This window comes from Pseudomonas sp. R1-43-08 (assembly GCF_003852255.1).
GTDB lineage: Bacteria > Pseudomonadota > Gammaproteobacteria > Pseudomonadales > Pseudomonadaceae > Aquipseudomonas.
The window spans coordinates 113,860-171,530 of sequence record NZ_CP027734.1 but is presented as its reverse complement, the minus strand read 5'-3'; the positions used below and the strand labels follow the sequence as shown (position 1 = coordinate 171,530).

The 57,671-nt window shown below is 58.4% G+C and carries 28 protein-coding genes, 2 tRNA genes and 4 rRNA genes (1 of these 34 running past the window's edge); 15 read left to right on the top strand and 19 right to left on the bottom strand.

Features of this window, described 5'->3' with window-relative positions; translation table 11 throughout:
• The 3 genes from C4J87_RS00710 to C4J87_RS00700 form a co-directional block, all read left to right on the top strand.
• Positions 1-44, top strand: the end of a protein-coding gene (locus tag C4J87_RS00710; RefSeq protein WP_124365331.1) for a DUF3142 domain-containing protein. Its footprint begins 661 nt before the window's first position; 44 of the gene's 705 nt are visible here — the last part of the coding sequence; its start codon lies off the left edge, out of view; the stop codon is at positions 42-44.
• A 105-nt stretch (positions 45-149) separates the two neighbouring features.
• Positions 150-509 (top strand): helix-turn-helix transcriptional regulator, encoded by a 360-nt coding sequence (locus tag C4J87_RS00705; protein WP_124365330.1) that lies wholly within the window; start codon positions 150-152, stop codon positions 507-509.
• The gene (locus tag C4J87_RS00700; RefSeq protein ID WP_124365329.1) at positions 487-1,710 is read left to right on the top strand and encodes a type II toxin-antitoxin system HipA family toxin; all 1,224 of its coding nucleotides are present in this window, start codon (positions 487-489) and stop codon (positions 1,708-1,710) included. Before C4J87_RS00705 ends, C4J87_RS00700 begins: the two co-directional genes overlap by 23 nt.
• A 36-nt stretch (positions 1,711-1,746) precedes the next feature.
• Here C4J87_RS00700 and C4J87_RS00695 read toward each other — a convergent pair whose 3' ends face one another.
• The 8 genes from C4J87_RS00695 to C4J87_RS00660 all read right to left on the bottom strand — a co-directional run bounded on the left by C4J87_RS00695 (position 1,747) and on the right by C4J87_RS00660 (position 13,106).
• Positions 1,747-3,195: an efflux transporter outer membrane subunit gene (locus tag C4J87_RS00695; RefSeq protein ID WP_124365328.1), complete on the bottom strand. Its 1,449-nt coding sequence runs from the start codon at positions 3,193-3,195 to the stop codon at positions 1,747-1,749.
• The gene (locus tag C4J87_RS00690; protein ID WP_124365327.1) at positions 3,192-4,250 is read right to left on the bottom strand and encodes an HlyD family secretion protein; all 1,059 of its coding nucleotides are present in this window, start codon (positions 4,248-4,250) and stop codon (positions 3,192-3,194) included. The genes C4J87_RS00695 and C4J87_RS00690 overlap by 4 nt, the downstream gene beginning before the upstream one ends.
• A gap of 15 nt (positions 4,251-4,265) precedes the next feature.
• Complete coding sequence (locus C4J87_RS00685) at positions 4,266-5,801, bottom strand: MFS transporter (RefSeq protein ID WP_124365326.1); 1,536 nt, start codon at positions 5,799-5,801, stop codon at positions 4,266-4,268.
• Positions 5,802-6,136: 335 nt separating this feature from the next.
• The gene (locus C4J87_RS00680; protein WP_124365325.1) at positions 6,137-7,057 is read right to left on the bottom strand and encodes a LysR family transcriptional regulator; all 921 of its coding nucleotides are present in this window, start codon (positions 7,055-7,057) and stop codon (positions 6,137-6,139) included.
• Positions 7,058-7,117: 60 nt separating this feature from the next.
• Positions 7,118-7,984, bottom strand: a complete 867-nt coding sequence (locus C4J87_RS00675) for a TauD/TfdA family dioxygenase (RefSeq protein ID WP_124365324.1) — start codon at positions 7,982-7,984, stop codon at positions 7,118-7,120.
• Between the two features lie 213 nt (positions 7,985-8,197).
• Positions 8,198-9,562, bottom strand: a complete 1,365-nt coding sequence (locus tag C4J87_RS00670; RefSeq protein ID WP_124360684.1) for an HlyD family type I secretion periplasmic adaptor subunit — start codon at positions 9,560-9,562, stop codon at positions 8,198-8,200.
• A complete protein-coding gene (locus C4J87_RS00665; RefSeq protein ID WP_124365323.1) occupies positions 9,552-11,708 on the bottom strand; it encodes a type I secretion system permease/ATPase in 2,157 nt (718 codons plus the stop codon). Before C4J87_RS00665 ends, C4J87_RS00670 begins: the two co-directional genes overlap by 11 nt.
• Before the next feature lie 39 nt (positions 11,709-11,747).
• Complete coding sequence (locus tag C4J87_RS00660) at positions 11,748-13,106, bottom strand: TolC family outer membrane protein (RefSeq protein ID WP_124360682.1); 1,359 nt, start codon at positions 13,104-13,106, stop codon at positions 11,748-11,750.
• Positions 13,107-13,444: 338 nt separating this feature from the next.
• Between C4J87_RS00660 and C4J87_RS00655 the strand changes: the two genes are divergently transcribed.
• Entirely contained in the window at positions 13,445-30,511 is a 17,067-nt protein-coding gene (locus C4J87_RS00655; protein ID WP_124365322.1) for a retention module-containing protein, read from the top strand.
• A 151-nt stretch (positions 30,512-30,662) separates the two neighbouring features.
• Positions 30,663-31,001, top strand: coding sequence for a tryptophan synthase subunit beta (locus C4J87_RS00650; protein WP_124365321.1), 339 nt, complete (start codon positions 30,663-30,665; stop codon positions 30,999-31,001).
• A 121-nt stretch (positions 31,002-31,122) separates the two neighbouring features.
• On the opposite strand, the gene lapD is transcribed toward C4J87_RS00650, so the two are convergent.
• A complete protein-coding gene (gene lapD, locus C4J87_RS00645; protein ID WP_124365320.1) occupies positions 31,123-33,069 on the bottom strand; it encodes a cyclic di-GMP receptor LapD in 1,947 nt (648 codons plus the stop codon).
• Positions 33,070-33,083: 14 nt separating this feature from the next.
• Entirely contained in the window at positions 33,084-33,776 is a 693-nt protein-coding gene (gene lapG / locus C4J87_RS00640; RefSeq protein ID WP_124365319.1) for a cysteine protease LapG, read from the bottom strand.
• 252 nt (positions 33,777-34,028) lie between these two features.
• Between lapG and C4J87_RS00635 the strand changes: the two genes are divergently transcribed.
• The 4 genes from C4J87_RS00635 to C4J87_RS00620 all read left to right on the top strand — a co-directional run bounded on the left by C4J87_RS00635 (position 34,029) and on the right by C4J87_RS00620 (position 40,187).
• Positions 34,029-34,739: a GntR family transcriptional regulator gene (locus tag C4J87_RS00635; protein ID WP_124365318.1), complete on the top strand. Its 711-nt coding sequence runs from the start codon at positions 34,029-34,031 to the stop codon at positions 34,737-34,739.
• A gap of 374 nt (positions 34,740-35,113) precedes the next feature.
• A complete protein-coding gene (locus C4J87_RS00630) occupies positions 35,114-35,872 on the top strand; it encodes a DUF3050 domain-containing protein (protein ID WP_124365317.1) in 759 nt (252 codons plus the stop codon).
• Positions 35,869-36,816, top strand: coding sequence for a diiron oxygenase (locus C4J87_RS00625; protein ID WP_124365316.1), 948 nt, complete (start codon positions 35,869-35,871; stop codon positions 36,814-36,816). The genes C4J87_RS00630 and C4J87_RS00625 overlap by 4 nt, the downstream gene beginning before the upstream one ends.
• Entirely contained in the window at positions 36,813-40,187 is a 3,375-nt protein-coding gene (locus tag C4J87_RS00620; RefSeq protein ID WP_124365315.1) for an amino acid adenylation domain-containing protein, read from the top strand. The genes C4J87_RS00625 and C4J87_RS00620 overlap by 4 nt, the downstream gene beginning before the upstream one ends.
• 69 nt (positions 40,188-40,256) lie before the next feature.
• Here the strand turns inward: C4J87_RS00620 and C4J87_RS00615 are convergent, their stop codons facing one another.
• The 9 genes from C4J87_RS00615 to C4J87_RS00570 form a co-directional block, all read right to left on the bottom strand.
• Positions 40,257-42,137, bottom strand: a complete 1,881-nt coding sequence (locus C4J87_RS00615) for a methyl-accepting chemotaxis protein (RefSeq protein ID WP_124360674.1) — start codon at positions 42,135-42,137, stop codon at positions 40,257-40,259.
• A gap of 274 nt (positions 42,138-42,411) precedes the next feature.
• Positions 42,412-42,527 (bottom strand): 5S ribosomal RNA (gene rrf, locus C4J87_RS00610).
• Between the two features lie 109 nt (positions 42,528-42,636).
• Positions 42,637-42,752, bottom strand: a 5S ribosomal RNA gene (rrf, locus tag C4J87_RS00605).
• A 168-nt stretch (positions 42,753-42,920) separates the two neighbouring features.
• Positions 42,921-45,812, bottom strand: a 23S ribosomal RNA gene (locus C4J87_RS00600).
• A 249-nt stretch (positions 45,813-46,061) separates the two neighbouring features.
• Positions 46,062-46,137, bottom strand: a tRNA-Ala gene (locus C4J87_RS00595).
• 30 nt (positions 46,138-46,167) lie between these two features.
• Positions 46,168-46,244: transfer RNA gene (locus C4J87_RS00590), tRNA-Ile, on the bottom strand.
• Positions 46,245-46,326: 82 nt separating this feature from the next.
• A 16S ribosomal RNA gene (locus C4J87_RS00585) occupies positions 46,327-47,863 on the bottom strand.
• The 16S, 23S and 5S rRNA genes sit together here with 2 tRNA genes alongside, the layout of an rRNA operon.
• Positions 47,864-48,427: 564 nt before the next feature.
• Positions 48,428-49,648, bottom strand: a complete 1,221-nt coding sequence (locus tag C4J87_RS00575) for a CaiB/BaiF CoA-transferase family protein (protein WP_124365314.1) — start codon at positions 49,646-49,648, stop codon at positions 48,428-48,430.
• A 13-nt stretch (positions 49,649-49,661) separates the two neighbouring features.
• A complete protein-coding gene (locus C4J87_RS00570) occupies positions 49,662-50,843 on the bottom strand; it encodes an acyl-CoA dehydrogenase (protein ID WP_124360672.1) in 1,182 nt (393 codons plus the stop codon).
• 157 nt (positions 50,844-51,000) lie between these two features.
• Here C4J87_RS00570 and C4J87_RS00565 point away from each other — a divergent pair, with 157 nt between their 5' ends.
• From C4J87_RS00565 to C4J87_RS00540, 6 genes are all read left to right on the top strand, one after another.
• Positions 51,001-51,900, top strand: a complete 900-nt coding sequence (locus C4J87_RS00565; protein ID WP_124365313.1) for a LysR family transcriptional regulator — start codon at positions 51,001-51,003, stop codon at positions 51,898-51,900.
• Positions 51,901-52,352: 452 nt separating this feature from the next.
• On the top strand, positions 52,353-53,474 hold the full coding sequence (locus C4J87_RS00560) for a Re/Si-specific NAD(P)(+) transhydrogenase subunit alpha (RefSeq protein ID WP_124365312.1): 1,122 nt from the start codon (positions 52,353-52,355) through the stop codon (positions 53,472-53,474).
• 15 nt (positions 53,475-53,489) lie between these two features.
• The gene (locus C4J87_RS00555) at positions 53,490-53,810 is read left to right on the top strand and encodes an NAD(P) transhydrogenase subunit alpha (protein ID WP_124365311.1); all 321 of its coding nucleotides are present in this window, start codon (positions 53,490-53,492) and stop codon (positions 53,808-53,810) included.
• On the top strand, positions 53,810-55,246 hold the full coding sequence (locus C4J87_RS00550) for an NAD(P)(+) transhydrogenase (Re/Si-specific) subunit beta (RefSeq protein WP_124365310.1): 1,437 nt from the start codon (positions 53,810-53,812) through the stop codon (positions 55,244-55,246). The genes C4J87_RS00555 and C4J87_RS00550 overlap by 1 nt, the downstream gene beginning before the upstream one ends.
• Before the next feature lie 233 nt (positions 55,247-55,479).
• Complete coding sequence (locus C4J87_RS00545) at positions 55,480-56,973, top strand: acetyl-CoA hydrolase/transferase family protein (RefSeq protein WP_124365309.1); 1,494 nt, start codon at positions 55,480-55,482, stop codon at positions 56,971-56,973.
• Positions 56,974-57,291: 318 nt separating this feature from the next.
• Positions 57,292-57,507, top strand: a complete 216-nt coding sequence (locus C4J87_RS00540) for a DUF1127 domain-containing protein (RefSeq protein ID WP_003187413.1) — start codon at positions 57,292-57,294, stop codon at positions 57,505-57,507.
• Positions 57,508-57,671 lie beyond the last annotated feature (164 nt).

Sequence of the window (57,671 nt, the reverse complement as noted above, 5' to 3'; positions counted from 1 at the left end):
GTGAGTGGTTTCGGGGGTATGTGGTGTTTTTGCAGAACCGGTAAGTCCTCCGACAGGGAAAAATCCGCATCGAGCTGGAGTTTATGCACACTGGCTTAAACAGAGTGGATGATATAAGTTACTCTTACCGCATTAAAGGGTGATATATCATGCAAGCGTCGGGCAAGCCGAACCCTCACAAAGGGTACATCTCAGAGCGAAGCGATGAGCTGATGAAAGGTATCGGAAACGGTATCGAAATAGCCCGTGTTCGTCGTCGGCTGAAAATTTCCACCATATGCAGCCGCGCGGGTATCACCCGGCAAACGTATCAACGACTGAGACAGGGAGAAGCCGGCGTATCCCTCGGTGTACTGATGAATGTGCTCAGCGCGATGGACCTGGAGGAAGGGATGGCGAGCATCGCATCGCCAGACCTTGACCAGGTTGGGATAACCCTGAGCCTCGCCCGTGAGCCTGACCGAATTCGCACAGAAGGAGACCCTCATGTCCTGGAAGCCGATTGGTAATGCATTTGTTTTTTCGGCTCACTCAGTCGGTGATCCGGTCCCCGTCGGTGAAGTGGCGATGCACGGGGGCGGGTTCGTTTTTCGCTACGCGAACAGCTGGCTCGCAAGACCCAACGCATTCGCGATTGACCCGCTGAATTTGCCACTGACCTCTAACCAATATTCCTCCACGCGCATGTTTGGGGTGCTTGACGACGCCACTCCGGACAATTGGGGCCGGCGTGTTCTGCTGGCCACTCACAAGCAGCATCCACAAAACGACATAGAATGGCTGCTTGCCTCGCGGGGTGCCGGGGTTGGATGCCTGCTTTTCAGTGCTTCACGACATCTGTTACCTACCCTGCACCAGCCGCCACAATTTGAAGATCTCGAAAAAATCATGGTGGGCCTCGATCAAGTCGAGAAAGGCGATGTAGACCTCCCTGCGGAAATCGCACGGCTATTCGAGTTCGGAAGCTCTATGGGCGGCGCCAGACCCAAGGTCACCGTGACTCATGAAGGTAAGGAATGGATTGCCAAGTTCGGCCGTAGCGACGATGTTTTCGATCAGCCCCGTGCTGAATTTGCCAGCCTGCAAATGGCGAACGCGGCGGGTCTACCGGCAGCGGGGCACAAGTTGGTCGAGGTAGCCGGCAGGCCGGTATTGATGGTCGAGCGCTTTGACCGGCATGAAGGAACGGGCCGCGAGCACTATGTCAGCTGCAACTCTTTGGTAAGCGCCGAGAAGCCGAGAATGCGCGTTGGCGCGGTTGATAGTGACGTTTCCTATTCCAGAATCGCCGACGTTTTGAAGAAGGTCAGCGACGATGCAACGCTCGACATGCGTGAACTTTATCGACGCATGGCATTCAATGTGCTCATCGGAAATAGCGACGACCACCTGAAACAAACCGGACTGCTGTTGACCAGCTCGTCGGGCTACTCCCTTGCGCCAGTATTTGACGTGCTGCCCCATCCGACGCAACTAGGCTTGCAGGCGCTGATCATCGGGAATGAAGGAAGGGTATCGTCTATCAGCAATTTGCTGAGTACGCCCGAGCGCTTTGGCTTGGGAATGGATGAAGCAAGATCCATCGTCACTGACGTCTATGCCGTCGTGCGAGAAGCCTCCGGCTTTTTTGAGGCCACAGGCTGCAGCAGTGCCGATACCAGCATGCTTTCCAAGGTATGCACCCGGTTTGAAACGCAGCTGATGGCATGACCCGGGTGCGCAGCCGAAGACGACCTCACGTCCGTCCTATTGCGCATCTGAACGCGCCAGTGGATACACCGACTCCCAGCCGCCACCCAACGCTTTATACAAGCCCACCATCGCCAACGACACACTCGTAGAGCTTTCCACCCACTGTTCCTGGGTCGCCAGCAGCGCGCTTTGCACGGTGAGCACGTTGACGAAATCCGCCACGCCTTCGACGTACTGGTGTTGTGCGGTGGTCAAGGCGATCTGGTTCTGGCGCACGGCTTCGGCGAGGCTGTCGCGGCGCAGTTGGCTGGCGTTGTAGCGGGTCAACTGGTCGTCGATTTCATGCCAGGCGCGCAGCACGGTTTGCTGGTAGGCCAGCGCCGCTTCCTGTTGCTGGGCTTCGCGCAGATTCACCATGCCTTGCAAGCGCCCGCCGTTGAACAGCGGCAGGCTGAACTGCGGGCCGAAGGCAAAGGCGCGCGAGCCCCAGGAGCCGAGATCCGAGAGCTGCATGGCCTGGGAGCCGAGGCTGCCGGACAGGGTGATGCGCGGGTAGAAATCGCCCTTGGCCACGCCGATGCTGGCGGTGGCGGCGTGCAGGCGGGCTTCGGCCTGGCGGATGTCCGGGCGGCGCTCGGCCAGTTCCGACGGCAGGCCGATGGCGACCTGGCGCTGAGTCTGCGGCACGGCGGCGTCCTTGGACAGTTGCGCGTGCAGGGCTTGCGGAGGCTCGCCCATCAGCAGGCTCAGGGCGTTGATCAACTGGTCCTGGCGCTGCTGCAAATCCGGCAGGCGCGCTTCGATGGCGGCGACTTGGGCGGCGGCTTCGGCCACGTCCAGGTCGGTCGCCACGCCATCGGCCAGGCGCAGTTGCGAAAGCTTGAGACTGTGGCGGGCGACGTCGAGGTTCTGCTCGGTGACGGCGCGGGTGTTTTGTACGCCGCGCAGTTGGATGTAGTCCTGGGCGGTCTCGGCCAGCACCGACAGCAACACGGCGCGGCGGTCGTTTTCCGCGATTTCCAGGGTGGCGTCGGCGGCTTCGGTCTCGCGCTTGACCCGGCCCCAGAAGTCCACTTCCCAAGCGGCGGAAAAGCCCATGTCCCACTGGTTGAACGCCGAGCGGCCGTTCTCGCCGGAGGGGTCGTTCAAGCCTCTGCCACTGTTGCGCTTACGCTGGTAAGCGCCGCCCGCGTCGACGTTGGGGTAACGTTCGGCGGTGGTTACCTGGCGCACGGCGCGACTTTGTTGCAGGCGGCTGCTGGCCAGTTTCAGGTCGAGGTTATCCCTGAGGGCGCGGCGTGTGAGGGCCGACAGTTGCTCGTCGTGGAATACGTCCCACCAGCGCTCTTGCAACGGGTCACTGGTGGCGCGACTGGCCGCCTGACGCCCCTGGGGCTCAGTCCATTGGGCCACAGACGAACCCTGCGGCCGCTGGAAATCCGGGCCGACGGTGCAAGCGCTCAAACTGATCAGGCTCAGGGTGAGCCAGGCGAGATGTCTCATTGCTGGGCCACCTCATGTTGTTGTGCGGCGGCGTGGGTGTCGACACTGGCTTCCACCGACATCCCTACGCGCAAGCGTTCGGTCAGCGGTTGGTTTGGCTCAAGCACAATCTTCACCGGAATACGCTGCACCACCTTGGTGAAGTTACCGGTGGCGTTGTCCGGCTTGACCGAGGCAAAGGTCACCCCCGTGGCAGGCGCCAGGCTTTCCAGATGGCCGTTGAGCAACTCGCCATCGAGACTGTCGACCCGCACCTGCACGGCTTGGCCGGCCTGCATGTGCGACAGCTGGGTCTCCTGGAAATTGGCCACGACATAGGCTTGGGCCAGCGGCACCACGGCGAGGATCTTGCTGCCCGGCGTGACATAGGCGCCGACCCGTACCGCACGCTCACCGACCATGCCGTCCACCGGCGCGACGATGCGGGTGTAGGACAGCTGATAACTGGCCATTTCCAGCGCGGCCTGTGCACGCTTGAGACCGCCTTCGGCAGCGTCACGCTGGGCGGTGAGAATTTCCACTTGCTTGCGTTCGGCTGCCAGCACCGCCGTGGATTTGGCCAGGCGCGCGGTGGCCTGGTCGATGCGGGTCTTGGCTTGCTGGGCGTTCTGCACGGTGCCCGCGCCGACGCCGGCGAGGTGGTTGTAGCGGTTCAGTTCGTGTTCGGCAAACGCCACTTCGGCGCGATCCGCGGCCACGGTGGCTTGGGCCTGGGCGATCACCGAGCTTTGGCGTTCAAGGGTCGCGGTGGCGTTTTTCAGTTGGGCCTGGGCGACCAGGGTGTCGGCGTCGGCAGCCTGGGCGGCGGCGCGAAAGTCACGGTCGTCGATCAGCGCCAACAGCTGGCCGGCCTTGACGCGCTGGTTGTCTTCCACCAGCACGTCCTTGATGAACCCGGCAACGCGGGGTGCAACCAGGGTGAAATCGGCGGCGACGAAGGCGTCGTTGGTGGTCTGGCGCTGGCTGCCCAGGATGCCCGGCGCAACCAGGTACACCAGCACGCCCACGGCAAATACGGCGATGACGGAGACGGCAATTTTGTCTTTGCGTTTCATGAGAAATCCTTGGGGTCAGGTCGGTGCACGAGGCGGGAAAATCCGCGTGGGCATCCAGAAAATCAGCAGGATCAACGCCATCGCGACACCGGCCATGACGACATACAGATCCGAAGAGGTGAGCACCACGGTCTGCTCGTGCAGGCGGTGCGCCAGGCCCGGCGCGTCGCCGTCGGCCAGGGGAGAGTTGCCCAGGCGGTCCACCAGCATGGTCGAGTGGAAATGCCCGCGCTGGGTGGTCAGCGTATCCAGCACCGCCGTGGCGATCACGGCGGACAGACCTTTGACGGTGTTGAACCACGCCGAGGCGAACGGCCCTTCGATGGGTTGAATGCTGCCGGTGGACAGCATCAGCAACGGCAGAACCGCCATCGGCTGAGCGAAAATCTGCAGCAGGTACCAGCCATAAAAATCATCGCGAATCCACGCCGAGGTCAGGTGCGAACTGCCGATGCAGCACAACGCCAACATGCCCAGCCCCATGCCCAGCACCCAACGGCAATCGACCCAGCGCAGATTGCACAGCGCCGCCACCAGTGGCAGCGCGATCAACTGCGGCAGCGCCATCAGCAGCATCACCGGCGCGGTTTGCAGTGGCCGGTAGCCCTGGACCTGAGCGAGAAAACTCGACGGGATGATGATCACCGAGGTCAGTACCATCAACACCCCGGCCAGTACGATCAAGGCGAACGACAGGTTGCGCAGGCCGAGCATCTGCAGCTTGAAGAATGGCAGCGGCTGCGACCATTCGTTTAGCATGAACAGCACCAGCAGCAGCGCGCCGCCACTGAGCAAAAAGGTGATCAGGCCCGACTCGAACCAGTCCAGGCGATTGCCTTGCAACAGGCCGATCACCAGCATGCAGATCGCCGGGAAGCCCAACAGCAGACCACGCCAGTTGAACTGTTTGAAGCGTTCCAGGCGCAGCGGATCCTGCGGCAAGCCGTAGGCCACGGCGGCCATCGCCAACAGGCACGGCCCGACGATCTGCCAGAACGCCCATTGCCAGCCGACGTATTCGGTCCACAGCGCCGCCAATGGCGTGCCCAGGCCCGGGCCGAAAGTGGCGGTCAGTGCATAGCCGGCCAACCCGTACAATTTGACGTTGGCCGGCAGAAAGCGCAGCGCCACGGTCATCAACATCGGCGGCAACGCGCCACCGGCCAGGCCTTGCACGGTGCGCAGCAGCAACAGGCTTTCGTAGTTCGGTGCAAACGGGCACAGGATGCCGAGCAGCGTGAACACGCCGATGGCGCCCAGGGTGAAACGGCGCAGGGAGAGCGTCACCGCGCACCATGGCGCGAATGCCATGGCTGCGACGGAAGTAGCGGTGTACGCCGCGACCAGCCAGGTGCCTTCGTCAAAGCCGATGTACAGCGCACCCCGGATATCGGCGAGGGCGACCTTGGTCACCATCTCATTGAGGCCAGACACCAGCACCGCCAGCAACACGCCGACCAGGCCGATGATGATGCGCGGGCCGAAAACCGGAGGGCTGGGCGCAGTGGGTTTGGCTGCGGCCTCGAAGGCGGGGGCAGCGAGGGAAGTCATGGACAGGTAACTCGGAATTGGAATACCCGAGCAGTTTAATCAGGCAAATGCATGACAAAAAGTGACTTGTTGGCAGGTTATAAGTGCGTCATACGCAATCCACCGGGTAATGCGGGGCATTTAATGTGGGAGGGGGCTTGCCCTAATGCCGGTCAGTTAAGAAGTAGCAGGAGCGAGAACTAACTTGTGGCGAGGGAGCTTGCTCCCGCTGGGGCGCGAAGCGGCCCCAAACAATGGGACTGCTGCGCAGTCCAGCGGGAGCAAGCTCCCTCGCCACAGGTTCGGTGTCGCCTTAACTAACTGGCATTAGGGCTTGCCCCCTGCCACATTTGATTTCAGCCCGGCTGGGCTTCCAGCCAGGTGGCGTGGCAGCTCTCGCGCATGGTCTCGCGCAGCCATTTGTGCGCCGGGTCTTTGTCGAAGCGCGGGTGCCAGGATTGCGCCAATACCAGGGTCGGCAGCGAAATCGGCAAGGCGAACGAGCGCAGCGGCAGCTTCAGGCGCTTGGCGCTCAGGAGGGCTTCCTTGGGCACCGGCAGCAGCAGGTCGGAGTCGGGCAACATGAACATCGCGCCGTGAAAGCCGGGGGCGATCATTGCCACGTGGCGCTCCAGGCCCTGGGCATTCAAGGCGGTATCGATAGGCCCACGGGCGATGCCGCGTCGCGAGATGCTGATGTGGGAATAGCTGGCAAACCGAGCGGCGGTGATCTCTTCGTCGAACAGCGGGTGATCTTCCCGGGCCAGGCCGACAAACGTGGTCGAGAACAGATTCTGCACCTTCACTTCGGGCCCGGCCGGCATGGTATTGCTCACCCGCAGGTCCAACCGCCCTTCGCGCAGCGCTTCATCGTCGGTGTCGCCTTCGGGCACGAAGCGCAGTTCGCAGAACGGCGCCGCGCGTTGCAGGGTGTCGAACAGCCGACCGCCATACACACCGATGAAAAAGTCATTGGCGCGCACGCTGAAGCGGCGGCGCAAAGTGCTCAAATCGACTTGGTCCGCCGAGCGAAACAACAACGCCGCCTGCTCCACCACGTTGCGCACCTGGCCTTGCAGCTCTAGCGCTTTGGGCGTCGGCACCAGGCCGCGGCCGGCGCGCACCAGGATCGGGTCACCCACCGCCTCGCGGATACGCGTGAGGGTACGGCTCATGGCCGCCGGGCTCAGGTTCATCCGTCGCGCGGCGCCCACCACGCTGCCTTCATCGAGCAAGGCGTCGAGGGCGACCAGCAGGTTCATGTCCGGTAGTTGCATGCCAAGCACTCATGTTCGGTTGGGAGTGAACTGGACGCAATCCTAGCAGGCTTTAGCGGTTCAGAACGGCGCGTCGCCCTGGATGGTGGTGCGGAACAATTTGCGGCGCAGATGGCCCGGGCAGCCGGCCGCCAGGTGGATCAGCGAGCGGTTGTCCCAGAACACCAGGTCATGGGGCTGCCACTGGTGGCGGTAGATGTTTGCCGGCAGCACGCTGTGGGCGTAGAGCTGGGCCAGCAGGTCGCGGCTTTCGTCCTCTGGCAGGCCGACGATGCGGGTGGTGAAGCCTTCACTGACGAACAGTGCCTTGCGGCCGTTTTCAGGGTGAGTGCGCACGATGGGGTGCTCCACTTCGGCCACTTGGGCGAGCTGTTCAGGGGTCAGGGTGGGACGCCAGTTGCCCTCGAATTTGCTTTCGCTGTAACGCGCGGTGTAGGAATGCGCGGCGCGGCGCCCTTCAACGGCGTTGCGCAAGTGCTCGGGCAGTTGTTCCCAGGCTTTGTGCATGTCGGCAAACAGCGTGTCGCCGCCCTCGGACGGCAGTTCCTGGGCATGCAGCATCGAGCCCAGGCTGGGCAGCTCCTTGTACGAAAGGTCCGAGTGCCAGAATTTGCCTGCATCGCCCAGGCCGATGGATTGGCCGTTTTCGATGATGTTGGAGACGATCAGGATCTCCGGGTGATTGGCCAGCAGGAACTGTTTGAGCACATGGATTTGCAGCACACCGAAGCGGCGGCTGAAGGCGATCTGTTGTTCTGGGGTGATGCGTTGGTCGCGGAACACGATGACGTGGTGGTCCAGGTGTGCGCGATGGATGCGGGCGAAGTCCTGGTCGTTGAAGGGTTGGGATAGATCCAGGCCGATGATTTCGGCGCCGACACTGCCGGAGAAGGGGCGGATGTCGAAGGTTTGGTTGATGGTGGACATTGGATTCACTTCCGGCAGACAGGGGAGTGAATTTATAGGTCTAAGAATGGAAGTTTAAATACTGTTAGGGCATATCCATATGCTTTGGTGATGCTGATGGCCTCATCGGGGGCAAGCCCCCTCCCACATTTGAATGTGTTCACAAATCAAGTGTGGGAGGGGCGGTGCGACGATTCGACTTGCTCCCGATTGGGCCGGCAAGAGCGATAGAGATTAGCGCTCGTGCAACGCCTCGGCCCGCGCCTTGATGATCGGCTTGAGCAGGTAGCTGAGGATGCTTTTCTTGCCGGTGATAATGTCCACCGAGGCGACCATGCCGGGGATGATCAGCAACGGCTTCTCATCGGTGCCCAGGTGGCTGCGGTCGGTGCGCAGGGTGATCATGTAGTAGGTGGTTTTCTTGTCTTCATCGGTGATGGTGTCAGCGCCGATGCGTTCGAGCTTGGCCTTCAGGCCACCGTAGATGGTGTAGTCATAAGCGGTGAATTTGACCACCGCTTCTTGCCCAGGGTGCAGAAACGCGATGTCTTGCGGGCGGATCTTGGCTTCCACCAGCAGGGTGTCGTTCAGCGGCACGATTTCCACCATGTCACTGCCCGGCTGGATCACGCCGCCCACGGTGTTGACCAGCAGCTGCTTGACGATCCCGCGCACCGGCGAGGTGACCAAGGTACGGCTGACGCGGTCTTCCAGGGCGCGACCGGTGGATTCGGCCTTGTTCAGTTCGGTGCGGGCCTCGTTGAGTTGGGTCAGGGCTTCGCTGCGGAATTTGCCACGGGTTTCGTCGATCTTGCGCTGCACTTCCTTGATCGCCGATTCGGCACGGGGGATCGCCAGGGTGGTGGCGTCCAGCTGGCCGCGGGTTTCCATTTCGGCGCGCTTGAGGCGCAGCACTTCCACCGGCGACACCGCGCCCTGGGCCACCAGCGGCTCGGACATGTTGATTTCCTGGCGTTGCAGGGACAGCTGGCTGCGGTACTGGCCTTGCTTGGAGGTGAACTCGCGCAATTCCTGCTGGCGCTGCACCAGTTGTTCCTGCAAACCGCCAACTTCGTCTTTCAACTGCTGGCGACGGCTTTCATACAGCGAGCGTTCGTTGGCGGCCTGGCTGGGCGCGGCCTTGAGCACCTCGTCGGGAATGTTCAGGGGGCGATCATCCACCTGCGCGCTCAGGCGCTCGACGCGCAATTGCATGGCCAGGCGCAGGGCTTCGGTTTCCCCGGCGTTGGACACGAACCGCGTGTCATCCAGGCGAATCAGCGGCGCACCGGCCTCGACGATCTGGCCTTCCTTGACGTACAGCTCGGCGACGATGCCGCCTTCCAGGTTCTGGATTTTCTGCAATTTGGACGACGGAATCGCCTTGCCGTCGCCACGGGTCACTTCGTCGATTTCGGAGAAACCCGCCCACACCACCAGGAACAGGAAGAAGGCAATGATGGCCCAGATGGTCAGGCGAATGACTCGCGGCGCATCTTCGATCAACGCTTTGTTGACCTCGGGCAGCGGCTGGCCGTGCAGCGAGTCGGAACCTTTGAAGTAGCGGCCGACCGCGTTTTTGATGGAGTTAAGCAACACTGATCTGCCCCTTCTTCAACGCTTCCATGACCACGGCTTTCGGGCCGTCCGCAAGAATCTGCCCACGGTCGACCACCAGCAGGCGGTCTACCAGGGAGAGCAGCGAGGCACGGTGCGTCACCAACACCACGGTCTTGTTTTGCACCACGGCGTGCAGGCGTTGTTTCAAGCGTTCTTCACCGGTGTTGTCCATGGCGCTGGTGGGTTCGTCCAGCAGCAGGATAGGCGGGTTGAGCAGCAGCGCACGGGCCAGGGCGACGTTCTGGCGCTGGCCGCCGGACAGGTTCTGCCCACGCTCGCCGACTTGCAGTTCGTAGCCTTGCGGATGCAGGCGCGCGAATTCGTGCACGCCGGCCAATTCCGCCGCCTGCAGGACCATTTCGTCTTCGACGTATCGTGCGCCGCTGACCAGGTTGTCACGCAGGGTGCCGGCCAGCAGTTGGATATCCTGGGCGACGTAGCCGATGTTGTGGCGCAGTTCGCTGACATCGATCTGGCGCACGTCCACGCCGTCCACCAGCAACGCGCCGGAGTCAGGCTGGTAAAGGCCGACGATCAATTTGGCCAGGGAGCTTTTGCCCGAGCCGCTGCGGCCGATGATGCCGATTTTTTCCCCTGGTTTGATCACCAGATTGATATTTTTCAGCGCAGCGTTCTGTTGGTTTGGATACGTGAAGTTCAGGCCCCGGCACTCGATGGCGCCTTGCAGGGTGCGGCGGCTCATGGGGCGCTCTTCGAAGTTGCGCTCCTGGGGCAGTTCCATCATCTGGTCCACCGAGGTCATGGTGACCTTGGCTTGCTGGTAGCGCGTGAGCAGGCCCGACAGCGAAGCCAGCGGGCTCAACGCGCGGCCACTGAGCATGTAGCAGGCAATCAGGCCGCCCATGCTCAGGTTGCCGTCGATGATCTGGTACACGCCGAACACGATCATGATCACGCCGGCCAGTTGCTGGATCAGCAGGGTCATGTTCATCGACAGGCCCGACAGCAACTTCACCCGCAGTTCGAGCCGGCTCAAGGTGCCGATGGTCTGTTCCCAGCCGTACTGGCGTTCGCTCTCGGCGTTGTTGACCTTGACCGCGTCCAGCCCGGCGAGGGTCTCGATCAGGCTCGACTGGCGCTCGGCGGCCAGGGCCATGGTGCGTTCCATGGTCGCGACCAAAGGCTTCTGCAGGGCGTAGCCGATACCCAGGGCAATCGGGAACGCCAGCACCGGGATCCACACCAGATGGCCGCCGAGCAGGGCGATCACCAGGAAGATCAGCAGCGTGAACGGCAGGTCGATCAGGCTGGTAAGGGTCAGCGAGGCGAGGAAGTCGCGCAGGCTCTGAAACTCATGGATGTTCTGCGCAAAGCTGCCGACCCGCGCCGGGCGGTACTTCATCGACATGCCGACGATGCGCTCGAACAAGGTGGCGGAGATGATCAGGTCGGTTTTTTTACCGGCCAGGTCCAGGCACAGACTGCGCAGGCTTTTGAGCACCAGGTCGAACAGGTACGCGCCACAGATGCCCACGGCCAGCACCCACAGGGTGGCGGTGGCCTGGTTCGGAACCACGCGGTCGTACACGTTCATCACGAACAGCGGCGCGGCCATGGCGATGATGTTGATCAAAAAACTGGCGGCGATGGCGTCGGTGTACAGCCAGCGCGAGCGCTTGAGGGTGTCGCGAAACCAGGACCGCGCCCGCGGGATCAGGGTGCCATGGTTGACGTCGAATTTGTGCTGCGGTTGGGCGAAGAAGACTTTGCCGATGTAGTCAGCGGCCAGCAGTTCGCGCTTGATCAGCACTTCCCCGCCGTCGCTTTCGCTGAGCAGCACCCGCGCTTCATCGTCGCCCTGCCAGCCGACCAGCACAGTACTGCGCCCGTCCTTGAGCAGCAGCAGCGCCGGCAACGCGATGGCCGGGATCTGTTCGAGCTTGCGTTGCAACAGCCGGCCCTGCAGCCCGGCACGCGCGGCGGCACGCGACAACAACTCGGCACTCAGGCGCTGCGAAGGCAGCGGCAGGCCGGTGGTGAGCATGGCCGCGCTGGCCGGTTTCTGGTGCAGGGCGCAGAGTGCCAACAACCCGTCGAGTAACGGGTCGTCGTGCAGCGTGCGTGGATCATGACTGAGATGAACTCGACTGACTTCGGATTCCACGCGGTGCACTCTCGACTAACAGATGGGGCTACGGATGACTCAGTTCATCCCAGGCAGTTGGACTTTGGGCTTCACATCGTTTTGCACGATCGAGGCCATTGGAGCGACTACGCCTTGGCTTTTGAGCAATTGGCCCATGGTCGCCTTGATTCGGTACTGAGTAAATAACTGAATGTTCTTGATCTCTTCCAGGCGACGCGAAGCGGTGAACAATTCGTTCTCGCTGTCGAGCAGGTCCAGCAGGGTACGTTGGCCCAGGCTGAACTGTTGCTGGTAGGAGGTGCGCACGCGCGTGCTGTGGTCCACATACTGCTGGGCCACCGGCAGTTGCGCGTTGGCATTGTTCAAGGCGTTCCAGGCCAGGCCCAGTTCTTCATTGAGCTGGCGCAGGGCGTTGTTGCGGATGTCCAGGGCCTGGTTGGCCTGGTACGACTTCGATTGCAGGTCGGCCTTGTTGCTGCCCCCGGCAAACAGGTTGAAGCGCATACGCACCATGGCTTCCCAGCCGTTGCTGTGGTTGGCGTCGCCGCCGACGTTATTGTCGGCATTGGTGCCAAGCTCAGCATCAAAGCGCGGGTAGAAGCTGGACTTGGCGGCGGCGTACTGCTTCTCGGCGGCAGAGATGTCCGACTCGGCCGAGCGCAGAACCGGGCTGTTGTCGAGCATCTGGCGACGCGCTTCATTCAGGTCGGCCGGGAGCATGGCCATGAACGGCGCCGGGCGCTCAAGCTGGTCGGGCATCTGGCCAACGGCGCTGAGGTAGTTGGTTTGCGCATCCGCCAGGTTGGTCTGCTCGGTGATCAGGTTGTTGCGGGCCTGGGCCAGACGCGCTTCGGCCTGGTCCTGGTCGGCACCGTTACCGACGCCGCGCTGGGTGCGCAGCTTGATCTGATCGTAAATGCGTTCGTGGTTGCGCAGGTTGTCTTCGGCCAGGCGCACGAACTCGCGACGGGTCAACACTTCCAGGTAGACCTGGGCAACGGTCAACGCGGTGCGCTCGGATGTACCGAGCAGGGAATAGGCACGGGCGTTGACGTTGGCTTGTTGACGCCCGACTTCGCTGGAGGTGGCGAAACCGTCAAAAATCATTTGTTGCAGGCGCAGGCTGGACTCGCCGCGATTGAGGGTTTCCCAGTGGTTGCCGCCTGTGCCATTGGCGAGGCGGGTGGAGGCGTTATCGGTGCCTGCACGGCCATAGCCGGCATTCAAATCGACACGCGGCAGATACCCACCCTGCGCCGCACGCAGCTGGTAATCGGCGGCGATACGGCTGTTCACACCGGCCTGAATCTCAGGGTGCACATCCAGTGCCTGCTGCATGGCTTGGGGCAATGTTTGGGCTTGGACAAAACTGGCGGCGAGAACGAACGGTATTGCCTTAAGCAGGTGCAGACGCATTAAAAAATTCCCCAGGACTTCTTGTCTCAAATCACAGCGATTGGCGCCGCTGCGTCGGATAATGGCTACCGTAATGACCGTACGTCGGAAAGTTCAAATAGCGGAACTGCTTCACACATGTAGGACGGTTCGCCGCATAAATATCAATGTGACATTACGGAGGCGATTGTTTAGGATGGCGACCATAAGGTCAATAGTTTGGCAGAAACTAGATAACTAAAAATTCCAGCCAAATATTTGACGCCAGTAACTATCTAGACTACGCCCCCTCCAGTTTGGCCCTACTCTTAAGTGGCCACATGGAAATCATCAGAAACGGATCGCCGGAGAAATATTTAATGAGCAATGTTGTTGCCATCGTCAAAAGCATTGTTGGTCAAGTGTTCGTTATTTCTCCGGAAGGAACGCGCCGTGTTCTGGTTGAGGGTGATCGCCTGTTCGCGGGCGACCAGATTGACACGGGCCTGTCGGGCGCGGTGAGCCTGGAACTGGCTGATGGGCGCACACTGGACCTGGGCCGCGACACCCAGTGGAGCGCCGACATGCCGGACTCCACTGCCGACCTGGCCGCCGCCACCGAACAGGCCGCGCCGTCGGTAGCCGAACTGCAACAAGCCATCGCCGCCGGCGCCGACCCGACCACCGACCTGGAAGCCACGGCAGCAGGCGCAACCGCTGCCGGTAATGGCGCCGCAGGCGGGGGCCACAGCTTTGTGGTGCTGGACGCGACCGCCGGCCGTGTCGATCCGACCATCGGTTTTCCCACCGCCCCTATCGGCCAGGGCACGTCAACCCTGAACACCTTTACGGGTGCCCAGGCTTCTACCGGCAACGGCAACCTGGCGCTGCAGCCTGCGACCCTGAGCCTGAGCGCCACGCCTAGCATCACCGAAGCCGGAGGCGTGCTGACCTACACCGCCACAGTGACCCAGCCCGGCACCAGCGACTTGACCATTACTCTGTCCAACGGCGCGGTGATTACCATCCCGTCCGGCCAACTGACCGGCACCGTCAACGTGCCCCTGGCACCTAACGACAGCCCGTACATCGACGCCAGCCAGATCAGCGTCAACGTCACCGGCACCACCGGCGGCAACAACCTGGTGCTGACCCTCGACCCTAACCCGGCCGTGACGCAGATTACCGACACCCTCGACACCACCACCGTGACCTTGACGGCCGGTTCGAGCGTGACCGAAGGCGGGCAGATCACTTACACCGCGACCTTGACCAACCCGGCGCAGACGCCGGTGAACGTCACTTTGAGCAATGGCTCGGTGATCACTATCAAAGCCGGCGAGTCGACGGGTACGGTCGTGGTCGATACTCCGGCCAACGACGTCTACGTTAATGGGTCGACTGTCAGCACCACTATTACCGGCGCAACCGGCGGCAACTTTGAAAACCTGGTGCCGAGCACCACGCCTGCGGTCACTACGATTACCGATTCGGTTGATACCACCACCGTCACGCTGACGGCGGGTTCGACTGTGACCGAAGGCGGTCAGATCACCTACACCGCTACCCTGACCAACCCGGCGCAGACGCCGGTGAACGTCACCCTGAGCAATGGCTCGGTGATCACCATCAAGGCCGGCGAGTCCGTGGGCACCGTTGTGGTCGATACCCCGGCCAACGATGTCTACGTTAACGGTTCAACCGTCAGCACCACGATCACCGGTGCCACCGGCGGTAATTTTGAAAACCTGGTACCGAGCACAACGCCTGCCGTTACGACCATCACTGATTCGGTCGACGCCACCGCCGTTACGCTGACAGCCGACACGAGCGTGACCGAAGGCGGCCAGATCACCTACACCGCTACCCTGACCAACCCGGCGCAGACGCCGGTGAACGTCACCTTGAGCAATGGCTCGGTGATCACTATCAAGGCCGGCGAGTCCGTGGGCACCGTGGTGGTCGATACCCCTGCCAACGATGTCTACGTTAACGGTTCGACCGTCAGCACCACGATCACCGGTGCCAGCGGCGGCAACTTTGAAAACCTGGTACCGAGCACAACGCCTGCCGTTACGACCATCAATGACTCGGTCGACGCCACCGCCGTTACGCTGACTGCCGACACGAACGTGACCGAAGGTGGCCAGATCACCTACACCGCCACCCTGACCAACCCAGCGCAGACGCCGGTGAACGTCACCTTGAGCAATGGCTCGGTGATCACCATCAAGGCGGGCGAGTCGGTAGGCAGCGTGGTCGTCGACACGCCGCCGAACGATGTCTACGTCAACGGCAGCACCATCAGCACCACCATTACTGGCGCCACCGGCGGCAACTTTGAAAACCTGGTACCGAGTACGACGCCAGCGGTTACCACTATTACCGACTCCATCGACACTACGACCGTCACGCTGACAGCTCCGGCCGAGGCGAACGAAGGTGGTCAGATCACCTACACCGCTACGCTTTCTAATAAAGCGGGCAGTGACGTCACGCTGAAGTTGGATAACGGTTCGAGCATCACCATCAAGGCCGGCGATACCGTTGGCACTGTGACGGTGCCTGCACCTACCGATGACGTGTTCATCGACAAGAGCAGTCAGACTGTTCAGATCACCGAGACTACTGGTGGCAACTTCGAAAAACTGGAAGTTGCGGGCAATGGCGCGACCACCACAACTAACGACACCATCGACAAGGTCGATGTAGTTCTGACCGCCACCACCACAGTCGGCGAAGGCGGAAACATCGTCTACACCGCCAGCCTTGTGGATAAAAACGGCGCGCCGGTGACTAACATCACCAATCCACTGACCGTCACCCTGGATAACGGGCAGAGCATCACCATCGGCGTGAACCAATCAAGCGGCAGCGTTTCGGTTGTTGCACCGGATGACGTTTACAAGGGCGACCAGACCGTCACGACCGCTATCAATGGCGTGACCGGTGGCGAGCATTTCGAGAATTTGGTGCCAGGTACTGCTCCGGTCAACACGACCGTTACTGACACCCCAGGCACTGACAACGCCACCACAGTGACGCTGACTGCTCCGGCTGAAGCGAACGAAGGTGGTCAGATTACGTACACCGCGACCTTGAGCAACAAGGCCGGTACTGACGTAACTTTGAAGCTGGATAATGGCTCGTCGATCACCATCAAAGCGGGTGACACCGTCGGTACTGTGACCGTACCCGCACCGACCGATGACGTGTTCATCGACAAGAGCACCCAGACTGTTCAGATCACCGAGACTACTGGTGGCAACTTCGAAAAATTGGAAGTTGCGGGTAACGGTGCGACGACGGCAATTAACGACACCATCGACAAGGTCGATGTAGTTCTGACCGCCACAACCACCGTTGGCGAAGGCGGAAACATCGTCTACACCGCCAGCCTTGTGGATAAGAACGGTACGCCGGTGAGCAACATCACTAACCCGCTGACCGTCACCCTGGATAACGGCCAGAGCATCACCATTGGTGTGAACCAGTCGAGTGGTTCTGTTTCGGTTGTGGCTCCGGATGATGTGTACAAGGGCGACCAGACCGTCACGGCCGCTATCAAGGGCGTGACCGGTGGCGAGCATTTCGAAAACCTCGTGCCTGGTACTGCTCCGGTCAACACGACCGTTACCGATGCTCCGGGTACCGATAACACCACCACCGTTACGCTGACCGCACCAAGCGCGGTTAACGAAGGCGGCCAGATCAGCTACACCGCCACGCTTTCCAACAAAGCAGGCAGCGACGTCACTCTGAAGCTGGACAACGGCTCTTCGATCACCATCAAAGCCGGCGATACCGTTGGCACCGTGACCGTCCCTGCGCCTACCGATGACGTGTTTATCGATAAGAGCACTCAAACGGTCAAGATCACTGAAGCCACGGGCGGCAACTTCGAAAAATTGGAAGTTGCAGGTAATGGCGCAACCACCACAATCAACGACACCCTCGACAAAGTCGACGTGGTCCTGACGGCCACCACCACCGTCGGTGAAGGCGGCAACATCGTCTACACCGCCAGCCTTGTGGATAAAAACGGCGCGCCGGTGATCAACATCACCAACCCGCTGACCGTCACTTTGGATAATGGCCAGAGCATTACCATCGGGGTAAACCAATCGAGCGGCACGGTCACCGCCGTGGCACCTGATGATGTTTACAAAGGCGACCAGACCGTCACCACTGCCATTCAGACTGTCACTGGCGGTGAGCACTTCGAAAACCTAGTGCCGAGCACCACACCGGTCAATACCACCGTTACTGATACTCCCGGCACTGACAACGCCACCACAGTGACGCTGACGGCTCCGGCTGAAGCGAACGAAGGCGGTCAAATTACGTACACCGCGACGCTCTCTAATAAAGCGGGCAGTGACGTCACCCTGAAGTTGGATAACGGCTCGAGCATCACCATCAAGGCTGGCGATACCGTCGGCACTGTGACGGTGCCTGCGCCTAGCGATGATGTGTTCATCGATAAGAGCACTCAAACCGTTCAGATCACTGACGCCACTGGCGGCAACTTTGAGAAACTTGAAGTTGCGGGCAACGGCGCGACCACCACAATCAACGACACCCTCGACAAGGTCGACGTGGTCCTGACCGCCACCACCACCGTTGGCGAAGGCGGCAACATCGTCTACACCGCCAGCCTTATGGATAAGAACGGTGCGCCGGTGACTAATGTCACCAACCCGCTGACCGTGACGTTGGATAACGGCCAGAGCATCACCATCGGTGTAAACCAAACGAGCGGCAGCGTTTCGGTTGTTGCGCCCGATGATGTGTACAAGGGCGACCAGACCGTCACGACCGCCATCAAAGGCGTGACCGGTGGCGAGCACTTCGAAAACCTAGTTCCGGGTACCGATAAAGTCACCACAACTGTGACTGACACCCCTGGCACTGATAACACCACCACCGTTACGCTGACCGCGCCAAGTGCGGTCAACGAAGGTGGTCAAATCACCTACACCGCTACGCTTTCCAATAAAGCGGGCAGTGACGTTACGCTGAAGTTGGATAACGGCTCCTCGATCATTGTTAAGGCTGGCGACACCGTCGGCACCGTGACCGTGCCAGCGCCAAGCGATGACGTGTTCGTCGACAAGAGCAATCAGACCGTCAAAATCACCGACGCTTCTGGCGGCAACTTCGAGAAACTGGAAGTTGCGGGTAATGGCGCAACCACCACAATCAACGACACCATCGACAAGGTCGATGTAGTTCTGACCGCCACTCCTACCGTTGGCGAAGGCGGCAACATCGTCTACACCGCTACCCTTGTGGATAAAAACGGCACGCCGGTGAGCAACATCACCAACCCGCTTACCGTCACGTTGGATAACAGCCAGAGCATCACCATCGGTGTAAACCAAACGAGCGGCAGCGTTTCGGTTGTTGCGCCCGATGATGTGTACAAGGGCGACCAGACCGTCACGACCGCCATCAAAGGCGTGACCGGTGGCGAGCACTTCGAAAACCTAGTTCCGGGTACCGATAAAGTCACCACAACTGTGACTGACACCCCTGGCACTGATAACACCACCACCGTTACGCTGACCGCACCAAGCGCGGTTAACGAAGGCGGCCAGATCAGCTATACCGCAACCTTGAGCAATAAGGCCGGCAGTGACGTCACCCTGAAGTTGGATAACGGCTCGTCGATCACCATCAAAGCCGGCGATACCGTTGGCACCGTGACCGTGCCTGCTCCGACTGATGACGTGTTCATCGATAAGAGCACTCAGACCGTCAAAATCACCGACGCTTCTGGCGGCAACTTCGAGAAACTGGAAGTTGCGGGTAATGGTGCGACCACCACGATCAACGACACCATCGACAAAGTTGACGTAGTCCTGACCGCCACCACCACCGTTGGCGAGGGCGGCAATATCGTCTACACCGCCAGCCTTGTGGATAAAAACGGCACGCCGGTGAATAACATCACCAATCCGCTGACCGTGACGTTGGATAACGGCCAGAGCATCACCATTGGGGTAAACCAATCGAGCGGTTCTGTTTCGGTTGTGGCTCCGGATGATGTGTACAAGGGCGACCAGACCGTCACCGCAGCTATCAAAGGCGTGACCGGTGGCGAGCACTTCGAAAACCTGGTGCCAGGTACTACTCCGGTTAACACCACTGTTACCGACACACCGGGTACCGACAACACCACTACCGTCACGCTGACCGCGCCAAGTGCGGTTAACGAAGGTGGGCAGGTCACTTACACCGCCACGCTTTCCAACAAAGCAGGCAGTGACGTCACGCTGAAACTCGACAACGGCTCGTCGATCACCATCAAAGCGGGTAATACCGTCGGCACCGTGACCGTACCTGCTCCGACCGATGATGTGTTCATCGACAAGAGCACTCAGACGGTTCAGATTACCGAAACCACTGGCGGCAACTTCGAGAAACTGGAAGTTGCAGACAACGGCGCAACCACCACAATCAACGACACCATCGACAAGGTCGATGTAGTTCTGACCGCCACTCCTACCGTTGGCGAGGGCGGCAATATCGTCTACACCGCCAGCCTTGTGGATAAGAATGGCGCGCCGGTGACTAACATCACCAACCCGCTGACCGTGACCCTGGATGACGGCCAAAGCATCACCATCGGCGTGAACCAATCCAGCGGCACGGTTACCAGCGTGGCACCGAACGACGTCTACAAAGGCGATCAAACCGTCACCACCGCCATTAAAGGCGTGACCGGTGGCGAGCACTTTGAAAATCTGGTGCCGGGTACCACAGCGGTTAACACCACTGTCACGGACACTCCGGGCACAGCTGATACCACTACCGTCACCCTGACTGCGCCAAATGCGGTTAACGAGGGGGGTCAGATCACCTACACCGCGACCTTGAGCAACAAGGCCGGCAGTGACGTCACCCTGAAGTTGGATAACGGCTCGTCGATCACTGTTAAGGCTGGCGACACTGTCGGCAGCGTGACCGTGCCAGCGCCAAGCGATGACGTGTTCGTCGACAAGAGCACTCAGACCGTCAAAATCACCGACGCTTTTGGCGGCAACTTCGAGAAACTGGAAGTTGCAGACAACGGCGCAACCACCACAATCAACGACACCATCGACAAGGTCGATGTAGTTCTGACCGCCACTCCTACCGTTGGCGAGGGCGGCAACATCGTCTACACCGCTACCCTTGTGGATAAAAACGGCACGCCGGTGAGCAACATCACCAATCCGCTGACCGTCACTCTGGATAACGGCCAGAGCATCACCATTGGTGTGAACCAATCGAGCGGTAGCGTTTCGGTTGTTGCACCGGATGACGTGTACAAGGGCGACCAAACCGTCACGGCCGCTATCAAGGACGTGACCGGTGGCGAACACTTCGAAAACCTAGTTCCGGGTACCGATAAAGTCACTACAACTGTGACTGACACCCCAGGCACTGATAACACCACCACCGTTACGCTGACCGCACCAAGCGCGGTTAACGAAGGCGGCCAGATCAGCTATACCGCAACCTTGAGCAATAAGGCCGGCAGTGACGTCACCCTGAAGTTGGATAACGGCTCGTCGATCACCATCAAAGCCGGCGATACCGTTGGCACCGTGACCGTGCCTGCTCCGACTGATGACGTGTTCATCGATAAGAGCACCCAGACCGTCAAGATCACCGACGCGACTGGTGGCAACTTCGAGAAGCTTGCAGTCGCGGGCAACGGCGCAACCACCACCATCAACGACACCATCGACAAGGTCGATGTGGTTCTGACCGCCACTCCTACCGTCGGCGAAGGCGGCAACATCGTCTACACCGCCAGCCTTGTGGATAAGAACGGCACGCCGGTGAATAACATCACCAATCCGCTGACTGTCACTCTGGATAACGGGCAGAGCATTACCATCGGTGTAAACCAAACGAGCGGTAGTGTTTCGGTTGTTGCGCCAGATGATGTGTACAAGGGCGACCAGACCGTCACCGCAGCCATCAAAGGCGTGACCGGTGGCGAGCATTTTGAAAACCTGGTGCCAGGTACTACAGCGGTTAACACTACTGTCACGGACACTCCGGGCACAGCTGATACCACTACCGTCACCCTGACTGCGCCAAGTGCAGTTAACGAAGGTGGTCAGATCACCTACACCGCGACCTTGAGCAACAAGGCAGGTACTGATGTAACGCTGAAACTCGACAACGGTTCGAGCATCATCATCAAGGCTGGCGATACCGTCGGCACCGTGACCGTGCCTGCTCCGACTGATGACGTGTTTATCGATAAGAGCGCTCAGACCGTCAAAATCACCGACGCTTCTGGCGGCAACTTCGAAAAACTGGAAGTCGCAGGCAACGGCGCAACCACCACGATCAACGACACCATCGACAAAGTTGACGTCGTCCTGACCGCCACTCCTACCGTCGGCGAAGGCGGCAATATCGTCTACACCGCCAGCCTTGTGGATAAAAACGGCGCGCCGGTGAGCAACATCACCAATCCGCTGACTGTCACTCTGGACAACGGTAAAACCATCACCATCGGCGTGAACCAATCCAGCGGCACGGTTACCAGCGTGGCACCAAACGACGTCTACAAAGGCGATCAAACCGTCACCGCATCAATCAAAGGCGTCACCGGTGGCGAGCACTTTGAAAATCTGGTGCCGGGTTCCACGCCGGTTAACACCACTGTTACCGATACACCGGGCACTGACAACACCACTACCGTCACACTGACCGCGCCAACCGCCGTGAACGAAGGTGGCCAGATTACGTACACCGCCACGCTTTCCAACAAAGCAGGCAGCGACGTCACCCTGAAGTTGGATAACGGTTCGAGCATTACCATCAAGGCTGGCGACACCGTCGGCGCTGTGACTGTGCCTGCTCCGACCGATGACGTGTTCATCGACAAGAGCACTCAGACGGTTCAGATTACCGAAACCACTGGCGGCAACTTCGAGAAACTGGAAGTTGCAGGCAACGGCGCAACCACCACCATCAACGACACCATCGACAAGGTCGATGTAGTTCTGACCGCCACTCCTACCGTTGGCGAAGGCGGCAATATCGTCTACACCGCTACCCTTGTGGATAAAAACGGCGCGCCGGTGAGCAACATCACCAATCCGCTGACCGTCACCTTGGATAACGGGCAGAGCATCACCATTGGTGTGAACCAGTCGAGTGGTTCTGTTTCGGTTGTGGCTCCGGATGATGTGTACAAGGGCGACCAGACCGTCACCGCTGCTATCAAAGGCGTGACCGGTGGCGAGCACTTTGAAAATCTGGTGCCGGGTACCACAGCGGTTAACACGACTGTCACGGATACCCCAGGCAGCACGGACCTCACCAGCGTCACGCTGACCGCGCCAAGCGCCGTCAACGAGGGTGGTCAGATCACCTACACCGCCACGCTTTCTAATAAAGCAGGCAGCGACGTCACGTTAAAATTGGATAACGGCTCTTCGATCACTATTAAAGCGGGCGACACCGTCGGTACCGTGACTGTGCCTGCTCCGACCGATGATGTGTTCATCGACAAGAGCACTCAAACGGTCAAGATCACCGACGCCACGGGCGGCAACTTCGAGAAACTGGAAGTCGCTGGCAATGGCGCAACCACCACCATCAACGACACCATCGACAAGGTCGATGTAGTTCTGACCGCCACTCCTACCGTTGGCGAAGGCGGCAACATCGTCTACACCGCTACCCTTGTGGATAAAAACGGCGCGCCGGTGAGCAACATCACCAATCCGCTGACTGTCACTCTGGACAACGGTAAAACCATCACCATCGGCGTGAACCAATCCAGCGGCACGGTTACCAGCGTGGCACCAAACGACGTCTACAAAGGCGATCAAACCGTCACCGCATCAATCAAAGGCGTCACCGGTGGCGAGCACTTTGAAAATCTGGTGCCGGGTTCCACGCCGGTTAACACCACTGTTACCGATACACCGGGCACTGACAACACCACTACCGTCACACTGACCGCGCCAACCGCCGTGAACGAAGGTGGCCAGATTACGTACACCGCCACGCTTTCCAACAAAGCAGGCAGCGACGTCACCCTGAAGTTGGATAACGGTTCGAGCATTACCATCAAGGCTGGCGACACCGTCGGCGCCGTGACTGTGCCTGCTCCGACCGATGATGTGTTCATCGACAAGAGCACTCAGACGGTTCAGATTACCGAAACCACTGGCGGCAACTTCGAGAAACTGGAAGTTGCAGGCAACGGCGCAACCACCACCATCAACGACACCATCGACAAGGTCGATGTAGTTCTGACCGCCACTCCTACCGTTGGCGAAGGCGGCAATATCGTCTACACCGCTACCCTTGTGGATAAAAACGGCGCGCCGGTGAGCAACATCACCAATCCGCTGACCGTCACCTTGGATAACGGGCAGAGCATCACCATTGGTGTGAACCAGTCGAGTGGTTCTGTTTCGGTTGTGGCTCCGGATGATGTGTACAAGGGCGACCAGACCGTCACCGCTGCTATCAAAGGCGTGACCGGTGGCGAGCACTTTGAAAATCTGGTGCCGGGTACCACAGCGGTTAACACGACCGTCACGGATACCCCGGGCAGCACCGACCTCACCAGCGTCACGCTGACCGCGCCGAGCGCCGTCAACGAAGGTGGTCAAATCACCTACACCGCCACGCTTTCTAATAAAGCAGGCAGCGACGTCACGTTAAAATTGGATAACGGCTCTTCGATCACTATTAAAGCGGGCGACACCGTCGGTACCGTGACTGTGCCTGCTCCGACCGATGATGTGTTCATCGACAAGAGCACTCAAACGGTCAAGATTACTGACGCCACGGGCGGCAACTTCGAGAAACTGGAAGTCGCAGGCAATGGCGCAACCACCACCATCAACGACACCATCGACAAGGTCGATGTAGTTCTGACCGCCACTCCTACCGTTGGCGAGGGCGGCAATATCGTCTACACCGCTACCCTTGTGGATAAAAACGGCGCGTTGGTGAACAACACCACCAATCCGCTAACCGTCACTCTGGACAACGGCAAAACCATCACCATCGGCGTGAACCAATCCAGCGGCACGGTTACCAGCGTGGCACCAAACGACGTCTACAAAGGCGATCAAACCGTCAACGCAGCTATCAAAGGCGTGACCGGTGGCGAACATTTCGAAAATCTGGTGCCAGGCACCACCGCAGTGAATACCACTGTCACGGATACTCCGGGCACTGCTGATACCACTACTGTCACCCTGACCGCGCCAAGTGCAGTTAACGAAGGTGGACAGATCACCTACACCGCGACCCTGAGCAACAAGGCCGGCAGTGACGTCACCCTGAAGTTGGATAACGGTTCGAGCATTACAATCAAGGCTGGCGACACTGTCGGCACCGTAACTGTGCCTGCCCCTACCGATGATGTGTTCATCGACAAAAGCACCCAGACCGTCAAGATCACCGACGCGACTGGTGGCAACTTCGAGAAGCTTGCAGTCGCGGGCAACGGCGCAACCACCACCATCAACGACACCATCGACAAGGTCGATGTGGTTCTGACCGCCACTCCTACCGTCGGCGAAGGCGGCAACATCGTCTACACCGCCAGCCTTGTGGATAAGAACGGCACGCCGGTGAATAACATCACCAATCCGCTGACTGTCACTCTGGATAACGGGCAGAGCATTACCATCGGTGTAAACCAAACGAGCGGTAGTGTTTCGGTTGTTGCGCCAGATGATGTGTACAAGGGCGACCAGACCGTCACCGCAGCCATCAAAGGCGTGACCGGTGGCGAGCATTTTGAAAACCTGGTGCCAGGTACTACAGCGGTTAACACTACTGTCACGGACACTCCGGGCACAGCTGATACCACTACCGTCACCCTGACTGCGCCAAGTGCAGTTAACGAAGGTGGTCAGATCACCTACACCGCGACCTTGAGCAACAAGGCAGGTACTGATGTAACGCTGAAACTCGACAACGGTTCGAGCATCATCATCAAGGCTGGCGATACCGTCGGCACCGTGACCGTGCCTACTCCGACTGATGACGTGTTTATCGATAAGAGCGCTCAGACCGTCAAAATCACCGACGCTTCCGGCGGCAACTTCGAAAAACTGGAAGTCGCAGGCAACGGCGCAACCACCACCATCAACGACACCATCGACAAAGTTGACGTCGTCCTGACCGCCACTCCTACCGTCGGCGAAGGCGGCAATATCGTCTACACCGCTACCCTTGTGGATAAAAACGGCGCGCTGGTGAATAACATCACCAATCCGCTGACTGTCACTCTGGATAACGGTAAAACCATCACCATCGGCGTAAACCAATCCAGCGGCACGCTCACCACCGTGGCACCAAACGACGTTTACAAAGGCGATCAAACCGTCACCGCAGCTATCAAAGGCGTGACCGGTGGCGAACATTTCGAAAATCTGGTGCCGGGAACTACAGCGGTTAACACGACCGTCACGGATACTCCGGGCACTGCTGATACCACTACCGTCACCCTGACAGCGCCAACCGCAGTCAACGAAGGTGGACAGATTACGTACACCGCTACGCTTTCCAACAAAGCAGGCAGTGACGTCACGCTGAAACTCGACAACGGCTCGTCGATCACCATCAAAGCGGGTAATACCGTCGGCACCGTGACCGTACCTGCTCCGACCGATGATGTGTTCATCGACAAGAGCACCCAAACGGTCAAGATCACCGACGCAACTGGCGGCAACTTCGAAAAACTGGAAGTCGCGGGCAATGGCGCAACCACCACGATCAACGACACCATCGACAAGGTCGATGTGGTTCTGACCGCCACTCCTACCGTCGGCGAAGGCGGCAATATCGTCTACACCGCTACCCTTGTGGATAAAAACGGCGCGCTGGTGAACAACACTACCAATCCGCTGACCGTCACTCTGGACAACGGCAAAACCATCACCATCGGTGTAAACCAATCCAGCGGCACGCTCATCACGGTGGCACCAAACGACGTTTACAAAGGCGATCAAACCGTCACCACCTCTATCAAAAGCGTGACCGGTGGCGAGCATTTCGAAAACCTGGTGCCGGGTACCACAGCGGTTAATACGACCGTCACGGATACCCCAGGCAGCACCGACCTCACCAGCGTCACGCTGACCGCGCCAAGCGCCGTCAACGAGGGTGGCCAGATCACCTACACCGCCACCTTGAGCAACAAGGCCGGCAGCGACGTCACCCTGAAGTTGGATAACGGTTCGAGCATCACGATCAAGGCTGGCGAGACCGTTGGCACCGTAACTGTGCCCGCGCCAAGCGATGACGTGTTCATCGACAAGAGCACTCAAACGGTCAAGATCACCGACGCAACTGGCGGCAACTTCGAAAAACTGGCAGTCGCAGACAACGGCGCAACGACGACGATCAACGACACCATCGACGATGTAACCGTGGTGCTCAAGGCCACGGGTTCGGTCAGCGAGGGCGGGCAGATCGTCTACACCGCGTCGCTGGTCGACAAAAATGGTGCGACGGTGACCAACGTCGGTTCCGACCTGGTGGTGAAGCTGGATAACGGCTCGACCATTACCATCGGCAGCGGCAAGTCCAGCAGCTTCACCACCGCCACCGCGCCGAACGATGCGTATGTCGGCGCCAATGATGTCACTGCCAAAATCAGTGCCGTAGTCAGTGGCGGCGACAAATACGAGCACTTGATGGTCGACGGCAGCACCGTGGTCACCAAAGTCACGGATGTGGTCACCAACACTACCCTCAGCATCAGCGGCGACGCTTCGGTGACCGAAGGTGGTACGGCGCACTACGCCCTGACCTTGAGCAACCCGGCGCAAACCGACGTGACCGTCACCCTCAAGTACAGCGGCACGGCCACCGATGGTTCGGATTTCAATGGTGTGTACACCGTGAAGATCCCGGCCGGCGCCAGCAGCGTGCCGTTTGATATCCGCACACTTGACGACCGAATCACCGAGCCGACCGAAAAAATCGTCATCACCATCGACAAGGCCACCGGGGGCAACTTCGAGAACCTGGTGATCGACAAGGGCACGGTCAGCACTGACATCCTCGACAACGATGCGCCGCCGGTTATCGACCTGGACGCCAACAACTCCAGCGGTGCCAGCGGCAACGACTTCAAGACCTCCTTCACCGAAGGCACCGCCGGGCCGGGTGTGTCGATTGCCGACACCGATATCAAGATCACCGATCCGGACAGCACCCTGCTGACCGGCGCAACGGTCACCCTGACCAATGCACAAGCCGGTGATGCCTTGAACCTGGGCAACAGCGTGAATGGCATCAGCGTCAGCACCAACAATCAGACGGGCACCATCACCCTGACGTTGTCGGGCAGCGCGACGCTGGCTGACTACATGCAGCGTATCCAGAACATCACGTTCACCAACACCAGCCACGACCCAAGCACCACGCCGCGCACCATTACCGTGGCGGTGACCGACGGCGGCAATTACTCCAACGTCGCCACCACCACAGTCAACGTGGTGGCGGTCAACGATGCGCCAGTGGCAACGGGCGGGGCCGTGACCGGTACGGAAGACACTGCGCTGGCCTTGACCTGGGCAAACTTCGGCGTGAGCGACATGGACTCGCCATCAGCCAGCCTCGGCGTGAAAATCACCGACCTGCCGGTGGCCGGCAAGCTGCAATACCTGGCAACCGACGGCACCACCTGGACCAACGTGACCAGCGGCCAGACCTTTACCAAAGCCCAGATCGATGGCGGCCAGTTACGCTTTACGCCAAACGCCAACGAGTCCGGCACCGACGGTTATGGCGGCACGGGCATCGGTAACAAGCAGGCCGATTACGCACAGTTCAAGTTCCAGCCCACCGACGGCAAGGACCTGGGCACCAGCGCCACGGTGAAAGTCGATATCACCCCGGTGGCCGACGCGCCAACCCTGGGTGTGGCTGACAACAACGTCAACTCGGTCGGCCTGATCAAGCAGAGCTGGAACAGCCTTCCCGGCCTTGGCACCAGCGGCAACGGCGCCGCACCGGACGTGCTGAAAAAAGCCATCGATGGCGCCGGCACGCCGAACAGCACGGCGGTGGTGACCAATGTCGAGTCCACCACCGACGTTACCCCCGGTTCAGGCGGAAAAATCTCCGGCCTGATGTACATGGAAGCCGGCAAGAACTACACCTTCAGCGGCGTCGCCGATGACAGCCTGCTGATCAACGTCGGCGGTAAAGACGTGGCCAGCGGCCTGTGGGGCACCAACAGCGGCAAGTTCAGCGGCACGTTCACGCCGGCGGTCAGCGGTTACTACAGCATTGAGATCTATCAGGCCAACCAGGCGGGCCCCGGCAGCTATGATGTCAACCTGTCGATCAATGGCGGCGCGACGCAGAACTTGAGCACCAGCAACGTCCCGCTGTACACCGGCATTGCCGACCTGACCAACGCCGGCGTGACCGTGTCCGACCTGCATGGTAGCAACGGTGACGGTTACTACGTGGGTTATAAGCTCAACGAAGGCCTGGAAAACGGCAGCGTCAAACTGTCCAAGATCACCACCGCGCTGATCGACACCGATGGTTCGGAAACCTTGGCGGTGAAGATCGGTGGCATTCCGGCAGGCTCGGTGCTTACCGACGCTTCGGGACACACCTTCACGGCGACGAAAACCGTGGGCGAAGTCAACGTCAACGGCTGGGACCTGGGCACCCTGACCATCAAGCCGCCGACCTATTACAGCGGCCAGTTCAACCTGACCGTGACCTCGACGTCTACCGAAAGCATCGGCGGCTCGGCGACCACCACCGCGCAATTGCCGGTGACGGTCTACCCGGCGGCGTATAACTCGGTAACCGGCACGTCGGGCAGCGACTCGATCATCGGCACCGACGGCAACGACATCGTCGTGGCCGACATCGGCGGCCTGAACGTGGTGCAGGGCAAGAACTACAACCTTGCCTTCATGGTGGACAGCTCCGGCAGCATGAGCGCAGCGTCGATCGACGCGGCGAAGGCTTCATTGACCACGGTGTTCAACTCACTCAAAAACAGCCTGGGCGCCAACACGTCGGGCACGGTGAATATCTTCCTGGCCGACTTCGATAGCCAGGTGAACAAGTCGATCGCCATCAACCTCAATGCCCCCAATGCGCTGACCCAGCTCAAAGCGGTGCTGGACTCGATGGGGTCGGAAGGCGGCACCAACTACGAAGACGTGTTCAAGACCACCGCCAACTTCTTCCAGAGCGACCTGGCGACCAAAAATACCGGCGCGACCAACCTGACGTACTTCATCACCGACGGCCAACCGACGTTCTACCAGAGCGGCGAGCAGACCAACCCGACGCTGTACGGCAACGTCAAGTTCGATGATGTGGTAACGACGGCCAACTACACGCCCGGGACCGCGGTCGGCAAGTACCTGGATAACACCCATTACTTGAGCATCGACGCCTCGGGTGCCGCTCAACTGCAAACCTCGAACGGCTTCTGGTGGACGGCCTACAACCTGGGCACGGTCCGCGCCCAGGGCGACGGCACCTTTGAGTTGTCCAACCTTGACGGCCGAGGCAACAGCACCGACACGGCAACACTGGCCAACTCCAAGAGCGCCTTTGCGCTGCTGGGCGGGCTGTCGCATGTGGAGGCGATCGGTATCAACAGCGACATCAGCTTAAGCGACCTGAAGCCTTACGACAGCGATGGCAAGCCACAGGCCAATATCGATCCGAAGGACCTGGCCAATGCCATCCTCGGCCATACCGAGGCGACTCTGCCAGGCGCGGACAGCATCAGCGGTGGCGACGGCAATGACATCCTCTTTGGCGACTTGGTGAGCTTCAGCGGGGTGACCGGCGAGGGTTACAACGCCCTGCAGGCTTTTGTGGCACAGAAAGCCGGTGTGGCCGTCTCGGCGGTTACCACCTCGAACGTGCACCAGTACGTCACCGAACATTACGCGGACTTCGACGTGTCCGGCGCCAAGGACGGCAACGACACGCTGCTCGGCGGCAATGGCGATGACATTCTGTTCGGCCAGGGCGGCAACGACGTGCTGGACGGCGGCAAGGGCAATGACATCTTGCTGGGCGGTACCGGCAACGACACGTTGATGGGCGGTCAGGGCAACGACATCCTGATCGGCGGTGCGGGTGCCGACACCTTCGTGTGGAAAGCCGGTGACATCGGCAACGATGTGATCAAGGACTTCAAGGCGTCGGAAGGTGACCGGATTGACCTGCGCGATCTGTTGAAGGGCGAGACGGACAGTACCATCGACAACTACCTCAAGATCACCACGGTAGAAGGCGTGTCGACCCTGCAAGTGAGCAGCGAAGGCAAGCTCAACGCCGCCGGTGGCCTGGCCAATGCGGATGTGACCATCAAGCTGGAAGGCAACGATTGGTCCCACACCAGCATCAACTCGCTGATCAGCGGTGCCGACCCGACCATCAAGATCGATCACACCGCCTAAGCTTGGGTTTATCGGCCGCCCTTGAGGCGGCCGATTTATTTGGGCGATACGTTGCTGGCCCTGGCGGCCGGTTGCATCGCATACTCGCGCTTATCAACACACGGCCGGCCTATGCGGCTGAAGATGTGTGGCTTTTTTTCGAGGGGTTCTTATGTTTTACGTGCAACGTGATGCGCAGGGCGCGTTGAGTCGCGTAGAGGCCACCGCCTTTGCCGAATCCACCGAAACGCTGCCGCCGGATCACCATGAGATCCAGGCGTGGTATGCCAACGAAGTGGTGGAAACCAGCCTGGCCCAGCTCAAACAGAGTGACCTGGAGATGATCCGGGTACTGGACGACTTGATCCAGGTGCTCACCCGCAAGGGCGTCATCAGCGTGACCGACCTGCCGCCTGCGGCTCAGGCCAAATTGATGGACCGTAACCAGGCGCGGGAAGCGTTGGGTGGGTTGAGCCAGTTGATCAATGATGATGAGAAAGGGCTCATCTGAGCCCTGAAGCCGCACCGAAATGTGGGAGGGGGCTTGCTCCCGATAGTGGTGTGTCAGTCACCGAAGATATTGACTGATTGACTGCTATCGGGAGCAAGCCCCCTCCCACATTGGATCTGCGTTATTTCCAGGGCGCGGGCTCGCCGAACAGCTGGCCCTGCACCCCAAAAATCCCCATCTCACGAATCACCTTCAGCTCACCTTCGGTCTCCACACGTTCGGCAATCAACGGCAGATCGATGCTGTGGGCCGCGCGCTGGATGGCTTCGATAAACAGGCGCTTGTCGCTTTCCTGGTCGATATCGCGGATATAGCTGCCGTCGATTTTCAAGTAGGCCAAGCCCAGGCGGGCCAGGTTGCCGATCATGCTGAATCGCCCACCGAAACGCTGAAGGCTCAGGGAAAAGCCCAACTCGCGCAGGCGCTGGGTCATCTGTTCCAGCACAAGCTGTTCCGGCAGTTGCTCTTCACCGATCTCCAGGGTGAGGCGCGAGCCCAGGTTGCTGTGCTGGCGCAGCAGGTCATAAATGCGTTGCAGTGCCTGAGGATCCTGCAAGGTTGCGGCTGAGAGGTTCAGCGCCAGGTTGTGGCTGTGGCCGGTCATCTGTTTGAGCACCTGCTCCAGCATCATGCGGTCCAGGCGGGCTGACCAGCCGAAACGCTCGAGCCACGGCAGGAAACGCCCGGCGGGTAGGGTATGGCCGTCAAAGTCCTGCAAGCGCGACAGCACTTTGTAGTGCAAGACCAATTGCGGGTCCTGGCTGGCCACGACCGGCTGGAAGTACAACTCGAAACGCTGTTGGGTCAGCGCCTGGTCCAACAGTGTGTGCCAGGCATGGTGATCGTCACCGACGCTGGCGGCGGCACTGTGGTCGAGGCACGCCCAGGTGCTGTCACCCTGCCCTTCGGCTTGAGCCAAAGCTTGGTCGGCGAGGGTCAGCAGCGCCTGCGGCGCATCGCCATGGTTGAACGGTGCCAGGCCGATGTAGGCCACGGGCGTAACATCGCTGGCGCCGGTGGCCTGCAGGCTGAGCAACGTGCTCTCAAGGTTCTGCGCCAATTGCAGCGCTTCTTCACGCGTGAGCCCAGGCGCCAGCACGGCGAATTCGCCGCCTCGGATACGGGTCACGAGGTTATGGGTTTCCGGGTACGGCTCGCACTGGCGCAGCAGTTGTTCGCCGACCGCTTGCAGCAGTTGGTCGGTACGCTGGCCGCCCAGGCGCTGGTTCAGGCCGGCCAGGTCCTTGACGCGCAACACCAGCAAGTAGCCGGAGTTGGTTTCTTCGGGGTTGCTGACGCGGGCGTTGAGCTGCATCTCGAAATAGCGGCGGTTGGCCAGGCCGGTGAGGTTGTCCTGATAGGATTCAGTGCGCAACTTTTCGCTGCGCTCGGCCTGCTCCTGGAACAGCGCTTTGAGCTTTTCCACCATTTGGTTCATGGCCTGCACCACCCGGCGCAACTCCGGCGTGCGCGGCAGGTCAGGCAGGCTGAGAAATTCCCGACGGGCGATCGCGTGGGACTGCTTGACCATATAGTCCAACGGCTTTAATTGCCGGCGCAGCAACAGCCCGCCGAGCACCACGCTGACCGCACCGCACAGCAGCAACCAGCCAAGGCTGCCCAGGGCGCTCTGCCAGAGTTTGGCCAGGGCGAACATCGGATGGCTGACCACCTCGACTCGCGCCGCCTGCTCCCAACCACGGCTCACCAGCGCATCACCACCGGCCGGCTCCAGGCCGATCAATTTTACAAACCAATGAGGCACGCCATTGTTGTCGGGTATGCCGCTGCGCTCAACGATGGTTTGGTCCGTGGCCAGGTCCACCACACGGATGCTGGCGTAGTAACCGCTGTCGAAGATCGAGCTGACCAGCAACTCCACCATGGCCGGGTCATCGATATTGGGGGTCAGCGACAGCGCCAGTGCCGTCGCGGCATCCTGCGCATGGGAGCGCAATTGGTTGACGTATTGCGTGCGCGAACTTTCCAGGCTGACCATGAAGCTGCCGCTGAAGGCGACCACCAGGAACAGACAGATTGCGATCAACAGCTGTTTGAACAAAGACATCCGATCAGTTACTCCTAGTTGGCAGGCTCGGCTGGAAAGCCTTCCGCACGCATTTTTCTCAACACATCCTGCCAGCGCGACAAGCGTTTGGTATCGCCGACTTTCTTGTTGCCCTTGGCGCCGGGCAGGTACAGCCCCTCGGCGTTGAATGAATACACCGGGATCAAATCGGTACGGCGGGTTGCCGGCAGAATGTCGTCCATCAGGCTGTCGAGCACCAACGGGATCGCGTCGGGGGTCGAATAATAGGTCAGGACCATGTGCGCGCGATTCTGACGCAAGGCCTTGACGTAGGTAATGCGCAATTTGTCGCTGGACACGCCCAGGTGACGCAAACTGAAATACTTGGCGATGGCGTAGTCTTCACAGTCACCGGCGCCCTTCCAGAGCGCTTCGATGGGTGTCTCCCAATAGTCGACTGCGTGCCAGAGATCGATGTCTTCCACGTAGGTCATTTGTTTGTTGAAGAACACGTTGACGACCTTGAGCTGGTCTTGCTCGCTGACCTGTTTTTCGGTGCTCAGCAGCCGCTGCCACGCGTCAATACGTTGCTGGCCCTCGCCCAACGGCCCGTACAAGGCGCTGGCCTTGCGGCTGATCTGCGAGAAATCCCAATCGGCATGCAGCCCGCCAAGCATCACGCCGGCCAATAAGATCGCTGATAAGAGCCAGCAAAAAACTCGATAGGGAATAAAACTTACCGCCAAGGCGTTCAGTCCATGAAGAGAGACGGAATTTCAAGGGATGGTGAAGCTTCGTCTCACAAAAAACAATGGCACAGTGCGATCATTCATCGGTAGAGCGAGTTTATAACCGCCTCCTGTGGGACGTACAAAATACACGCTGTGGGCCCTTACAAACGGAAACTCTGGCTGTTTGACAAGTGCCTGGCCCATCTCTAGTGTTCATTGGATCCAATAAACACACTTTATTACTCAAGAAAGGAGGGTAGCGTAACCGTGACGCAGAAGCCGAACCCTTTAAGCAGTATCAAGGTCAGCGGACCTATTCCTGCTCATCTTGCCCGCGCCGTTATTGAAGAAACGTTGCGTAACGCCATTCTCGATGGTCGATTGCCCTGTGGCACTGCTATGCGCCAGCAAGAACTCGCCAGCCTGTTCGGCGTCAGCCGTATGCCGGTGCGCGAAGCTTTGCGCCAGTTGGAGGCACAATCCCTGCTGCATGTGGTGACCCACAAAGGCGCTGTGGTTGCGCCCTTGATCGAGGACAATTCGGCGGAGACCTATGCCCTGCGCATGCTGTTGGAGTCCGAAGCCTTGCGCTTGTCGATCCCATTGCTCACGGGGTCGGACATCGCCGAGGCAGAGGCCTGTATCACTGCGCTGGAATGCGAGAAAGACTACAGCGAGATCGGTCGCCTCAATCGCCTGTTTCACATGATCCTGTATGGCAAGGCGCCTAACCATCGCCTGCTCAAATTGGTGGAGCATGGGCTGAATGAAGAGGAGCGGTTTCTGCGCTTCAACCTCGAGGCGATGGGACTGGGCGAGACGTCACAGGAGGATCACCGCGAACTGCTCAACCTGGTGGTGCAGAAGAAAATCGACGAAAGCATCCTGACACTGCGTAATCACTTGATGCGAGGCATGGAGGTCATCAATAGATACCTCAATAGCCTCGAAACTGCGAATAGAACAGCCACGTCATAAGGCGCTCGTACCTCTCTTGAGCCTGAGCATCGCGGGGTACCGTCCCTTATCAGGAAGCGTCCCGCGTTGATAACACTGTGAACAAACCGGCAAGCCTTAATCAAATCGGCGTTATATAAGGAAATTTCTCACACTTCAAACAACTATTTCTCCGGGAAGTTTTTGTTCGAAAAAACATTTAATACATTTATAAGCTCATCCAAACGTTTAATCAGCTTAGTATCAGCGACTCACCCAAAAACCTTGCAATCGCTGCCCGCGTATTGAGCCAGCGCTCCTCGCGTGGGCGCGCCGTAACGCTAATCTTCCAACTAACAACTACAAAATCCATCACTGCAACTAGAGCAGTCGCAACAACTTCATAGGCGTCAACCATGCATCATCATTCGCTCGAACAAAAGAAACTTAAACTGTACAGTCACCCGTTATTTGCTGAAATAACTTCTCTTGGCAAATTACAACACTTTATGGAAAGCCATGTATTTGCGGTTTGGGACTTCATGACCCTGACCAAACGCCTGCAACAAGATCTTACGTGCACCCAAATACCCTGGCTCCCGCCAGCCAATCCGCAGGCCGCGCGCCTGATCAATGAAATCGTGCTGGGCGAGGAGTCGGACGAACATCCGACGCGGGGCCATTGCAGTCACTTTGAGCTGTACCTGGAAGCCATGGCGGAGGTGGGCGCCAATACCCGTGTCATCGCACGTTTCATTGACCTGCAACACCAGGGTGTAGAGGTCAGCGCAGCGCTGCGAATGATCGGTGCGCCCCCCGGTGTGCCGCGCTTTGTCGACAGCACATGGCAGATCGCACTCAGCGCCCCCACCCACTGCGTCGCGGCGGCCTTCCTGCATGGTCGTGAAGGCGTCATTGCATCCATGTTCGAGCGCCTTCTGTGCAGCAGCCCCTTGATTGCTCGTCAGGCACCCATCTTGTGTCACTACCTCAACCGTCATATCGAGTTGGATAGCCAGGAGCACGGCCCGGCGGCGGAGCAGGTGCTCCAGCATTTGATCGGCGCAGACCCGACTCGCCAGCGACAAGCCGATAGCGCTGCCTTCGGTGCCCTGGAAAGCCGCATGACCTTCTGGGACGACGTACACGCCTCGATGCATGAGGTACACCCATGAGCGCCACCGGCTATCACTCCTTTGCCGAAGACTGGGAGCGGCGCGCAACCATCCGCACTCGCCCGCGCCGCATGTTGGAAAACGACGGCAAACTGATCTATCCCCTGAGCCGCCAACCCCTTGTACTGAGTGCGACCTTTCTCGAGCGCTGCTCGCAATGCCGCGACTTTGTGCTGGCGCAAAGCTTTTATCGATTCATCCATGACATCGTGGTTTTCGAAACCGAGATCGTCGATAAGCTTGCCCGCCGTATTGCCAAGAATCGCTTCTCGCTGCCCCTCCCCCTCGCCTGCCGCTACGATGCAATGACCGTCGTGGTGGATGAGGATTACCACGCATTGGTGGCACTGGACTTCCTGCAGCAAGCCGTGGCGTTGACCGGTATCGAGCCCCTGGACCTGCCGGGGCAGATTGAACTGAGCCGCGCCTTGCCGGCCGCGCAGGCGCAGGCACCGGAGCACCTGCGCGATGCCGTCGAGTTGATTGTCGTGGCCATCGCCGAAAACACCGTCACCCATGATGTGGCGGCCTTTTCCAAGGACGACAGTATCAAGTCGTCCGTACGCGGCTTGATGGCCGATCACCTGTTCGATGAAGGGCGCCACGCACAGTTCTGGACACAGTTGGTGCGTATCTACTGGCAGTCGGCAAGCGCGCAAGACCGCGACAGCATTGCCGGCGTGCTCCCGACTTTTCTGGCCCATTACCTGACCAACGACATACAGAAAGGCTTCGACCTGCAGTTGATCGAACACCTGGATGTCAGTACCGATATTCGTTTGGCGCTGCAGGATGAAATCGTTGCGTTGGATTTTCCTATCACCCGCCAGCACCCGTTGATGGGCAACATCATGAGCTTCCTGCACCACAGCGGCGTGCTGCACACCCCTAGCGTGGCACGCGCGCTGGACGACTACCTGCCCGCGGCGGGGAGGCTGGCATGAGGCGCTTGACGATTGAATGGGGCGGTACCAGTGAAGCACTGGGGGCCCTCAAGCAGGTGCTGGAACAATACGGGCACATCGCGGGGGCGGGGTCGGTCGACCTGGTGATTGAGGACGGCAGCCAGTCACCGTCAGCCTTATCCACCGATGCGCCGTGGATGAGCCTGCGCCTGGGCATCGGCCCCGTGTCCGAAACTGGGTTACCCGCACTTCAGTTTCGCTGCTATGACCGTGATCGGCGCCTGTTGGCCGTGCACGACGTCGCCGAAGAGCCCAGCGGCAACGGCCAGCGCCTGCGTCGTCGTGCGGCGCACGCTCTGGTGGAGTGGGTAGCGTCATTGGTCAGCGAATTCTCGAGAGACCCTGGTTATTTCTGTGCAACGGCCAACCCGGGCACCTTGCCCGAACAGGGCTTGCGAGGACTGGAGTCACTGGCGTTCATGCATCGATTCAACCGTACAGCCGATCCGGCACTGCTGCGGGCGGCACAGGCGCCCATGATCGAACGGTTGCAGGCCAGCCTGAATGCCTTCGCCGATCGTACAGCGCTGAATATTGCGGGGCGCAGGGTGACTTATCGCCAGCTTCAGGAAAAAGCCGTGGCGATTCAGCAACACCTGCTGCCCCTGTTGGAGGGCATTGAAACACCGGTGGTGGGTGTGTGCCTGGAAAAATCTACCGAGCTTTACGCAAGTATTCTGGCGGTGCTGGGCTGTGGCGCGGTGTATTTGCCGCTGTCTCCGGACCATCCGGTAAAACGCCAGCACAGCATGCTGACAAGCGCAAGTGCAGGTGTATTACTGGAAAATGGCCTGCACCCGTTGCGGGATAAGTTCGTTTCACTTGATGTCAGTACGCTCACCCCACACGGCATCGACTCCACACAGCCGCTGATGCGCCATCGTCCCCACGCCGATGCGCCGTGCATGGCGCTTTTCACCTCTGGCACCACGGGGCAACCCAAGGGTGTGCTGCTCAGCCAACATAATCTGGCGCATTTCACGGCCTGGCTCGGTACCTGTGTGGCGCTGGACGATAAGAGTCGCGTTCTGCAATTTTCGCCGCTGAGCTTTGACTCGTCACTGATCGATATTTTCCCCGCCTTGATCGCGGGCGCAGCGTTGATTGTCCCCAGCGCAGAACAACGTCACGATCCCCGGCAATTGGTCGAGCTGATTCGCCTGCAACGCGTCACCCATGCTTTCTTGCCACCGGCACTGCTCGGCATCTTGCCGCTGGACCAGCCGCTGGGCCTAGCCCACTTGCTCACCGGCGGCGACTTTTGCGAACCCTACGTGATCGAGCGAATGGCCGGCCAATGCCAGTTTCACAACCTCTATGGCCCCACCGAAGCCACGGTACTGGCAACCCATCGAACGTTTCGGCTCGGTGATAGCAATCGCAATATCGGCTTGCCCATCGCCAACAGCCAGGTCTTGATCCTGGACAAGCACCTGCAACCGGTGGACGAGCAGGTGATGGGCGATCTGTACCTCGCAGGACCGGGCGTGAGCCTGGGCTATATGAACGGACCACCGCAGGCCGACTCCCCGTTCATCAAACTGACGTTGCCTGACGGGCAATGGCTGCGGGCTTACCGCAGCGGCGACCTGGCGAAATGGACGCAAGACGGTATCGAGTTGGGCGGCCGACGGGATGACCAGGTCAAGATCCGCGGTTTTCGGGTCGAACCTCAGGAGATCGAGCACTGCCTGCGCAGCAGTCGGTTGTTTCGCCAAGTGGCAGTGGTGATTGATCAGACGCATAGAATCATCGGCTTTGCGGCCCAGCCCGAACCCGGCGCCACGCTGGCCAGCCTGAAGGAGCACGCACGGCAGTGGCTGCCTGAGCATATGCAACCTGTCGCCTGGAGCGAGCTGCCGAGCCTGCCCGCTTCGAGCAACGGCAAGATCGATCGCAAGGCGTTGCGGGAAACGCCGATTACCCGCGCCCAGGAGATGACGCGTTGCAGCACGCTCACGCCAGTCCAGGCGCAGTTGGTAGACCTGTGGGGGGAGTTGTTAGGGTTGCCTGCCGGTGACGTGTCGATCGACGACAGCTTTTTCAACCTGGGCGGCCATTCGATCCTGCTGTCCACCTTGTTGCTGCGCCTGCGCGAGCAGTTTGGCCGCAGCCTCTCCTTGAGCCAATTTTTTGAAGCGCCGACGATTCGTACGCTGGCCTTGCAGATGGAGGGCGCAGCGCTGCCGAATACATCGTTCAGCCAGATGGAAAAAGATGCGTCCCGAGCCTTGGCGCTTGAGGTGCTGCCCGAGGCCCGCGCCGGGGATCCACGCAAGGTGATTGTCACGGGGGCGAACAGCTTCGTCGGCGTGCATATCGTCCAGGCCTTGCTGGCGGGCGGGGCGCAGGAAGTAGCGTGCCTGGTCCGGGCGCTTCCAGGCCAGTCGGCGGCGGACCGATTCTCTCAGGCGTTGCGCGAATACCGCCTGGAACAGCTGGACCTGAGCCGAGTGCAGGTCTATGCCGCCGACCTGCGCCAACCCCGCCTGGGTCTGTCTGCAGAGGCGTACGACCACCTCGCCCGCAATCATGGTGTGCTGGTGCACAATGCGGCGCAGGTCAACCATGTGATGGACTACATAGCACTGGCCAACGACAACGTCGAACCGATGTTTGAATGCCTGCGCCTTTGCGAGACCCACTGTAAGAAAGTTTTCAATTTCATTTCAACGCTGTCGGCCTGCAGTCGCCTCGACACTGATGGGTATGTGCTCGAAGCACCCGCAAGCCGCGCGTTGCCACTCTATGTAAAAAACGGCTACAACCTCTCGAAGTGGGTGGCCGAGCGGTTGTTGGGGCGTGCAGTCGAGCAAGGGGCCTGGGTGAATATTCATCGGCCCGGGAATATCAGTTTCAACAGCCGCAACGGTGTCTGCCAACCCCATAAAAATCGATTGATGTTGATGCTCAAGGGGTCGCTGCAGTTGGGCAGGGTTCCTCGAATGGAGGGCAATTTCGACCTGATGCCGGTGGACTTCCTGGCGCGCTTCATCGCGTTTCACAGCGCGCGTTTTGTCCCTGGGCGAAACGTCTTCAACCTGCACAATCCTCAGCCTTTGAGCTGGGACCAGTACCTTGATGCATTCAGCCAGGCCGGACACACCTTCGAACGGATAAGCCTTCAACATTGGCAAAGGGCGTTGCGCACAGTGCGCCACGACAATGCGTTGTTCGGCGTACTGGGCTTTTACCTTGATGGGTTGGGTGAAGACATCGGCGACACGTCGATGATCCATTACAGCAACGCGCAGTGGGGCCTGGAACAAATGGGCACACAGTATCCGCCAAAGAGCCCCGCACTGTTACGCAAGGGCTGTGACTACCTCAGGGCCATCGGCTTTCTCTGAGCGGCTTTGGGCCCGCATTGAAGTTGCTCGGCTGTATCGGAGCGAGGCCTCGCTCCGATACAGCGAGGATCAGATCTTGAAGCTGTCGACCAATTGCTTCAATCGACTGGCCTGCTGGGACAGCGCGTCGCAGTCTTTGAGCGTCTCGTTGAGATTGGCCACGCCTTGCTGGTTCAGCAGGTTGATCTGGTTGATGTCGACATTGAGGGTTTCAACCACCGCCGTTTGCTCCTCGGTGGCAGCGGCGACCGATTGGTTCATGCCGTCAATCTCAACGATTCGCTGTGTCACGCTGACCAGACGCTCGCCGGCCTGGTTAGCCACTTCAACGCTTTCTTCGCTGGAGACCTGGCTGGCGTTCATGGTGGTCACGGCTTCACGCGAACCCACTTGCAGCGAAGTGATCATTTTGTGGATCTCTTCTGCCGATTCCTGGGTACGGTGAGCCAGGTTACGCACTTCATCCGCCACCACGGCAAACCCACGCCCTGCTTCGCCGGCACGGGCAGCTTCGATTGCCGCGTTAAGCGCAAGTAAGTTGGTCTGCTGGGAGATGCCCTTGATCACATCGAGAATGTGTCCGATGTTGTCGGTGCTGGCGTTAAGGGTTTCGATCTGGGTACAGGACAGGCTGATTTTCTGCGACAGTTCCGACATCGCCTGGATGGTTTGCTCGACCACTTTGCGCCCATCATCAGCTTGCTCACTGGCACCGCTGGCATGCTGCGAGGCATCAGCGGCGTTACGTGCGATTTCCTGGGTAGCGGCACCCAGCTCGTTGATAGCGGCAGCCACGCTGTTGGTACGTGCACTTTGTTCATCGGAGCCGATGATCGACGCGTTGGACGACGCCATTACGCGCTGGGACAGGTCATGCACCTGGCGGGTGGCCGAGGACACTTCGGAAATCGAGGCGTGGATCCGCTCGACAAACTGATTGAATGCGCTACCGACTTCGCCGAACTCATCTTTGCTGGTCACGTCGAGGCGGCGGGTCAGATCACCCTCGCCTTGGGCAATGTCCTGCATGGCAACGCCCATGGTGGTCAGCGGACGCAACAACACCTGAATCAGCACACTCAACAGTACGGCAATCGCCACCACGGCGATGAGCATTGCGATCAACGCTGAAGTGCGAAATTTACCCAGTGCGGCATAGGCTTTATCTTTGTCGATAGACAGACCGATGTACCAGTCAGCCCCCGGCAACCCGTTGATTGGTGTAAAGGATAGGATTCGGTCTTGTCCATTGAGGACAACCTCTTGGTTAACCTTCTCGATGCGCACCTGGGTGCCCGGGTAGATATCCTTGAGGTTTTTCATCACCTGGTCTTGGTCAGGACTGACGATGACCTGACCATCACCACTGACCAGGAATGCATGGCCAATACCGCCAAAATCCACCGAGTTGATGATCTTTACCAAGGTTTGCAGGCTCAAGTCGCCACCCACAACGCCCAACAACTCTCCGTTCTTCTTCACCGGCATGGCGATCGTCACGATCTGGCCGCCTACAGCCGCCATATAAGGCGGGGTAAGCATGGTTTTGTCGGCTGCTACGGCTTGCTTGTACCAAGGGCGCTGACGTGGGTCATAGCCTTCGGGCATCTTCGCGTCGGGGCGCTGAGTGAACACTCCATTGATTTGGCCAACGTAGGTGAACTGGAAGTTGGAGGTGAGCGCCGGTTGATCGACCAAGCCGGGAAGGTCGGCGGCGCTGCCTTGATGGGCAACGTTTTGTGCCAGGCTCTCGAGAACCAGGATGCGGCCGCTGAGCCAGTTCTGCACACTGCTGGCGGTAAGCTCTCCGGATTGCTGGATGGAGGACGCCAGGTTCTGCCTGATCGTGTTGCGCTGCAGGTAATCGTTGTAAAACGTGAATAGCGCGAAGGCCAGAACCACGACGCCTGACGCAGCCAGCAGAATTTTATGACTGAACTTGAGATTCATTTCATCGACTTCTTTTGCCAAAGGGGGGTGAGCGTGCCGAGTGGAACATTCCATGTATCGCGATAGGCGGACTCTGCGACCGCTCTATTTCGGTGCACGCATGGCTCGTCAGGCTTTCGGCCAGAAATCGATAAAACTTAGAGATTTGTGTGAATCTTCCGCTTTTAGCGTAAGAGAACGACAGGCGGTATGAGCACAGTCGACTATCAGCCACTTAGAGCCCTAAACGACAAAACCCCTGTCTGCGTAAGCAGACAGGGGTTTCGGAATTCAATCTTGACGATGACCTACTCTCACATGGGGAAACCCCACACTACCATCGGCGATGCATCGTTTCACTGCTGAGTTCGGGATGGGATCAGGTGGTTCCAATGCTCTATGGTCGTCAAGAAATTCTGTGTACCAGATCGTTGCGCTAGCAACGTGCTGGTGAAATTCATGGACTTCTACATAAACAAAACCCCTGTTTGCGTACGCAAACAGGGGTTCTGGAATTTAATCTTGACGATGACCTACTCTCACATGGGGAAACCCCACACTACCATCGGCGATGCATCGTTTCACTACTGAGTTCGGGATGGGATCAGGTGGTTCCAATGCTCTATGGTCGTCAAGAAATTCGGGTACTGAGTCGTGACCATGTGGCCTCGCTTCAGCAAATTGGGTATGCGATAGGTTTCGGTGTTTTGTGAGCATCGAACTTTCGGTTCATTGCGTCTTCACACACCGCAATCTGGCCTCTTTCGTCTTTCAACTAGGAGCAACAAATTGCTTGGGTGTTATATGGTCAAGCCTCACGGGCAATTAGTATTGGTTAGCTCAACGCCTCACAGCGCTTACACACCCAACCTATCAACGTCGTAGTCTTCGACGGCCCTTCAGGGGACTCAAGGTCCCAGTGAGATCTCATCTTGAGGCTAGTTTCCCGCTTAGATGCTTTCAGCGGTTATCTATTCCGAACATAGCTACCCGGCAATGCCACTGGCGTGACAACCGGAACACCAGAGGTTCGTCCACTCCGGTCCTCTCGTACTAGGAGCAGCCCCTCTCAAATCTCAAACGTCCACGGCAGATAGGGACCGAACTGTCTCACGACGTTCTAAACCCAGCTCGCGTACCACTTTAAATGGCGAACAGCCATACCCTTGGGACCGGCTTCAGCCCCAGGATGTGATGAGCCGACATCGAGGTGCCAAACACCGCCGTCGATATGAACTCTTGGGCGGTATCAGCCTGTTATCCCCGGAGTACCTTTTATCCGTTGAGCGATGGCCCTTCCATACAGAACCACCGGATCACTAAGACCTACTTTCGTACCTGCTCGACGTGTCTGTCTCGCAGTCAAGCGCGCTTTTGCCTTTATACTCTACGACCGATTTCCGACCGGTCTGAGCGCACCTTCGTACTCCTCCGTTACTCTTTAGGAGGAGACCGCCCCAGTCAAACTACCCACCATACACTGTCCTCGATCCGGATAACGGACCTGAGTTAGAACCTCAAAGTTGCCAGGGTGGTATTTCAAGGTTGGCTCCACGCGAACTGGCGTCCACGCTTCAAAGCCTCCCACCTATCCTACACAAGCAAATTCAAAGTCCAGTGCAAAGCTATAGTAAAGGTTCACGGGGTCTTTCCGTCTAGCCGCGGATACACTGCATCTTCACAGCGATTTCAATTTCACTGAGTCTCGGGTGGAGACAGCGCCGCCATCGTTACGCCATTCGTGCAGGTCGGAACTTACCCGACAAGGAATTTCGCTACCTTAGGACCGTTATAGTTACGGCCGCCGTTTACCGGGGCTTCGATCAAGAGCTTCGCGTTAGCTAACCCCATCAATTAACCTTCCGGCACCGGGCAGGCGTCACACCCTATACGTCCACTTTCGTGTTTGCAGAGTGCTGTGTTTTTAATAAACAGTCGCAGCGGCCTGGTATCTTCGACCGGCATGAGCTTACGGAGCAAGTCCTTCACCCTCACCGGCGCACCTTCTCCCGAAGTTACGGTGCCATTTTGCCTAGTTCCTTCACCCGAGTTCTCTCAAGCGCCTTGGTATTCTCTACCCAACCACCTGTGTCGGTTTGGGGTACGGTTCCTGGTTACCTGAAGCTTAGAAGCTTTTCTTGGAAGCATGGCATCAACCACTTCGTCGTCTAAAAGACAACTCGTCATCAGCTCTCGGCCTTAGAATCCCGGATTTACCTAAGATTCCAGCCTACCACCTTAAACTTGGACAACCAACGCCAAGCTGGCCTAGCCTTCTCCGTCCCTCCATCGCAATAACCAGAAGTACAGGAATATTAACCTGTTTTCCATCGACTACGCTTTTCAGCCTCGCCTTAGGGACCGACTAACCCTGCGTCGATTAACGTTGCGCAGGAAACCTTGGTCTTTCGGCGTGGGTGTTTTTCACACCCATTGTCGTTACTCATGTCAGCATTCGCACTTCTGATACCTCCAGCAAGCTTCTCAACTCACCTTCACAGGCTTACAGAACGCTCCTCTACCGCATCACTTGCGTGATACCCGTAGCTTCGGTGTATGGTTTGAGCCCCGTTACATCTTCCGCGCAGGCCGACTCGACTAGTGAGCTATTACGCTTTCTTTAAAGGGTGGCTGCTTCTAAGCCAACCTCCTAGCTGTCTAAGCCTTCCCACATCGTTTCCCACTTAACCATAACTTTGGGACCTTAGCTGACGGTCTGGGTTGTTTCCCTTTTCACGACGGACGTTAGCACCCGCCGTGTGTCTCCCATGCTCGGCACTTGTAGGTATTCGGAGTTTGCATCGGTTTGGTAAGTCGGGATGACCCCCTAGCCGAAACAGTGCTCTACCCCCTACAGTGATACATGAGGCGCTACCTAAATAGCTTTCGAGGAGAACCAGCTATCTCCGAGCTTGATTAGCCTTTCACTCCGATCCACAGGTCATCCGCTAACTTTTCAACGGTAGTCGGTTCGGTCCTCCAGTTAGTGTTACCCAACCTTCAACCTGCCCATGGATAGATCGCCCGGTTTCGGGTCTATTCCCAGCGACTAGACGCCCTATTAAGACTCGCTTTCGCTACGCCTCCCCTATTCGGTTAAGCTCGCCACTGAAAATAAGTCGCTGACCCATTATACAAAAGGTACGCAGTCACCCAACAAAGTGGGCTCCCACTGCTTGTACGCATACGGTTTCAGGATCTATTTCACTCCCCTCTCCGGGGTTCTTTTCGCCTTTCCCTCACGGTACTAGTTCACTATCGGTCAGTCAGTAGTATTTAGCCTTGGAGGATGGTCCCCCCATATTCAGACAAAGTTTCTCGTGCTCCGTCCTACTCGATTTCATGACTAAGAGATTTTCGCGTACAGGGCTATCACCCACTATGGCCGCACTTTCCAGAGCGTTCCGCTAATCTCAAAGCCACTTAAGGGCTAGTCCCCGTTCGCTCGCCACTACTAAGGGAATCTCGGTTGATTTCTTTTCCTCAGGGTACTTAGATGTTTCAGTTCCCCTGGTTCGCTCCATACACCTATGTATTCAGTGTAAGGTAACCATCTTATGATGGCTGGGTTCCCCCATTCAGACATCTCCGGATCAAAGTCTGTTTGCCGACTCCCCGAAGCTTTTCGCAGGCTACCACGTCTTTCATCGCCTCTGACTGCCAAGGCATCCACCGTATGCGCTTCTTCACTTGACCATATAACCCCAAGCAATCTGGTTATACTGTGAAGACAACATTCGCCGAAAATTCGATCATACTCAATTAAGAGCGACTCACAAATTTTACCTTAGCCTGAGCCGTTACCAGTGAAAGTAACGTCCAGTCTATCTTTCTATCACATACCCAAATTTTTAAAGAACGAACTAGTCAAAGACTAGAAATCAACATTCACCATCACAACGATGGAATGCTCATTTCTAAGCTTTCTACAAACAGAAGCAGTAGTGGTGGAGCCAAACGGGATCGAACCGTTGACCTCCTGCGTGCAAGGCAGGCGCTCTCCCAGCTGAGCTATGGCCCCGTATTTCTACAGGCGTTTCCCACACAAAATTGGTGGGTCTGGGCAGATTCGAACTGCCGACCTCACCCTTATCAGGGGTGCGCTCTAACCAACTGAGCTACAGACCCAATTTCGGGCTGCTTCTTTTCGTCTTCTTCAATGAATCAAGCAATTCGTGTGGGAACTTATGGAGCAGCTGATGTCGTCGATTAAGGAGGTGATCCAGCCGCAGGTTCCCCTACGGCTACCTTGTTACGACTTCACCCCAGTCATGAATCACACCGTGGTAACCGTCCTCCCGAAGGTTAGACTAGCTACTTCTGGTGCAACCCACTCCCATGGTGTGACGGGCGGTGTGTACAAGGCCCGGGAACGTATTCACCGCGACATTCTGATTCGCGATTACTAGCGATTCCGACTTCACGCAGTCGAGTTGCAGACTGCGATCCGGACTACGATCGGTTTTCTGGGATTAGCTCCACCTCGCGGCTTGGCAACCCTCTGTACCGACCATTGTAGCACGTGTGTAGCCCAGGCCGTAAGGGCCATGATGACTTGACGTCATCCCCACCTTCCTCCGGTTTGTCACCGGCAGTCTCCTTAGAGTGCCCACCATAACGTGCTGGTAACTAAGGACAAGGGTTGCGCTCGTTACGGGACTTAACCCAACATCTCACGACACGAGCTGACGACAGCCATGCAGCACCTGTCTCAATGTTCCCGAAGGCACCAATCCATCTCTGGAAAGTTCATTGGATGTCAAGGCCTGGTAAGGTTCTTCGCGTTGCTTCGAATTAAACCACATGCTCCACCGCTTGTGCGGGCCCCCGTCAATTCATTTGAGTTTTAACCTTGCGGCCGTACTCCCCAGGCGGTCAACTTAATGCGTTAGCTGCGCCACTAAGAGCTCAAGGCTCCCAACGGCTAGTTGACATCGTTTACGGCGTGGACTACCAGGGTATCTAATCCTGTTTGCTCCCCACGCTTTCGCACCTCAGTGTCAGTGTTGGTCCAGGTGGTCGCCTTCGCCACTGGTGTTCCTTCCTATATCTACGCATTTCACCGCTACACAGGAAATTCCACCACCCTCTACCACACTCTAGTCAGTCAGTTTTGAATGCAGTTCCCAGGTTGAGCCCGGGGATTTCACATCCAACTTAACAAACCACCTACGCGCGCTTTACGCCCAGTAATTCCGATTAACGCTTGCACCCTCTGTATTACCGCGGCTGCTGGCACAGAGTTAGCCGGTGCTTATTCTGTCGGTAACGTCAAAACAATCACGTATTAGGTAACTGCCCTTCCTCCCAACTTAAAGTGCTTTACAATCCGAAGACCTTCTTCACACACGCGGCATGGCTGGATCAGGCTTTCGCCCATTGTCCAATATTCCCCACTGCTGCCTCCCGTAGGAGTCTGGACCGTGTCTCAGTTCCAGTGTGACTGATCATCCTCTCAGACCAGTTACGGATCGTCGCCTTGGTGAGCCATTACCTCACCAACTAGCTAATCCGACCTAGGCTCATCTGATAGCGCAAGGCCCGAAGGTCCCCTGCTTTCTCCCGTAGGACGTATGCGGTATTAGCGTCCGTTTCCGAACGTTATCCCCCACTACCAGGCAGATTCCTAGGCATTACTCACCCGTCCGCCGCTCTCAAGAGAAGCAAGCTTCTCTCTACCGCTCGACTTGCATGTGTTAGGCCTGCCGCCAGCGTTCAATCTGAGCCATGATCAAACTCTTCAGTTCAAACATCTTTGGGTTTTTAAGAAACCCTAAACTTGGCTCAGCAATCGTTGGTTACATCTTTGATTTCTCGCGGAGTAACTTGTGATGCTGATAATCTTGTTGACTATCAGTCTGACTCCACAAGCACCCACACGAATTGCTTGATTCAGTTGTTAAAGAGCGGTTGGTTAAGAGCTATTCGTCTCAACCGAGGCGCGCATTCTACAGCAGCCTCATTTGCTGTCAAGCGGTTATTTTCAGAAGTTTTCGAAGATTTCTTCAACAACTTCAACCACTTGCGCTTGCGATCTCTCGTAAGCGGGAGGCGAATTCTACAGCGTTACACGCTGCTGTCAACACCTCTTTTTCAACTTCCTTTTGGCTTCGATGGACTGAAGCAACCTGCTATCGAAACCTACTTAACTCATTGTTTACCAAGGAGTTTTCCGTTTCGACTGCGCCGGAAGTGGGGCGAATTATAGGCGCACAGAATCTGCCGTCAACTTCTAATTTCGTTTTCTTATCAAATAGTTAGGATTGATCATAAAACGAACGACAGATACCTCTTCTATATAGAGAGCGCACTCAGATGACGCCAGCCTTTCTTAAAGCATCCACATTCAACGGCGTCAGCCCCAGTACACTCTGCAGCACTTGAAGCGTGTGCTCACCCAGCAGCGGCGGCGCACTGCGATACTCCACAGGCGTCTTGGAAAGACGGATCGGGCTGGCGACCTGAGGCACCATCCCCGCCAAAGCATGAGGCAGCTCCATGGCCAACCCCCGCGCCTTGACCTGCGGATCAGCGAACATCTGCGCCAGATCATTGATCGGCCCACACGGCACGCCTACTTTCTCCAGTTGCGATACCCACTCTGCCGTGGTCTTGAAGACCGTCGCCTGACGAATCAACGGGATCAGCGCCACACGATTGGCAACCCGCATCTTGTTAGTAGAGAACTGCGGATCATCCGCCCACTGTGGCTGCCCAGCCACCTCGGCGAACTTGCGAAACTGCCCGTCATTTCCCACCGTCAGAATGAAATCACCATCGGCCGTAGGAAAGTCCTGATAAGGCACGATATTCGGATGCGCGTTGCCCAGGCGTTTTGGCGAGACTCCCGTCGTCAGGTAATTCATCGCCTGATTAGCCAGGCAAGCCACCTGTACATCCAGCAGCGCCATATCAATATGCTGCCCGCCGCCGTCGTGATCCCGGTGGGCAAGGGCGGCCAGGATAGCCACGGTTGAATAAAGCCCCGTGAGAATATCGGTCAATGCCACCCCAACCTTTACCGGCCCCGCGCCATCATCCCCTTCAGGCCGACCGGTCAGGCTCATCAACCCACCCAGTCCTTGAATCATGAAGTCATAGCCGGCACGCGTGGCATAAGGTCCGGTCTGGCCAAAGCCGGTGATCGAGCAATAGATCAGCTCCGGATTTATCTCCTTGAGCGACTCATAATCCAAACCATAAGCCGCCAGGCCACCGACTTTGAAGTTCTCGATCAGAATGTCCGACTTGGCAGCCAGGTCACGCACCAGCCTCTGCCCCTCAGGCTTGGTGAAGTCGATGGTCACCGATTCTTTATTTCGGTTGGCCGACAGGTAATACGCCGCCTCACTGGTGTTCTCACCATAAGCATCCTTGAGGAAGGGCGGCCCCCAGGCGCGCGTGTCGTCACCATTGCCCGGCCTTTCGACCTTGATTACCTCGGCCCCGAGGTCCGCAAGTATCTGTCCGGACCAAGGGCCCGCCAGTACTCGCGATAAATCCAGTACTCGCAGATGCGAAAGCGCGCCCATGCCCATGCTCCTATTAATAGAACGCCTGAAGACCGGTTTGCGCGCGCCCCAGGATCAAGGCATGCACGTCATGGGTACCTTCATAGGTGTTGACCACCTCCAGGTTGACCAAATGGCGCGCCACCCCAAACTCGTCGGAGATGCCGTTACCACCCAGCATGTCCCGGGCCATACGCGCGATATCCAGGGACTTGCCGCATGAGTTGCGCTTCATGATCGAAGTGATCTCGACCGCCGCCGTCCCTTCATCCTTCATCCGACCCAACCGCAGGCAGCCTTGCAGCGCCAACGTGATCTCGGTCTGCATGTCGGCCAGCTTCTTCTGGATCAACTGCGTCGCGGCCAATGGCCGGCCAAACTGGTGGCGATCAAGGGTGTACTGACGCGCGGTATGCCAGCAGAACTCCGCAGCGCCCAACGCGCCCCAGGAGATGCCGTATCGTGCCGAATTCAGGCAAGTAAAAGGTCCCTTCAAGCCACGCACATCCGGAAAGATGTTCTCTTCCGGGACAAATACGTTATCCATCACGATTTCGCCGGTGATGGACGCCCGCAGGCCGACCTTGCCGTGAATCGCCGGCGCGCTCAGGCCTTTCCAGCCCTTCTCCAGGACAAAACCGCGTATGTCGCCAGCGTCGTCCTTGCCCCACACCACAAACACGTCGGCGATCGGGCTGTTGGTAATCCACATCTTCGCGCCGCTCAGGCTGTAGCCGCCCTCCACTTTGCGCGCACGCGTGATCATCGCGCCTGGATCAGAACCATGATTGGGCTCGGTGAGACCGAAGCAGCCGATCCATTCGCCCGAGGCCAATTTCGGCAGGTACTTTTGCTTTTGCGCCTCGGTACCGAATTCATTGATCGGCACCATTACCAGTGAGGACTGCACACTCATCATCGAGCGATAACCGGAATCGACACGCTCGACTTCACGGGCAATCAACCCATAGCTGACGTAGTTCAAGCCACTGCCACCGTATTGCTCGGGAATCATCGCTCCCAACAAGCCGGTTTCGCCCATCTCGCGGAAGATCGCAGGGTCGGTCTTTTCATGACGGAAAGCTTCAAGCACTCGAGGCGCCAACTTGTCCTGAGCAAATTGCTCGGCACTGTCACGCACCATGCGCTCTTCTTCGGTGAGCTGTTGATCCAGCAGCAATGGATCGATCCAGTTGAAGCTTGCCTTGCCAGCCATGAATAAGTCCTCACGAAAAGAATCAAACGTCGTGCATGCAGACTAGGTCGGGACGGTACAGAGGGCAAACGAGGTTTCTGCATGAGCTTGTGCTAATTTCTCACTTCGTGATGCTAGATAAGGCCAAAAATGCGCCTTACATGTGAGGACAATGTACATGCGCAGAAAAATCCCCAGCACTACCGCGCTGATCAGTTTTGAAGCAGCGGCCCGCCACGAGAGCTTTACCAAGGCGGCGCAGGAGCTTTCCATCACGCAAGGCGCGATCTGCCGACAGATCGCCAGCCTTGAAGAGTTTTTGAGTGTCGAACTGTTTCGGCGCTCGCGGCGCGGAGTGAAGCTGACCGAGGCAGGGCTGTCCTATAGCCGCAGAGTGGCTAAGCAACTGGATGCGGTGGAGCGCGACACCCTTTCCGTCATGGGCCAGCAGGGTGCGAATGTGATCGAACTGGCGGTGGTACCGACGTTTGGCACCCAATGGCTGATCCCGCGCCTGAAGGACTTCCAACAGCAGCATCCGGAAGTGACGGTCAACCTGACCAACCGCACACGCCCCTTCCTGTTTGCCGACACCGAGTTCGACGCTGCGATCTACTTCGGCGATGCCGACTGGTCCGGCACGGAATCCCATCGGCTCATGGGTGAAAACCCTGTGCCCGTCTGCAGCCCACGCTTACTCGGCGACCTTGCGCACTTCACTCCTCGGGAAATCGCCGAACTGCCTCTGCTGCAGCAGACAACCCGCCCTTATGCCTGGCGCCAGTGGTTCAACGCCCAGCAACTGAGCGTCCCCCGCGACATGACAGGCCCGCGTTACGAGCTATTCTCAATGTTGTCCCAGGCAGCTATGCATGACATGGGCATCGCGTTGATCCCGCCCTTCTTGATCCAGCGGGAGTTACAGGAGAAACAGTTGGTAATCGCCGCTAACCAGACCCTGAGCAGCGATAAGGCCTATTACTTGATGATTCCAGACCGAAAGGTCGAATCTGCTTCATTGCATGCGTTCCGAGACTGGCTTATCGGCCAATCTCAGCGCTACAACCCCAATATTTAAAGGCATATGGCAATTTATTGACCTTGTAGTCAGATAAATAAAAGCCCTACAGATATACGTAGATGTCGCATTTGAACAGACTGTACCTGCCGAACACAGATGAGGCTCAAAGCCATGATTTTCATGGCCTATAGCGACCATCACGGGTCAATAACCGACTATTCACCATGACCATGTGGAAACCGTATATTTCACTACAAAAGTGCTTAACAGCCTGTATTCAATAAGGTTATTCCTGTGCATTGCGACAATCAGTCACAGGGTGACTTGTAGTTAATTTTTCGTCACCCGTCATAATCCCTTGAAGGCCGTAAAGTTCGCCTGCAAAATGCCGCGCCCCGCTGTCATTTCAGCGGGATCGTGCTGATCGGCCGCCCCAGCTGCGCCACTCACGGCGCACTGGCCTTTTTACAAAAAGATCAAAAGCAAAAAGATCATGCAGGAGATTTGACGTGCACATTGGTGTTCCTCTCGAAACCCAGACCGGTGAAACGCGGGTGGCTGCCACCCCGGAAACCATCAAGAAGCTGATCGGCCAGGGCCATAAGGTCACTGTACAAAGCGGCGCAGGCATTAAAGCCAGCATCGTCGACAGTGCCTATGAAACGGCAGGCGCAACCATTGGCAGCGCCAACGATGCGTTTGGCGCTGAACTGATCCTCAAGGTGGTTGCCCCCAGCGACAGCGAACTGGCGCTGATCAAAAGCGGCACCGTATTGGTGGGCATGCTCAATCCGTTCAGCAACGAAACCATCGCCAAGCTCGCAGAATGCGGCATCACGGCCTTCGCTCTCGAAGCCGCGCCACGCACCTCGCGGGCCCAGAGCCTGGATGTGCTGTCTTCACAAGCCAACATCGCCGGTTACAAGGCGGTATTGCTGGCTGCCCACCACTACCCGCGCTTCATGCCGATGTTGATGACCGCCGCAGGCACCGTGAAAGCGGCCCGCGTGCTGATCCTTGGCGCTGGCGTCGCCGGTTTGCAGGCCATTGCCACGGCGAAACGCCTGGGTGCAGTAATCGAAGCCTCTGATGTACGCCCGGCCGTAAAGGAACAGATCGAATCCCTCGGCGCCAAGTTCGTCGATGTGCCTTACGAAACCGATGAGGAACGTGAATGCGCGGTCGGCGTCGGTGGTTACGCACGCCCGATGCCCACCAGTTGGATGCAGCGCCAGGCCCTGGCTGTGCACGAGCGCGCCAAGCAAGCCGATATCGTCATCACCACGGCATTGATCCCCGGTCGTAAAGCACCGACCTTGCTCAGCGCCGAAACCGTCGCACAGATGAAGCCGGGCTCGGTTGTCATTGACCTCGCGGCAGCCCAGGGCGGCAACTGCCCGCTGACGGTCGCAGATCAAGTGGTGGTGGAAAACGGCGTGATCATTTGCGGCCCGACCAACCTGGCCGGCGCCGTGGCCGCCGATGCGTCGGCCTTGTATGCACGCAACCTGCTGGACTTCCTGAAGCTGGTGTTCACCAAGGAAGGGCAGTTTGAAATCAACCTCGAAGACGACATCGTCGCCGCGTGCCTGATGTGCCGCGACGGCCAAGTCATCCGCAAAAACGCCTAAGCAGGGATTCAGACGATGGAAGAGCTTATCTCCCCCGGTATCTACAACCTGATCATCTTTGTGCTGGCGATTTATGTCGGTTACCACGTGGTCTGGAACGTGACACCCGCGCTGCACACGCCGTTGATGGCCGTGACCAACGCCATTTCGGCTATCGTAATCGTCGGCGCCATGCTCGCCGCCGCTCTCACGGTGACGCCGCTGGGCAAGACGATGGGCACCCTGGCCGTGGTGCTGGCAGCGGTCAACGTATTTGGTGGCTTTCTGGTCACGCGGCGCATGCTTGAGATGTTCAAGAAAAAAGCCCCGAAAGTAAAAGAAGAGGCGCCAAAGTAATGAGCATGAACCTCGTCACGACGCTCTACCTGATTGCGTCGATCTGTTTCATCCAAGCCCTCAAAGGCCTCTCGCACCCGACCACTTCGCGGCGCGGCAATCTGTTCGGCATGCTCGGCATGGCGCTGGCGGTACTCACCACCGTCGGCCTCATCTATAAGCTCGGCGCTGAGCTGGCGACTGCCGGTATCGGTTACGTGATCGTCGGCCTGCTGATCGGCGGCACCGCCGGCTCGATCATGGCCAAGCGCGTAGAAATGACCAAGATGCCGGAGCTGGTAGCTTTCATGCACAGCATGATCGGCCTGGCCGCAGTGTTTATCGCCATCGCAGCTGTCGTCGAGCCGCAATCGCTGGGCATCGTCAAACACCTGGGCGACGCGATTCCTGCGGGCAACCGCCTGGAGCTGTTCCTCGGCGCCGCCATCGGCGCAATCACCTTCTCCGGTTCGGTGATCGCCTTCGGCAAGCTGTCGGGCAAGTACAAGTTCCGCCTGTTCCAGGGCGCACCGGTACAGTTCGGTGGCCAGCACAAGCTCAACCTGGTGCTGGGCCTGCTCACGCTGGGCCTGGGCCTGGCGTTCATGTTCACCGGCAACCTGACTGCCTTCGCAGTGATGCTGGCCCTGGCCTTTGTCCTGGGCGTGCTGATCATCATCCCGATCGGCGGCGCCGACATGCCGGTCGTCGTGTCGATGCTCAACAGCTACTCCGGCTGGGCAGCGGCGGGCATCGGCTTCTCGCTGAACAATTCGATGCTGATCATCGCCGGCTCCCTGGTGGGTTCCAGCGGCGCGATCCTCTCGTACATCATGTGCAAGGCGATGAACCGTTCCTTCTTTAATGTACTGCTCGGCGGTTTTGGCAATACGCCAGACGCCGCCGCTGCGACCGGCTCCAAAGAAGCACGCCCGGTGAAGTCCGGCTCGGCCGACGATGCCACGTTCCTGCTGACCAACGCCGACACCGTGATCATCGTGCCGGGCTACGGTCTGGCAGTGGCCCGGGCGCAGCACGCGCTCAAGGAACTGACCGAGAAGCTGACGCACCGCGGCGTGACAGTGAAGTATGCGATCCACCCGGTGGCGGGCCGTATGCCTGGGCACATGAACGTACTGCTCGCCGAAGCAGAAGTACCGTACGACCAAGTGTTCGAGATGGAGGACATCAACTCCGAGTTCGGCCAGGCCGACGTGGTACTGGTGCTGGGCGCCAACGACGTGGTCAACCCGGCCGCCAAGAACGATCCGAACTCACCGATCGCCGGCATGCCGATCCTTGAAGCGTTCAAGGCCAAGACCATCATCGTCAACAAGCGCTCGATGGCCAGCGGCTACGCGGGCCTGGATAACGAGTTGTTCTACCTGGACAAGACCATGATGGTCTTTGGCGATGCCAAGAAGGTCATCGAAGACATGGTCAAGGCCGTCGAATAACACTGCGCCAGCGCAACACCCAAAACCCTGGCCTCACGTAGGCTGGGGTTTTTTCGTTCCCATGCTCTGCGTGGGAATGCAGCCGGGGACGTTGCACGTCCCGCTTGCACACTCATATGAAACCCGACCAAAGGCTCTAAATCGCTACTCGGCATTCGACCATGGTAGCGGGCCGAAACTTTTTGAAATCACTACACTGCCCACCTTGCTTCCGTAGCCCGAGATAACCATTCATGTACCGTGATCGTATCCGCTTGCCTTCATTGTTGAACAAGGTCATGAGCGCGGCAGACGCCGCCGCACTGATCGAAGACGGCATGACCGTCGGCATGAGCGGCTTCACCCGTGCCGGTGAAGCCAAGGCCGTTCCTCACGCCCTGGCCGAGCGCGCCAAGACTTCCCCGCTGAAAATCACCCTGATGACCGGCGCCAGCCTGGGCAACGACCTGGACAAGCAATTGACCGAAGCCGGCGTACTCTCACGCCGCATGCCCTTCCAAGTCGACAGCACGCTGCGCAAGGCGATCAATGCGGGCGAGGTGATGTTTATCGACCAGCACCTGTCGGAAACTGTCGAGCAACTGCGCAATAACCAGCTCAAGTTACCGGACATCGCGGTAATCGAAGCCGTTGCAATCACCGAGCTTGGGCATATCGTGCCCACCACCTCGGTAGGCAACTCGGCCAGCTTCGCGATTTTTGCCAAGCAAGTGATCGTCGAGATCAACTTGGCGCACAATCCGAACCTGGAAGGGCTGCACGATATTTACATCCCCTCCTACCGGCCAACCCGCACGCCGATTCCGCTGGTTAAAGTCGACGACCGCATTGGCAGCCCGGCGATTCCTATCCCGCCCGAGAAGATCGTCGCCATCGTGATCACCAATCAGGCCGATTCTGCGTCCACCGTGACGCCACCCGACGCCGATACCCAAGGCATCGCCAATCACCTGATCAACTTTCTGAAACAGGAAGTAGACGCCGGCCGCATGACCAACAAGCTCGGCCCGCTGCAGGCCGGTATCGGCAATATCGCTAACGCGGTGATGTGTGGCCTGATTGACTCGCCGTTCGAAGACTTGACCATGTATTCGGAAGTGCTGCAGGACTCGACGTTCGACTTGATCGACGCCGGCAAGCTGAGCTTCGCCTCCGGCAGCTCGATTACCCTGTCGGAGCGGCGCAATGCCGACGTGTTTGGCAATCTTGAGCACTACAAGGACAAATTGGTGCTGCGCCCGCAGGAAATTTCCAACCATCCTGAAGTGGTGCGTCGCCTGGGCATTATTGGTATCAACACCGCGTTGGAGTTCGATATCTACGGCAACGTCAACTCCACCCACGTTTGCGGCACGCGAATGATGAACGGTATTGGCGGCTCCGGGGACTTTGCGCGCAATGCGCACCTGGCGATCTTCGTGACCAAGTCGATTGCCAAAGGCGGCGCGATTTCCAGCGTGGTACCGATGGTGAGCCATGTGGACCACACCGAACATGACGTAGACATCCTGGTGACCGAAGTGGGCCTGGCCGACTTGCGTGGCCTGGCGCCACGGGAGCGGGCCCGAGTGATCATCGACAACTGTGTGCACCCGGCGTATCGCGATGCGCTGAACAGTTACTTCGAGGCTGCCTGCGCGCTTGGCGGGCATACCCCGCACATCCTGCGTGATGCACTGAGCTGGCACATTAATCTGGAAGAAACCGGACACATGCTCAAGGCTTGAGGGGTACACAACCGGGTTGATGCCTGAACAGTTTCATCGACCCGGTCGTTTAAGCGGTGGTTACGTAAAAAACTGTACTGCTGTACCGGTCATTTCCTACCGAAATATCCTACGACCTACCTCTAAAATGCCTATTTCGCACTGTTTCAGTGCAAGCAGGTACAGTTGCCCTCATTTCGTACCGTACAGCCTCTATAAACAGTTAACTGGCCCCTCACAATACAGGTGAACTGTATCTAGAGAGTCTTGCGCGGGAGGAGGATGATTGGCATCAGTTAAACCACTACCTAATCCCGCCACAAGCGGAAGGATGTCATCATGGAACGTACACTCAGTTCCGAACTGTTCTTCGAAGAAAAAGCTGTTAACACCCAGGCTTCCCTGCCTCTGCGCGTTCTCGCTAACCTGATGTTGTGGCAGCGCCGCATCTCCAGCCGCCACCAACTGGCTCGCCTGGATTCGCGTCTGCTGGCCGATGCTGGTATCAGCGAAGCTCAACGCTACGAAGAGCTGAGCAAGCCGTTCTGGCGCTGATTGGCGCTCGCTGGCCCTGACCTGCCGGGTCCACTGCCAGCACTCTGATTTGTCAAAGCAAAGCCCGCCCCGGGAAACCGGAGGCGGGCTTTGCTGTTTCTGATGCGATGCAATTGAAACAGCGACGATCTGCCGAACCAATACAGTTTTTATATCTTAAAATA

Bases quoted from the DNA above. Each gene is read 5' to 3' on its own strand.
- C4J87_RS00705 (WP_124365330.1), top strand. From the start codon at position 150: ATGCAAGCGTCGGGCAAGCCGAACCCTCACAAAGGGTACATCTCAGAG.
- C4J87_RS00700 (WP_124365329.1), top strand. From the start codon at position 487: ATGTCCTGGAAGCCGATTGGTAATGCATTTGTTTTTTCGGCTCACTCA.
- C4J87_RS00695 (WP_124365328.1), bottom strand. From the start codon at position 3,195: ATGAGACATCTCGCCTGGCTCACCCTGAGCCTGATCAGTTTGAGCGCT.
- C4J87_RS00690 (WP_124365327.1), bottom strand. From the start codon at position 4,250: ATGAAACGCAAAGACAAAATTGCCGTCTCCGTCATCGCCGTATTTGCC.
- C4J87_RS00685 (WP_124365326.1), bottom strand. From the start codon at position 5,801: ATGACTTCCCTCGCTGCCCCCGCCTTCGAGGCCGCAGCCAAACCCACT.
- C4J87_RS00680 (WP_124365325.1), bottom strand. From the start codon at position 7,057: ATGCAACTACCGGACATGAACCTGCTGGTCGCCCTCGACGCCTTGCTC.
- C4J87_RS00675 (WP_124365324.1), bottom strand. From the start codon at position 7,984: ATGTCCACCATCAACCAAACCTTCGACATCCGCCCCTTCTCCGGCAGT.
- C4J87_RS00660 (WP_124360682.1), bottom strand. From the start codon at position 13,106: ATGCGTCTGCACCTGCTTAAGGCAATACCGTTCGTTCTCGCCGCCAGT.
- C4J87_RS00655 (WP_124365322.1), top strand. From the start codon at position 13,445: ATGAGCAATGTTGTTGCCATCGTCAAAAGCATTGTTGGTCAAGTGTTC.
- C4J87_RS00650 (WP_124365321.1), top strand. From the start codon at position 30,663: ATGTTTTACGTGCAACGTGATGCGCAGGGCGCGTTGAGTCGCGTAGAG.
- lapD (WP_124365320.1), bottom strand. From the start codon at position 33,069: ATGTCTTTGTTCAAACAGCTGTTGATCGCAATCTGTCTGTTCCTGGTG.
- C4J87_RS00630 (WP_124365317.1), top strand. From the start codon at position 35,114: ATGCATCATCATTCGCTCGAACAAAAGAAACTTAAACTGTACAGTCAC.
- C4J87_RS00625 (WP_124365316.1), top strand. From the start codon at position 35,869: ATGAGCGCCACCGGCTATCACTCCTTTGCCGAAGACTGGGAGCGGCGC.
- C4J87_RS00620 (WP_124365315.1), top strand. From the start codon at position 36,813: ATGAGGCGCTTGACGATTGAATGGGGCGGTACCAGTGAAGCACTGGGG.
- C4J87_RS00615 (WP_124360674.1), bottom strand. From the start codon at position 42,137: ATGAATCTCAAGTTCAGTCATAAAATTCTGCTGGCTGCGTCAGGCGTC.
- C4J87_RS00575 (WP_124365314.1), bottom strand. From the start codon at position 49,648: ATGGGCGCGCTTTCGCATCTGCGAGTACTGGATTTATCGCGAGTACTG.
- C4J87_RS00570 (WP_124360672.1), bottom strand. From the start codon at position 50,843: ATGGCTGGCAAGGCAAGCTTCAACTGGATCGATCCATTGCTGCTGGAT.
- C4J87_RS00565 (WP_124365313.1), top strand. From the start codon at position 51,001: ATGCGCAGAAAAATCCCCAGCACTACCGCGCTGATCAGTTTTGAAGCA.
- C4J87_RS00555 (WP_124365311.1), top strand. From the start codon at position 53,490: ATGGAAGAGCTTATCTCCCCCGGTATCTACAACCTGATCATCTTTGTG.
- C4J87_RS00550 (WP_124365310.1), top strand. From the start codon at position 53,810: ATGAGCATGAACCTCGTCACGACGCTCTACCTGATTGCGTCGATCTGT.
- C4J87_RS00545 (WP_124365309.1), top strand. From the start codon at position 55,480: ATGTACCGTGATCGTATCCGCTTGCCTTCATTGTTGAACAAGGTCATG.
- C4J87_RS00540 (WP_003187413.1), top strand. From the start codon at position 57,292: ATGGAACGTACACTCAGTTCCGAACTGTTCTTCGAAGAAAAAGCTGTT.